The 56,362-nt window shown below is 60.9% G+C and carries 57 protein-coding genes (1 of these 57 cut by a window edge); 20 read left to right on the forward strand and 37 right to left on the reverse strand.

Annotation, left to right across the window (positions count from 1 at the left end; all coding sequences use genetic code 11):
- Nucleotides 1-193: 193 nt before the first annotated feature.
- Entirely contained in the window at nucleotides 194-1,135 is a 942-nt protein-coding gene (locus MOV63_RS02690) for a nucleoside hydrolase (RefSeq protein WP_038539231.1), read from the reverse strand.
- A 192-nt stretch (nucleotides 1,136-1,327) separates the two neighbouring features.
- Here MOV63_RS02690 and MOV63_RS02695 point away from each other — a divergent pair, with 192 nt between their 5' ends.
- The gene (locus MOV63_RS02695) at nucleotides 1,328-1,756 is read left to right on the forward strand and encodes an Hsp20 family protein (protein WP_038539229.1); all 429 of its coding nucleotides are present in this window, start codon (nucleotides 1,328-1,330) and stop codon (nucleotides 1,754-1,756) included.
- 44 nt (nucleotides 1,757-1,800) lie between these two features.
- Entirely contained in the window at nucleotides 1,801-2,058 is a 258-nt protein-coding gene (locus MOV63_RS02700; protein ID WP_038539224.1) for a DUF1150 family protein, read from the forward strand.
- A 4-nt stretch (nucleotides 2,059-2,062) separates the two neighbouring features.
- Here MOV63_RS02700 and trmB read toward each other — a convergent pair whose 3' ends face one another.
- From trmB to MOV63_RS02780, 16 genes are all read right to left on the reverse strand, one after another.
- Entirely contained in the window at nucleotides 2,063-2,764 is a 702-nt protein-coding gene (trmB, locus tag MOV63_RS02705; RefSeq protein WP_038539221.1) for a tRNA (guanosine(46)-N7)-methyltransferase TrmB, read from the reverse strand.
- 84 nt (nucleotides 2,765-2,848) lie between these two features.
- Nucleotides 2,849-4,108 carry a methionine adenosyltransferase gene (metK, locus tag MOV63_RS02710; protein ID WP_038539216.1) on the reverse strand — a complete coding sequence of 420 codons (1,260 nt, stop codon included), beginning with the start codon at nucleotides 4,106-4,108 and terminating at the stop codon, nucleotides 2,849-2,851.
- A 183-nt stretch (nucleotides 4,109-4,291) separates the two neighbouring features.
- Nucleotides 4,292-4,708, reverse strand: a complete 417-nt coding sequence (locus MOV63_RS02715) for a helix-turn-helix domain-containing protein (RefSeq protein WP_037079404.1) — start codon at nucleotides 4,706-4,708, stop codon at nucleotides 4,292-4,294.
- A 152-nt stretch (nucleotides 4,709-4,860) separates the two neighbouring features.
- Nucleotides 4,861-6,462, reverse strand: coding sequence for an apolipoprotein N-acyltransferase (gene lnt / locus MOV63_RS02720; protein WP_038539213.1), 1,602 nt, complete (start codon nucleotides 6,460-6,462; stop codon nucleotides 4,861-4,863).
- A gap of 97 nt (nucleotides 6,463-6,559) precedes the next feature.
- Entirely contained in the window at nucleotides 6,560-7,741 is a 1,182-nt protein-coding gene (locus tag MOV63_RS02725) for a hemolysin family protein (RefSeq protein WP_038539210.1), read from the reverse strand.
- Nucleotides 7,742-7,750: 9 nt separating this feature from the next.
- Complete coding sequence (gene ybeY / locus MOV63_RS02730; protein WP_247031503.1) at nucleotides 7,751-8,260, reverse strand: rRNA maturation RNase YbeY; 510 nt, start codon at nucleotides 8,258-8,260, stop codon at nucleotides 7,751-7,753.
- Between the two features lie 18 nt (nucleotides 8,261-8,278).
- A complete protein-coding gene (locus MOV63_RS02735; RefSeq protein WP_038539202.1) occupies nucleotides 8,279-9,334 on the reverse strand; it encodes a PhoH family protein in 1,056 nt (351 codons plus the stop codon).
- 25 nt (nucleotides 9,335-9,359) lie between these two features.
- Complete coding sequence (gene miaB, locus MOV63_RS02740; protein ID WP_247031505.1) at nucleotides 9,360-10,772, reverse strand: tRNA (N6-isopentenyl adenosine(37)-C2)-methylthiotransferase MiaB; 1,413 nt, start codon at nucleotides 10,770-10,772, stop codon at nucleotides 9,360-9,362.
- A gap of 43 nt (nucleotides 10,773-10,815) precedes the next feature.
- Nucleotides 10,816-11,619: a 1-acyl-sn-glycerol-3-phosphate acyltransferase gene (locus MOV63_RS02745; protein WP_247031507.1), complete on the reverse strand. Its 804-nt coding sequence runs from the start codon at nucleotides 11,617-11,619 to the stop codon at nucleotides 10,816-10,818.
- Nucleotides 11,616-12,044, reverse strand: a complete 429-nt coding sequence (locus MOV63_RS02750) for a Fur family transcriptional regulator (RefSeq protein ID WP_038539194.1) — start codon at nucleotides 12,042-12,044, stop codon at nucleotides 11,616-11,618. Before MOV63_RS02750 ends, MOV63_RS02745 begins: the two co-directional genes overlap by 4 nt.
- 41 nt (nucleotides 12,045-12,085) lie before the next feature.
- On the reverse strand, nucleotides 12,086-12,580 hold the full coding sequence (locus tag MOV63_RS02755; protein WP_038539188.1) for a GNAT family N-acetyltransferase: 495 nt from the start codon (nucleotides 12,578-12,580) through the stop codon (nucleotides 12,086-12,088).
- Between the two features lie 17 nt (nucleotides 12,581-12,597).
- Complete coding sequence (gene tsaB / locus MOV63_RS02760) at nucleotides 12,598-13,263, reverse strand: tRNA (adenosine(37)-N6)-threonylcarbamoyltransferase complex dimerization subunit type 1 TsaB (RefSeq protein ID WP_247031509.1); 666 nt, start codon at nucleotides 13,261-13,263, stop codon at nucleotides 12,598-12,600.
- An 18-nt stretch (nucleotides 13,264-13,281) separates the two neighbouring features.
- Nucleotides 13,282-13,848, reverse strand: a complete 567-nt coding sequence (locus tag MOV63_RS02765; RefSeq protein ID WP_247031511.1) for a NifU family protein — start codon at nucleotides 13,846-13,848, stop codon at nucleotides 13,282-13,284.
- Nucleotides 13,849-13,963: 115 nt separating this feature from the next.
- Nucleotides 13,964-14,443, reverse strand: coding sequence for a universal stress protein (locus MOV63_RS02770; RefSeq protein WP_038539180.1), 480 nt, complete (start codon nucleotides 14,441-14,443; stop codon nucleotides 13,964-13,966).
- A gap of 135 nt (nucleotides 14,444-14,578) precedes the next feature.
- Nucleotides 14,579-15,643 (reverse strand): tryptophan--tRNA ligase, encoded by a 1,065-nt coding sequence (trpS, locus tag MOV63_RS02775; RefSeq protein ID WP_038539177.1) that lies wholly within the window; start codon nucleotides 15,641-15,643, stop codon nucleotides 14,579-14,581.
- Between the two features lie 88 nt (nucleotides 15,644-15,731).
- Complete coding sequence (locus tag MOV63_RS02780; RefSeq protein ID WP_247031513.1) at nucleotides 15,732-16,139, reverse strand: VOC family protein; 408 nt, start codon at nucleotides 16,137-16,139, stop codon at nucleotides 15,732-15,734.
- A 372-nt stretch (nucleotides 16,140-16,511) separates the two neighbouring features.
- On the opposite strand from MOV63_RS02780, the gene MOV63_RS02785 reads away from it, so the two are divergent.
- A complete protein-coding gene (locus MOV63_RS02785; RefSeq protein WP_247031514.1) occupies nucleotides 16,512-16,952 on the forward strand; it encodes a DUF882 domain-containing protein in 441 nt (146 codons plus the stop codon).
- Here the strand turns inward: MOV63_RS02785 and murJ are convergent.
- From murJ to mutS, 4 genes are all read right to left on the reverse strand, one after another.
- Complete coding sequence (gene murJ, locus MOV63_RS02790) at nucleotides 16,949-18,517, reverse strand: murein biosynthesis integral membrane protein MurJ (protein WP_247031516.1); 1,569 nt, start codon at nucleotides 18,515-18,517, stop codon at nucleotides 16,949-16,951. The genes MOV63_RS02785 and murJ overlap by 4 nt on opposite strands.
- A gap of 24 nt (nucleotides 18,518-18,541) precedes the next feature.
- On the reverse strand, nucleotides 18,542-21,379 hold the full coding sequence (locus tag MOV63_RS02795; protein ID WP_038539162.1) for a [protein-PII] uridylyltransferase: 2,838 nt from the start codon (nucleotides 21,377-21,379) through the stop codon (nucleotides 18,542-18,544).
- A gap of 112 nt (nucleotides 21,380-21,491) precedes the next feature.
- Nucleotides 21,492-22,523, reverse strand: a complete 1,032-nt coding sequence (locus MOV63_RS02800; RefSeq protein WP_247031518.1) for an AraC family transcriptional regulator — start codon at nucleotides 22,521-22,523, stop codon at nucleotides 21,492-21,494.
- Between the two features lie 153 nt (nucleotides 22,524-22,676).
- A complete protein-coding gene (gene mutS, locus MOV63_RS02805) occupies nucleotides 22,677-25,325 on the reverse strand; it encodes a DNA mismatch repair protein MutS (RefSeq protein ID WP_247031745.1) in 2,649 nt (882 codons plus the stop codon).
- Between the two features lie 197 nt (nucleotides 25,326-25,522).
- Here mutS and MOV63_RS02810 point away from each other — a divergent pair, with 197 nt between their 5' ends.
- The 3 genes from MOV63_RS02810 (at nucleotide 25,523) to MOV63_RS02820 (ending at nucleotide 28,518) form a co-directional block, all read left to right on the forward strand.
- A complete protein-coding gene (locus MOV63_RS02810) occupies nucleotides 25,523-27,820 on the forward strand; it encodes an NADP-dependent malic enzyme (protein WP_151040519.1) in 2,298 nt (765 codons plus the stop codon).
- Nucleotides 27,821-27,886: 66 nt separating this feature from the next.
- A complete protein-coding gene (locus MOV63_RS02815) occupies nucleotides 27,887-28,132 on the forward strand; it encodes a type II toxin-antitoxin system Phd/YefM family antitoxin (RefSeq protein ID WP_247031519.1) in 246 nt (81 codons plus the stop codon).
- Nucleotides 28,129-28,518, forward strand: a complete 390-nt coding sequence (locus tag MOV63_RS02820; RefSeq protein WP_247031521.1) for a type II toxin-antitoxin system VapC family toxin — start codon at nucleotides 28,129-28,131, stop codon at nucleotides 28,516-28,518. Before MOV63_RS02815 ends, MOV63_RS02820 begins: the two co-directional genes overlap by 4 nt.
- Before the next feature lie 26 nt (nucleotides 28,519-28,544).
- Here the strand turns inward: MOV63_RS02820 and MOV63_RS02825 are convergent, their stop codons facing one another.
- From MOV63_RS02825 to MOV63_RS02845, 5 genes are all read right to left on the reverse strand, one after another.
- Nucleotides 28,545-29,417, reverse strand: a complete 873-nt coding sequence (locus MOV63_RS02825; RefSeq protein WP_247031523.1) for a GNAT family N-acetyltransferase — start codon at nucleotides 29,415-29,417, stop codon at nucleotides 28,545-28,547.
- Nucleotides 29,418-29,516: 99 nt separating this feature from the next.
- A complete protein-coding gene (locus tag MOV63_RS02830; RefSeq protein WP_247031525.1) occupies nucleotides 29,517-31,232 on the reverse strand; it encodes a hybrid sensor histidine kinase/response regulator in 1,716 nt (571 codons plus the stop codon).
- 120 nt (nucleotides 31,233-31,352) lie between these two features.
- Nucleotides 31,353-31,844 (reverse strand): signal peptidase II, encoded by a 492-nt coding sequence (gene lspA / locus MOV63_RS02835; protein ID WP_247031527.1) that lies wholly within the window; start codon nucleotides 31,842-31,844, stop codon nucleotides 31,353-31,355.
- Complete coding sequence (locus MOV63_RS02840) at nucleotides 31,841-32,701, reverse strand: RNA methyltransferase (RefSeq protein ID WP_247031529.1); 861 nt, start codon at nucleotides 32,699-32,701, stop codon at nucleotides 31,841-31,843. The genes lspA and MOV63_RS02840 overlap by 4 nt, the downstream gene beginning before the upstream one ends.
- On the reverse strand, nucleotides 32,698-33,807 hold the full coding sequence (locus MOV63_RS02845; RefSeq protein WP_247031531.1) for a class I SAM-dependent methyltransferase: 1,110 nt from the start codon (nucleotides 33,805-33,807) through the stop codon (nucleotides 32,698-32,700). Before MOV63_RS02845 ends, MOV63_RS02840 begins: the two co-directional genes overlap by 4 nt.
- 175 nt (nucleotides 33,808-33,982) lie before the next feature.
- Here MOV63_RS02845 and MOV63_RS02850 point away from each other — a divergent pair, with 175 nt between their 5' ends.
- Nucleotides 33,983-34,438, forward strand: a complete 456-nt coding sequence (locus tag MOV63_RS02850) for a carbon monoxide dehydrogenase subunit G (protein WP_247031533.1) — start codon at nucleotides 33,983-33,985, stop codon at nucleotides 34,436-34,438.
- Between the two features lie 16 nt (nucleotides 34,439-34,454).
- On the opposite strand, the gene MOV63_RS02855 is transcribed toward MOV63_RS02850, so the two are convergent.
- The 3 genes from MOV63_RS02855 to sppA form a co-directional block, all read right to left on the reverse strand.
- A complete protein-coding gene (locus MOV63_RS02855; RefSeq protein WP_038539136.1) occupies nucleotides 34,455-34,790 on the reverse strand; it encodes a lipopolysaccharide assembly protein LapA domain-containing protein in 336 nt (111 codons plus the stop codon).
- A gap of 102 nt (nucleotides 34,791-34,892) precedes the next feature.
- A complete protein-coding gene (locus tag MOV63_RS02860; protein WP_007759833.1) occupies nucleotides 34,893-35,192 on the reverse strand; it encodes an integration host factor subunit beta in 300 nt (99 codons plus the stop codon).
- Nucleotides 35,193-35,218: 26 nt separating this feature from the next.
- Entirely contained in the window at nucleotides 35,219-36,175 is a 957-nt protein-coding gene (gene sppA, locus MOV63_RS02865; RefSeq protein ID WP_247031535.1) for a signal peptide peptidase SppA, read from the reverse strand.
- Between the two features lie 206 nt (nucleotides 36,176-36,381).
- Here sppA and lptC point away from each other — a divergent pair, with 206 nt between their 5' ends.
- From lptC to ptsN, 6 genes are all read left to right on the forward strand, one after another.
- On the forward strand, nucleotides 36,382-37,050 hold the full coding sequence (gene lptC, locus MOV63_RS02870) for an LPS export ABC transporter periplasmic protein LptC (RefSeq protein ID WP_038539126.1): 669 nt from the start codon (nucleotides 36,382-36,384) through the stop codon (nucleotides 37,048-37,050).
- A gap of 12 nt (nucleotides 37,051-37,062) precedes the next feature.
- Nucleotides 37,063-37,617, forward strand: coding sequence for an LptA/OstA family protein (locus MOV63_RS02875; RefSeq protein ID WP_038539123.1), 555 nt, complete (start codon nucleotides 37,063-37,065; stop codon nucleotides 37,615-37,617).
- 36 nt (nucleotides 37,618-37,653) lie between these two features.
- Nucleotides 37,654-38,436, forward strand: a complete 783-nt coding sequence (lptB, locus tag MOV63_RS02880; RefSeq protein ID WP_065814785.1) for an LPS export ABC transporter ATP-binding protein — start codon at nucleotides 37,654-37,656, stop codon at nucleotides 38,434-38,436.
- 191 nt (nucleotides 38,437-38,627) lie between these two features.
- On the forward strand, nucleotides 38,628-40,184 hold the full coding sequence (gene rpoN, locus MOV63_RS02885; RefSeq protein WP_247031537.1) for an RNA polymerase factor sigma-54: 1,557 nt from the start codon (nucleotides 38,628-38,630) through the stop codon (nucleotides 40,182-40,184).
- 248 nt (nucleotides 40,185-40,432) lie between these two features.
- Entirely contained in the window at nucleotides 40,433-41,008 is a 576-nt protein-coding gene (gene hpf, locus MOV63_RS02890; RefSeq protein WP_038539113.1) for a ribosome hibernation-promoting factor, HPF/YfiA family, read from the forward strand.
- Between the two features lie 77 nt (nucleotides 41,009-41,085).
- Nucleotides 41,086-41,550, forward strand: a complete 465-nt coding sequence (gene ptsN, locus MOV63_RS02895) for a PTS IIA-like nitrogen regulatory protein PtsN (protein ID WP_038539110.1) — start codon at nucleotides 41,086-41,088, stop codon at nucleotides 41,548-41,550.
- 202 nt (nucleotides 41,551-41,752) lie between these two features.
- Here the strand turns inward: ptsN and grpE are convergent, their stop codons facing one another.
- Entirely contained in the window at nucleotides 41,753-42,394 is a 642-nt protein-coding gene (gene grpE / locus MOV63_RS02900) for a nucleotide exchange factor GrpE (protein WP_038539107.1), read from the reverse strand.
- Between the two features lie 118 nt (nucleotides 42,395-42,512).
- Complete coding sequence (hrcA, locus tag MOV63_RS02905) at nucleotides 42,513-43,592, reverse strand: heat-inducible transcriptional repressor HrcA (RefSeq protein ID WP_038539103.1); 1,080 nt, start codon at nucleotides 43,590-43,592, stop codon at nucleotides 42,513-42,515.
- Between the two features lie 176 nt (nucleotides 43,593-43,768).
- On the opposite strand from hrcA, the gene rph reads away from it, so the two are divergent.
- Genes rph through hemW form a run of 4 tightly spaced genes read left to right on the forward strand, consistent with a single transcriptional unit; the run spans nucleotide 43,769 to nucleotide 46,764 of the window.
- Nucleotides 43,769-44,485, forward strand: a complete 717-nt coding sequence (gene rph / locus MOV63_RS02910) for a ribonuclease PH (protein ID WP_247031539.1) — start codon at nucleotides 43,769-43,771, stop codon at nucleotides 44,483-44,485.
- 18 nt (nucleotides 44,486-44,503) lie between these two features.
- The gene (locus MOV63_RS02915) at nucleotides 44,504-44,911 is read left to right on the forward strand and encodes a VOC family protein (RefSeq protein ID WP_038539097.1); all 408 of its coding nucleotides are present in this window, start codon (nucleotides 44,504-44,506) and stop codon (nucleotides 44,909-44,911) included.
- 8 nt (nucleotides 44,912-44,919) lie between these two features.
- Nucleotides 44,920-45,564: an RdgB/HAM1 family non-canonical purine NTP pyrophosphatase gene (gene rdgB / locus MOV63_RS02920; protein ID WP_038583328.1), complete on the forward strand. Its 645-nt coding sequence runs from the start codon at nucleotides 44,920-44,922 to the stop codon at nucleotides 45,562-45,564.
- Between the two features lie 6 nt (nucleotides 45,565-45,570).
- Complete coding sequence (gene hemW, locus MOV63_RS02925; RefSeq protein ID WP_247031541.1) at nucleotides 45,571-46,764, forward strand: radical SAM family heme chaperone HemW; 1,194 nt, start codon at nucleotides 45,571-45,573, stop codon at nucleotides 46,762-46,764.
- An 11-nt stretch (nucleotides 46,765-46,775) separates the two neighbouring features.
- Here hemW and MOV63_RS02930 read toward each other — a convergent pair whose 3' ends face one another.
- The 6 genes from MOV63_RS02930 to mutM all read right to left on the reverse strand — a co-directional run bounded on the left by MOV63_RS02930 (nucleotide 46,776) and on the right by mutM (nucleotide 52,575).
- The gene (locus MOV63_RS02930) at nucleotides 46,776-47,369 is read right to left on the reverse strand and encodes a bifunctional 2-polyprenyl-6-hydroxyphenol methylase/3-demethylubiquinol 3-O-methyltransferase UbiG (protein WP_247031543.1); all 594 of its coding nucleotides are present in this window, start codon (nucleotides 47,367-47,369) and stop codon (nucleotides 46,776-46,778) included.
- 9 nt (nucleotides 47,370-47,378) lie between these two features.
- Nucleotides 47,379-47,963, reverse strand: a complete 585-nt coding sequence (locus MOV63_RS02935) for a LysE family translocator (RefSeq protein WP_247031545.1) — start codon at nucleotides 47,961-47,963, stop codon at nucleotides 47,379-47,381.
- Nucleotides 47,964-48,001: 38 nt separating this feature from the next.
- Entirely contained in the window at nucleotides 48,002-49,567 is a 1,566-nt protein-coding gene (gene dnaA, locus MOV63_RS02940; RefSeq protein WP_151040492.1) for a chromosomal replication initiator protein DnaA, read from the reverse strand.
- Between the two features lie 858 nt (nucleotides 49,568-50,425).
- Nucleotides 50,426-50,692, reverse strand: coding sequence for a 30S ribosomal protein S20 (gene rpsT / locus MOV63_RS02945; RefSeq protein WP_038548594.1), 267 nt, complete (start codon nucleotides 50,690-50,692; stop codon nucleotides 50,426-50,428).
- 191 nt (nucleotides 50,693-50,883) lie between these two features.
- Nucleotides 50,884-51,657 (reverse strand): enoyl-CoA hydratase, encoded by a 774-nt coding sequence (locus MOV63_RS02950; protein ID WP_247031547.1) that lies wholly within the window; start codon nucleotides 51,655-51,657, stop codon nucleotides 50,884-50,886.
- A 39-nt stretch (nucleotides 51,658-51,696) separates the two neighbouring features.
- Nucleotides 51,697-52,575, reverse strand: coding sequence for a bifunctional DNA-formamidopyrimidine glycosylase/DNA-(apurinic or apyrimidinic site) lyase (gene mutM, locus MOV63_RS02955; protein WP_247031549.1), 879 nt, complete (start codon nucleotides 52,573-52,575; stop codon nucleotides 51,697-51,699).
- A gap of 151 nt (nucleotides 52,576-52,726) precedes the next feature.
- On the opposite strand from mutM, the gene ubiE reads away from it, so the two are divergent.
- The 3 genes from ubiE to MOV63_RS02970 all read left to right on the forward strand — a co-directional run.
- Nucleotides 52,727-53,503, forward strand: a complete 777-nt coding sequence (ubiE, locus tag MOV63_RS02960; protein WP_046627918.1) for a bifunctional demethylmenaquinone methyltransferase/2-methoxy-6-polyprenyl-1,4-benzoquinol methylase UbiE — start codon at nucleotides 52,727-52,729, stop codon at nucleotides 53,501-53,503.
- A gap of 4 nt (nucleotides 53,504-53,507) precedes the next feature.
- The gene (ubiB, locus tag MOV63_RS02965; protein WP_038548582.1) at nucleotides 53,508-55,070 is read left to right on the forward strand and encodes a 2-polyprenylphenol 6-hydroxylase; all 1,563 of its coding nucleotides are present in this window, start codon (nucleotides 53,508-53,510) and stop codon (nucleotides 55,068-55,070) included.
- 148 nt (nucleotides 55,071-55,218) lie between these two features.
- Nucleotides 55,219-56,362, forward strand: the 5' portion of a protein-coding gene (locus MOV63_RS02970) for a hypothetical protein (RefSeq protein WP_247031551.1). It continues 194 nt past the right edge of the window; only the first 1,144 of its 1,338 coding nucleotides appear in the window; it begins with the start codon at nucleotides 55,219-55,221; its stop codon lies beyond the right edge, outside the window.

Below are 56,362 nucleotides of genomic sequence, written 5' to 3' on the forward strand. Positions count from 1 at the left end.
AGACCATGCGGGCAACCCGGCCGATCCCGCCCGCACCGGCCCCACGTGCCAAGCCGGCGCCACGGGCTGCGATCTCCCACGGTTCGGCCGCCGTCGTAGCGGACGATTGGCAGGAATTCTGATCGCACCTAAAGCTGAACGTATAAAAGCCGCCCTTCAAACGGCGGCTTTTTCTTTGCCCGCTTATTCCGCCTTAGAGCCGAGCAACCCGCTCCGTCAGCAATTCGAAAAAGCCATCGGCATCGACATGGCGCATGACCTTGGCGTTCGGCTTGCGGCCGGAGACGTGCCACCAGTCCACTACGGTCATGCCGACCGTCAGTTCCGATTGCGTTTCGATCTCGACATTGCAGTCGCGGCCCGAAAAGAGTTCGGGCTTGATGAGGTAGGCGATGACCGTCGGATCATGCAGCGGGCCGCCATCGGAGCCGTATTTTTCAATGTCGAATCGCTCGAAAAAGGCAAGCCACGCGACCAGGACCTCCGCCGGACGGGTGCCGAGCGCGGCGATCTTCTCGACACGAGTTTTGGTCGTCAGCAATTGGTGGGTGACGTCGAGCGGCAGCATGACGATCGGCATGCCCGAGGCGAATACGGTCTTAGCCGCTTCGGGGTCGACATAGATGTTGAATTCGGCAGCCGGCGTGATGTTGCCGCCCTCGAAAAAGCCGCCGCCCATCATCACCAGCTCCTTCGCGCGCCCCGCGATGTCCGGCGCTTTCTCAAGAGCAAGCGCGATATTGGTGAGCGGCCCGAGCGTGCAGAGCGTCACGGTTCCGGCCGGCTCGGCGCGCAGGGTCTCGATGATGAAGTCGACCGCATGAGCCGCTTTCACCGGCATGGTCGGTTCGGGCAGTTCGATACCGTCAAGGCCGGTCCTGCCGTGCACGTGCTCGGCGGTCACCTGTGGGCGTTTGGTTGGCTTCAGCGCGCCTTCATACACCGGCGCATCCGGCCTGCCGCAGAGTTCGCAGACGATCCGGAGGTTGCGACTGGTGTAGGAAAGCGGCACGTTTCCGGCGACCGCGCAGAGACCAAGCACCTCGATCTCGTCCGAACTCGCAAAGGCAAGCATGATCGCCGCGGCATCGTCCTGACCCGGGTCGGTATCGATGATGATCTTCCTGCGCTGCATGGATGCTCCTTTTTTCCGGGTAGTGGTCCACAAGCTGACATTCTGTCAAGTGCCGCATGACCGGCATGGGGTAGCCCTGACTATGAACCAGCACTCATCCTTGCGGTCGCCGCCGTAACCTCCCATATAACGAACGAGTTGGTGGGCCGCCCTGCGGGCGCCAACATGGTCGCTTGTTGCAAGGACTGTCCGATGAGCCGAATGACGCCGTTTGCGAGCCCCCTGCTTCTGGGCTTCGACGCCATGGAAAAGACACTCGAACGCCTTGCGAAGGCGAACGACGGTTATCCTCCTTATAATATCGAACGTCTCCGGGCAGATGCTTCCGGCGCACCCGAACGGCTGCGAATCACGCTGGCTGTCGCCGGCTTTTCCGAAGCCGAACTCGATGTGACAACGGAAGAAAACCAGCTCGTCATCCGCGGACGCCAGACGGAGCAGGGTGAGCGCGACTATCTTTATCGCGGCATTGCTGCGCGGCAGTTCCAGCGTATGTTCGTGCTCGCCGACGGAATGCAGGTTTCCGGCGCCTCTCTCAAGAACGGTTTGCTATCGGTTGACCTTATCCGCCCCGAGCCCGCGCGCATGGTGCGAAAAATTAACATTTCCGTCTCAGAGTAGGTCAACGGCGCCAATGCCGTTGCCCCTCAATGCTGGAGGCTGGAATGCTCCTGAAAGAAGCGAATACGCGTTTGACGCTGTCCGAACTTGCTCATCTGGGTGCTGGAGAGGTCGGATATATTCGCAAGATGCGGTCGGACGAAGTGTCACGCTGCTTCCCTGAAGCCCCGGATATCGATCCCAGTCTCGATCTTTGGGCCCTGTTCGGCGCAGATGGCACGCCGATTCTTCTGACCGACAATCGCTCCAGCACCTTCTTCAAGGCTGCTGAAGATGACCTGAAGACCGTCAGCCTGCACTAACCTTTCAGGCTTTCCTGAACGTCAGATAGGCCGAGGAACGGCCTTCTCGGCGGGCCTTGTTTTCGTATCGCGTACCTGGCCAGCCGGCGAAGGGCGTCAGCCAGTCGGAGGATTGCTCCGCCTGCCATTGAAATCCGCCATGGTCGCGGCAATGGATCAGCGTCCAGTTGACATAGGTGTCGATGTCGGATGCGAACAGGAACAGACCGCCCGGCTTCAGCACGCGGTGGAATCGGTCGAGGTTGACCGCAGATACAAACCGCCTTTTCCAATGTTTCCGCTTCGGCCACGGGTCCGGATAGAGCAGGTCGATGCGATCGAGCGATGCATCCGGCAGCCAGTCGAGCACCTGCGTGGCGTCGTCGTCATAAACCCGAATATTCTTGAGCCCCAGTTCGTCGACGCGCGACAAAAGCTTCGCCATGGAATTGACGAACGGCTCGACGCCGATGAAGCCGGTTTTCAGATTTTCCTGCGCGCGGTGGACAAGGTGCTCGCCCCCGCCGAAGCCGATCTCCAGCCGCAGTTCCTCGACCGGAATGGGAAATATCTCTGAAAGCGCGGCGGGCGCGGGTGCCGCAAGATCGAGCTTCAGCGCAGGCAGCAGAGTTGCAATCCCTTCCGCCTGGCGCTCGCGGAGCTGCTTGCCCTTGCGGCGTCCGAAGAAGGCTTCGGTGCTGCGGCTCGGGTGCTGCGGTTCGGTCATGGGCTGGTCTCTCACGATAAAAGCGGGCGTCTCCGCCAGGAGGCACCCGCTTTACAGTTTTATGGAGCTATCCGTAAAGGCCGATCAGGCTGCCTTGAGGGGCTCTTCCTTCAGCGCATCCTTGAGCGGCTTCGCCAGATCGGTCTTCTCCCAGGAGAAGGAACCGTCGCGGCCGGCCTTGCGGCCGAAGTGGCCGTAAGCGGACGTCTTGGCGTAGATCGGCTTGTTGAGGTCGAGATGGCGGCGGATGCCTGTCGGCGACAGGTCCATGACCTTGCGGATGGCGGCTTCCACCTGGTCTTCCGTCACGCCCTTGCCCGTGCCGTGCAGGTCGACATAGATCGACAGCGGCTGGGCGATGCCGATGGCGTATGCGATTTGAATCGTGCAACGATCGGCAATACCGGCAGCGACGACGTTCTTTGCCAGATAGCGAGCAGCATAAGCGGCCGAACGGTCGACCTTGGTCGTGTCCTTGCCGGAAAATGCGCCGCCGCCGTGGGGAGCCGCGCCACCGTAGGTGTCGACGATGATCTTGCGGCCGGTAAGGCCCGCGTCACCATCCGGGCCGCCGATGACGAACTTGCCGGTCGGATTGATGTACCACTTGCAATCCCTGGCGATCGGCAGGTCGCCGAGCGCTTCGCGGATATAAGGTTCGACGACCTCGCGGACCTTCTTGGAATCCCAGCTCTCGTCGAGGTGCTGGGTGGAAAGAACGATCGAGTCGACCGCAGCCGGCTTGCCGTTTTCATAACGCACGGTCACCTGGCTCTTGGCGTCGGGGCCGAGCTTGCCGGCATCACCCTCGCCCTTCTTGCGAGCGATTGCGAGAAGCTGCAGGATCTTGTGGGAATAATAGATCGGTGCCGGCATGAGGTCCGGCGTTTCCTTGCAGGCATAACCGAACATGATGCCCTGGTCGCCGGCACCTTCATCGCCCTGCCTGTCGGCAGCGCTGTCAACACCCTGCGCGATATCAGCGGACTGGGAATGCAGTAGCACGTCGATCTTGGCCGTCTTCCAGTGGAAGCCGTCCTGCTCGTAACCGATGTCACGGATAGCCTTGCGGGCGGCGGACTTGAACTTCGAGGGATTGATGACGTCCTTGCCGTCCTTGTCCTTCTTCATCAGGCTCGGCGGCAGGCGTACTTCGCCAGCGATCACCACACGGTTCGTGGTCGCCAGCGTTTCGCAGGCAATGCGCACGGTCCAGGGATCGACGCCGGTCTTGGCCGCTTCGCGGTACACAAGATCTACAATTTCATCGGAGATACGATCACAAACCTTGTCCGGGTGGCCCTCGGCAACGGACTCGCTGGTGAACAGATAACTTGCGCGCATTACGGGATTCCCCTCAAAGAAACGACGCACCTGTGTAGTGATTTTCACCGACAAACACAAGCGTACAACGACATAAATATATCTTTATGTGTACAAGTTAGGTATTCCGGCAACACTCCTCACCTTGGAGCAGGCAACAAAAAAGCGGCCTTGCGGCCGCTTTCGTGCTGATATCAAAGGTCGTTATTCGACCTCGGCATCCGCTGCCAGAGCTTTTACGAGATCAACCACACGCCGACGAACTTTCGGGTCGGAAATCTTCACGAAAGCCCGGTTCAGTTGCAGGCCCTCGGAGGAGGAGAGGAAATCGACCACGTAGTTGGAGCTCGAGGCTTCCGCCATGCCGCCCTGACCGCCCTGATCGCCCGGTGCATCCTCGAAGAAGAAGGATACCGGCACGTTGAGAATGCTGGAAATATTCTGCAGACGGCTGGCGCCAACGCGGTTGGTGCCTTTTTCGTATTTCTGAATCTGCTGAAAGGTAATGCCAAGGCTTTCGCCCAGCTTTTCCTGGCTCATTCCGAGCATGGTCCGGCGAAGGCGAATCCGGCTCCCGACGTGAATATCGATCGGGTTCGGCTTCTTTTTGTTTTCAATCATAACGATGTCCTGACGACGTTTGTTGTTTAATCCTCACAACCCGGTCTGCGTGTGGTGATACACTTCGCGCGGCTGGTCACAACAGGCTCAACGTTTGAAGCATATGGCGAGACGAAAGGCTGAGACCACTATGCAATTTTAGGGGTTTTTGGTCAATTCGTCCGAAAATTAAAACCAACGCGCGAGACGCCTGCAATCAACAACATCGTCACAAGAACCAACCAGAAGTGCTGTTCCCGAGCTTTCATATCCCAATGCGGGATTGAAATGCTGCCCAAGGTTGCGTCAATCACGCCTTTTTGATTATAATCCATACCCCGAATCAGCCTTCCAAAGGGGTCGACAACCGCCGAAACGCCGGTATTCGCCCCGCGAATCAGCGGCAGACCGTTTTCGACGGCGCGGATTCGAGCCTGCTGGAAGTGCTGATACGGTCCCGGCGTCGCTCCGAACCAGCCGTCATTGGTAATATTCAAAAGCGCGCTCGCCCGCTCCACGTCCGGCCCGATCTCGTCCGGGAAAATCGCTTCGTAACAGATCAGCGGATAGAAGACCCTGCCACCCGGCAGGGTCAGCATGGCCCGCACGGGCGCGGCACTGAAGCCGCCCGGCATGGCGATGGCATCGGGGATGCCGAGATTGCGCAGGAGATCCTCGTATGGGACATATTCCCCGAACGGGACGAGATGCAGCTTATCGGAGGCCGAAACGATCTGGCCTTGGCTGTCGATCACATAGATCGAATTGTAAAAACGCGGCGCGAAGCCCGCGCCGGCATCTTCCGAGCGGACCGCGCCGGTGATGAGGACCTGACCATCCTGCAGCACCTCGGCAATGCGGGTCAGCGCATCCGGGTTCTGGGTCAGAATGAAGGGCACCGAGGTTTCGGGCCAGACGATGATGTCCGGCCGCTTGCCACCGTTCTCGGGCGGCAAAGCCGACAACGCAAGATGTTCCTCGAAGATCGCCGCCCGTTCGGCATCGTCCAGTTTTCGCGCCTGGTCTATTACCGGCTGGACGATGCGGACGACCGGCTGGCTATCGGCGGCCGGGGCCGGCGCGGCGTCGGCGATGTGCAAACGATAGGCGCCATAACCGAGATGGGCGGCAAACAGCAAGGCCGCGAGCGTTAGCCCGGTCCGCATGCCCTTTTTAGTGCCGATCAGGGCGGGGGCTGAAAACACGAAGACGGCAAGAACCGTCACGCCGAAAATGCCGAGCACCGCCGCCGATTGCATCATCAGCGGCATCGGCATCGCGCCATAACCGACCGCATTCCAAGGGAAACCGGTAGCGACGAAGCCACGCAGCCATTCGGCAAGGCCGAAACCGAAGGCGAGCGAGGCCATCCGCCCGAAACCATCCGACCAGAAGATGCGGGCGATCGCCGTCGCAAGACCGTAAAATAGGGCAAGATAGGCAGGCAGGCCAAGAACCGCGAGCGGCAGCGCCCAGGCAAACTCGTCAGCTTCCACCAGCAGCGCATTGCCAAGCCACCAGAGGCCGGCGACGAAATAGCCGAAGCCAAAAACCCAGCCGATCCAAAAGGCCGAACGAAACCGCGCGAACCATCCACCATCTGGATTGCCGGTGGAACCGTCCATCAGCCAGACGAGCAGCGTGAAGGAGATGAAGAACGCCGCGAAGAAACCGAAGGGCGGCAGGGCGAGCGCACCGATCGCTCCTGCGAGAAAAGCAACGACGACGCGCGGGAAGCCCCAGAGAAGCATGATCCTGCCCGCCAGCCGCTCCATCTATGTTCCCTTCCGCCCCCGAATCAGCGGCTGCAGTCTTTCAAAAAATGGCGGACTTGTCGTGAGGTCAAAGAGGCGCGGACACTTCAGGGACCACTCAGGCCTGATGATTGCGTCCGTCGGCGTCCTGAGCGGATGGCGCCGGCAGCAGCGCAGTCGGCGTCTGATCGGTGAGCAGCATCTCGCCCTCGCCTTTCTGCCGGCGGCGCGCGAGCGTGCGCCTGCGCAGGATCCGCACGCGTTTGATGCGGCGAGGATCGGCCTCCAGAATCTGGAATTCGAAGCCGGGCACCGCCTGTACCACCTCGCCGCGCACGGGAATGCGCCCGAGTGCGGAGAAGATCAGGCCGCCCAGCGTATCGACGTCTTCAAGGCGGTCGCGAATGTCGAAATCGGAACCGATCGCCTTGGCGATCTCTTCCAGTTCGATACGCGCATCGGCGACGAAGACGTCCTCGCTGGTGCGGGAGAACATGACCTCTTCATTGTCATGTTCGTCCTCGACATCGCCGATCACCATTTCGACGATGTCCTCATGGGTGACGAGGCCGTCGGTCCCGCCATATTCGTCGATGACGAGCGCCAGTTGGGTGCGCGCCGCCTGCATGCTCTGCATCAGGTCGGAAGCGAGCATCGAGGGGGGCACGAACAGGATCTTGCGGATCAACCCGGCCTCGGCAACCGTCTGTTCGAGGTCGACACGGCCGAGGTCGAAGGCAGGCCGCGGGGTGCGCACCGTCTTTTCGGCCTTTTCCGGCTTGTCGGTGGCAAGCGGCATCGGCTGCGTAGGCGCGGCGCGCGCGCTGGTGCGGCGTTTGTTGCGAGCCTGCTTGGCGAGATAGGAGAGGAGGTCGCGGATATGGACCATGCCGCGCGGGTCGTCGAGCGTGTCGTTGTAGACCGGCATGCGCGAGCGACCGGTTTCCTCGAAATGGATCATCAGCTCGCCGATCGTCATGGTCATATCGACCGCCTCGATATCGGCACGCGGCACCATGATGTCTTCGACGCGGATCTCGCGGAACCGGAGAATATTGTGCAGCATCGCCCGTTCCTCGGGCGAGAAGGCATTGCTGATATTGGTATCGGTCATCAGCGCGTCGGCGAGGTCCTCGCGGAGCTTCTCGCCCTGCGACGGCCTGAGCAGCCTGACGGCGCGCGACCAGAAAGAGCTTTGGTGTTTTTGAGCTTCCGCTCGAGACGGACTACTGCCCTCTTCCGAGGAACTCGAGTCGGCGTCCTTGCCCTCACGGGTCGGGTTTGTCGAAAAGTCGTTCATTGGTCCAGACTATATTATCGGGTCCTGCCCCGCATAGGGGTCAGATAGGCCAAGGGCGGCCAAAATGCGAGTCTCCAACGCTTCCATTCTCTCCGCATCGTCCGTTTGCATATGGTCGTAGCCGAACAAATGCAGGAAACCGTGGACGAGCAGATGGGTCAGATGATCATCGAAACTCTTGTCGAGATCAACAGCTTCCCGCTCGACCGTCTCGCGCGCGATGACGATATCTCCCAGCATCGGGCCCGGCATCTTGCCTGGTTCGAGCGGAAAAGCCGGGAAAGACAGCACGTTGGTCGGCTTGTCCTTGCCGCGCCATTCGGCGTTGATCTCCTTGATCGCCGCGTCGCCGGTAAAGACCAGCGACAATTCCGGTGCGACTTTCGGGAATGGCTGCTTCTCTTCCTTCGCCAGGAATTCGGCAGCCGCCCCAAGCGCTTTTTCGCTCAAGGCCAAAAGGGCCGGCTCCTCGGGCCAGCCCTCGTCTTCAATGCTGATCTGTATGTCGAGTTGGGGCATAAGGTTTGGAGCCGACCGTTACCGGTCGACTTCCTCGCTTTCCTCGTGGACGGCATATTGCGCATCATAGGCCCGGACGATGCGGCCAACCAGCGGATGGCGGACCACGTCAGTATCCTTAAATCGGATCACCGAAATACCCTCGACACCCTTCAGGATCTGCAGCGCTTCCACCAAGCCCGATTTCACGCCGCGCGGCAAATCGACCTGGCTCGGGTCACCAGTGATGATCATCCGGGCATTTTCGCCAAGACGGGTCAGGAACATTTTCATCTGCATCGACGTGGTGTTCTGCGCCTCGTCGAGGATGACGGCGGCATTCGCGAGCGTGCGGCCGCGCATGAAGGCGAGCGGGGCGATTTCGATGACGCCGGCGGTGATCGCCCGCTCCACCTTGTCGCCCGGCATCATGTCGTAAAGGGCGTCATAGAGCGGCCGCAGATAGGGATCGACCTTGTCCTTCATGTCGCCGGGCAAAAAGCCCAGACGCTCGCCGGCTTCGACGGCCGGACGTGACAGGATGATGCGATCGACAGCCCCGCGTTCCAGAAGCTGGGCGGCATGAGCGACGGCGAGATAGGTCTTGCCGGTACCGGCAGGGCCGACGCCGAACACGAGTTCCGAGCGTTCCAGCGCCCGCATATAGGCGTCCTGGGTGGGGGTGCGGGCGACGACCGTCTTTTTCTTGGTGGAAATCTGGCTCATCGAGAGCTTGGCTTTTTTCTCAAGCGTCGGCAGCTGCAGCTGGTCGTCGGCCGCCTGCGCCATGCGGATCGCGCCGTCGACGTCGGAGGTCTCGACCGACCCGCCCTTCTGGATGCGTTCGTAGAGGAAATCCAGAGCCCGGCGCGCCTGGTTGGTCGCCGTCAGATCGCCGGAGATCGCCACCGAATTGCCACGTGCCCGGGCATCGATATGAAGCCGCTCTTCGAGAAGTTTGAGATTCTGATCGAATTGCCCGAAAAGCTCGCTTGCGAACCTATTGTTCTCGAACGTCAGGACAAAGTGATTGGCGTCGGTAGCGGCGGTGCGGGGCTGGCGCGCGGATGAAGAAACCAATTCACGTCCGTTCAAGTAGGGCAAGCTCCTCGATGTTAGCTCAGGCTCCTATTAAACTCTCTGCCGGGTCGGCAAACAAGCTGTTCGGGCCGGTTCCACTGATTCGTACCTGGATAATGTCACCGATTTGCGATGTTTTTGCATCAACATTCACAGATTGAAGCCAGGGAGAACGTCCGATTATCTGTCCTGGCACGCGACCGGGCTTTTCCAGCAACAGGTCGATGACTTTTCCAACGCAGGATTTGGCGAATTCGGCCTGCTGTTTCAAGAGCAGGGCCTGCAATCTTTCCAACCGCTCCGCCTTCACCTCTTCCGGCACCTGATCGCCGAGGTCGGCACCGGGCGTGCCGGGACGGGTCGAATATTTGAAGGAATAGGCCTGGGCGTAGTTCACGTCCTCGACGAGGCGCAGCGTATCTTCGAAGTCCCGATCCGTCTCGCCGGGGAAACCGACGATGAAATCGCCGGCGATGGCGATGTCCGGCCGGGCATCGCGGATGCGCTCGATCAGACGGAGGTATTCGGCACCCGTGTGACGGCGGTTCATGGCTTTCAGGATGCGATCCGAACCTGCCTGAACCGGCAGATGCAGATAGGGCATCAGGGCGCGCAGGTTGCGATGCGCCTCGATCAGCCGATCATCCATGTCGCGCGGATGACTGGTCGTGTAGCGCAAACGCGCAAGGCCAGGGATTTCCGCCAGGCGATAAAGCAGGTCGCCGAGGCTCCATTCGCCGCCTTTCGGACCTTGCGCACGCCAGGCATTGACGTTCTGGCCGAGCAGCGTGATCTCGCGCACACCGCCGTCGACAAGCCGCCAAGCTTCGTCGACGATCTGCTGGACGGGGCGGGAAACTTCCGAACCGCGGGTGTAGGGCACGACGCAGAAGGTGCAGAACTTGTCGCAGCCTTCCTGTACGGTGAGGAAAGCGGTGACGCCGCGTGCGCGGATCTTCGCCTTCTCGGTAACCGGCAGGTGCTCGAACTTGTCCTCGACCGCATATTCAGTATCGACGACCGGCTTTCCGCCGCGGGCGCGTCTCAGCGCTTCCGGCAGGCGATGGTAGGTCTGCGGGCCGATCACCACGTCGACGGCCGGCGCACGGCGGATAATTTCCTCGCCTTCTGCCTGGGCGACGCAGCCGGCGACGCCGATCATCAGCTCCCGACCTTCGGCAGCGCGTGCCTTCTTCATGTCGCGAAGACGCCCGAGCGCCGAATAGACCTTGTCGGCCGCCTTCTCGCGGATGTGGCAGGTGTTGAGGAGGATGAGGTCGGCTTCGCCCATCTCTTCTGTCGGCACGTAACCTTCGCCCGCCAGCGCATCGCTCATGCGGCCTGAATCATAGACATTCATCTGGCAGCCGTAGGTCTTGATGAAGACCTTGCGGGAATTCGGGCGCCGGGCCGGCTCGTCGGCGGGCACGGAAAGGGAGACGTGTTCGTTCATGGCTCGCTCCATACCGCAAGAAGACCCGGAAATGAAGCGTTTCCTATAGCGCTTCGTAGTCACGGCCCCGCAGATGGCGGTTCAGCATGCGCCGAAGCCGGCTCGTCACGGCCATGCTCAGATGCTTGCGGTTGTCACCGGCGCGGAATTCGATCGTCTCGCCGAAAGCCACGTCCACATCAAGCGCCCCTTCCTTCAGGACGCCGAGCAGATGCGGCACCAGTTCGATATCGCCCGGCCATGCGGCGATCGGCCGATGGTAACGGCCCATGGCCATGCCGTGGATGCGGGTATAGGCGATCGCCACCGGCTGGACACGCACGACACCTTCCGGCGTGTGCTGAACCGCGGCGGCGGCGGCCCCGAACAGTGACGACTTCACCTCCAGAAGCCGGTTTCCGTCGGAGGTGGTGCCTTCGGGAAAGAGCACGACGATCTCGCCGGCCGCCATCCGCTCAGCAATCTCGTTCACCTGGTCGCCGGTCCGACGCTTCTGCTCGCGAGCGACGAAGATGCTCTTCTGCAGCTTGGCGAGCGTGCCGAAGACCGGCCATTCCGACACTTCCATCTTGGCGATGAAGACGACGTCGGCGATCGCCCCGAGCACGAGAACATCCTTCCACGACGCATGATTGCAGGCAAGCATCAGCGGCCGGCGACGCTCCAATGTTCCGTGAACATGAATACGGATGCCCAGCAGGAAACAGGCGGTCCGATGCCAGTAGCGCGGGATATAGCGGCGGATCTTGAGGTCGAGGGCGAGGCCCAGGAGCTGGAACGGCCACAAAATCAGCGTAACTGCGAAAAGAACGACAAAAACGAAGCCGATCCGCGCCCAGGTAATCACTTATCGTCCTTGTCCAGCGGGATGCCGTAGAGCTCCAGCCGGTGGCCGACGAGACGGAAGCCGTGCTCCCGGGCAATGCGTTCCTGCAGCGCCTCGATTTCCGCCGAGCGGAACTCGATGACGGTACCGGTCTTGAGATCGATCATATGGTCATGATGTTCTTCAGGCACGGTCTCGTAACGCGAGCGGCCGTCGCGGAAATCGTGACGTTCGATGATCCCTTCGTCCTCGAACAATTTTACCGTGCGGTAAACCGTCGAGATCGAGATACGCGGGTCGACTTTCGAGGACCGGCGATAGAGTTCCTCGACATCGGGATGGTCAACGGATTCCTGCAGGATACGCGCGATCACGCGGCGTTGATCCGTCATTCGCATGCCCTTTTCGGCACACAGCTCCTCCAGGGTTTTGGAAAGGTCTGTCATGTCGTTTTGGCTTTCGAAACGTTCCCGTAGAAACTAACGGACTAACGAAGAACGCGGCTCATGACAAGCGCCGTGGAGCGCGTCCCATCCGGCCCGGCGTAATAGGCGGGGCGTTCGCCCACTTTCCGGAAACCGAGCTTGCGGTAAAGCTCGACGGCGGGGCGGTTGGCTGCCTCCACTTCCAGGAACATGCTCTCCCCGCCGCGCGACGCCGCCTCGCGCAAGGCCGCCTGCATCAGCCGCCAGCCGAGCCCCACCCGGCCGAATTTCTCGTTGACGGCGACCGTCAAAATCTCTGCCTCGCCGGCAGCCTCACGCGAAAGAACGAAACCGCCGAGCGGCTTCGAGAAGAACGCATTGGTCTGGCGGGCAACAAAACCGAAGACATTGTGCTGCAGGAGGAGGTTCTGGAATTCGCCATCGCTCCATTGGCGCGGAAACCGCTGGCCATGCAGCTCGGAGATCTCCAGGCAATCGCCGGCCTCCATCGGCACGACTTCGAAATACGGCTTCCAGGTCAGATAATCGTCGAGCATCGGCGCAGTCTGTACATTCACGAACGGGCAAGGGCGAAACCGGTCTGCGGTTTCGCATCGGGTCCCCGAAGATACAACGGTTTAGGGCGTTGCGCATCCGCAGGTTTTTCGGCAGCGATGCGCGCGACGACGGCAATGTCGAAGCGATCCCGCCCGTCATATTCGGCCATTCCCTTACCAAGGGAATGCTCGACCCAGGAGCCGGTCATTGCTGCCGAAAGAGACCGGGCAAGTTCCGAAGCATCCTCCGGCGAAAGCGCTGCGGGTTGGCTCAACGCCTCACCCTTGGCGGAAAATGCCTGGGAGTAGATCTCGTTGCGTTTGGCATCCATGGCAACCACGACCGGCTGGTCGGGATGTTCACCCAGAAACTTGAGCGCCAACGCCTCGAGCGTAGTCACGCCGACCGATTCGACGCCGAGCGCGAGCGCGAAACCACGGGCGGCGGCAACACCGACGCGAATGCCGGTGAACGAGCCGGGGCCAATGACGACCGCGACGCGCTCGACGGCCTTGAGAGGAAGATTGGCTGCAGCGAGCGCTTCGTCGATGACCGACATCAGCCTTTCGGCATGGCCCTTGCCGATCGTCTCGGTGACTTCAGACAGCATTTTGCCCGCGGCGCTGTCGTAGAGCGCTGCGGAGCAATCCACCCCGGCGGTATCGATGGCGAGAATAATCATTCAACGGTGCCGGCGGGCTCAGAGAGCTTCGACGGCCTGCACTTCCGGAACGAAATGCTTCAGCAGGTTCTGCACCCCGTGCTTCAGCGTCGCCGTGGAAGACGGGCAGCCGGAGCAGGCACCCTTCATGTTGAGGTAGACCGTGCCGTCGCGGAAGCCCTTGAAGGTAATGTCGCCGCCATCCTGGGCGACGGCCGGGCGGACGCGGGTTTCGAGCAGTTCCTTGATCGTCGCGACGATCGTTTCGTCGTCCTCGTCGAAGAACTCGCCTTCCACGTCGGATGCTTCAGCAAGCGTGGACGCACCACCCATGACCGGCGCGCCGGACATGAAATGCTCCATGATCGAACCGAGGATCGCCGGCTTCAGGTGCTGCCATTCGGCGCTTTCCTTGGTGACGGTGATGAAGTCGTAGCCGAAATAGACGCCGGCGACGCCGGAGATGCCGAACAGCCGCTCAGCCAGCGGAGATGCTTCCGCCTCGCCGGCGTTGCGGAAATCGGCGGTGCCTTTATCCATGACGACTTTGCCGGGCAGGAACTTCAGGGTCGCCGGGTTGGGGGTGGCTTCCGTCTGAATGAACATCTCGTCTCTCCTGGGGCGCGGCGCCCCTCGCAAATTTAGAACTCTTCAAAAGAAGATAAGCCGTATCAGCTTTTCGTTCAAGTGCTCCTTTGCCTGCGCAAGATCAAGTCCGCAATCAGGCGAGCGCGTCGATTTCCTCGGCCGTCAGCGTGTCGGGCAGCACGGTGACGGGAATCGGGAAGGCAGCAACGGCGGACACCAGGGGTCCCGGCCCTTCCTTGGTGGAGCCGGCCGCCAGGACGAGGACCGCGATATCGCGGTCTTCCTCGACCAACTGAATGATCTGCTCGCTGGCGTTGCCTTCGCGGATGACGATTTCCGGATCGATGCCGATCGTATCGCGCACCTTCTGGGCGGCCTTTGCCATCACCGCGTCCGCTTCTTCGCGAGCCTCAGCACGCATGATCTGCTCGACGCCCAGCCATTGCTGGAAATCGCCCTCGGGAATAACGAAAAGCAGAACAAGCCCCCCGTTGGAGTTCTTGGCGCGGCGTCCGGCGTAATGAACCGCCTTTTCGCATTCCGGCGTGCCGTCGATGACGGCCATAAACTTGCGCCGGTGCCCTTCAAGCCGCGAAAGCCGTTTCGAAACCATGCTTCCCCTCCTTCGCATGTAGTCGACCGAAGCAGTCGTGATGCGGAACTTATACCAACCGAAAAAAATGAAAACCCGCCACGAATGCCGTGGCGGGTATGCAATCTTTGCGTGACTTGAAAGGCGCCGATAACCTCAGCGCAGGAAGCCGACGATGTCGAAGACATCTCCCATGACTTTCTCGGCGCGGGCGCGGGCGCGCTCGCCACCATCCTTGAGGATAGCATCGATATGGGTCGTGTCGTCCATCAGGCGGCGCATTTCCGAGGTGATCGGCGAAAGCACCTGCACGGCGAGATCGGCAAGCGCCGGCTTGAAGACCGAGAACTGCTGGCCGCCGTATTCCGCGAGAACGTCGGCCTTGGTCCTGTCGGCAAGGGCTGCATAGATGCCGACGAGATTGTCGGCTTCCGGGCGGCCCTTGAGGCCTTCCAGTTCGCTCGGCAGGCCTTCCGGATCGGTCTTGGCTTTGCGGATCTTCTTGGCGATCTCTTCCGGATCGTCCATCAGGTTGATGCGCGACAGGTCCGAAGGATCGGATTTCGACATCTTCTTGGTGCCGTCACGCAGCGACATGACGCGCGGCGCCGGCCCGTCGATCAGTGGCTCGACCAGCGGGAAGAAGCCATGAATCGGCTCCTCGCCAACGACCATGTCGACACCGGTGCCGGCGGCGCGGATCTTTTCCTGGAAGTCGATATTGAACTTCTGGGCGATATCGCGGGCAAGCTCCAGGTGCTGCTTCTGGTCGTCGCCGACCGGCACGTGGGTGGCACGGTAGACGAGGATGTCGGCCGCCATCAGGCTCGGATAGGCGAGCAGGCCGAGCGAGGCGTTCTCGCGGTCCTTGCCGGCCTTGTCCTTGAACTGGGTCATGCGGTTCATCCAGCCGATGCGGGCGACGCAATTGAAGACCCAGGCGAGTTCCGCATGCTGCGGCACGGCCGACTGGTTGAAGACAATATGCTTCTTCGGGTCGATGCCCGAAGCGATAAAGGCGGCGGCGATCGAGCGGATCTGTCCCCGCAGGTCGTCATGGACGAGCTGCGCGGTGATCGCGTGCAGGTCGACGACGCAATAGATGCAGTCGTTGTTTTCCTGCAGCGCCACGAACTTGCGGATCGCTCCGAGATAGTTGCCGAGATGGAGATTGCCGGTCGGCTGGACGCCGGAAAAGACAAGCGGCTTGAAGGTATTCATATCGTCCTCAATTAGGCTGGTGGAGGGCCCCAGACCCGAAGGGTCATGTTGCTAACGCGCGGGCTTATGCACGGCGTAGCGCGGAGGATCAAGAGGCCGCAGAAACCGCGTGTTCAATCAGATCCCAGGTGTTGCCGTAAGGATCGGCAAACACCGCCACCGAACCGTAAACCTCGTGGCGCGGCTCCTCAAGGAAGCGGACGCCCTTGGCCGTCATGGCGGCATGATCGCGGGCGAAATCGTCGGTCTTCAGGAAGAAGCCGACCCGGCCGCCGGTCTGGTTGCCGATTGCCGCCTTCTGCGTGTCGGTGGCGGCCTCAGCCAGCAACAGTGCCGCGCCTTCGCCACCCTTTGGCTTCACCACGACCCAACGCTTGCCCTCCGGCTGCACGCTGTCTTCCAGGCAATCAAAGCCGAGCACATCGCAATAGAAATCCTTCGCGCGATCGTAATCGTCGACAATCAGGGCCACGAGAAACAGCGATTGGACAGGCATGCGGAAGCTCCGAATTCGAGTGATTAAGCCACCCGCGGGTTGCCGGCCGTGGTGGCTTTGGCGGTGCGAGGAGCTCCATTCAGGAGGCCTCGCGAAACACTACAGCGACAAAAGAGCAGTCCACATATCATTCGAGGTAGGGCCGAGAAACACCTACCTCATTAGGCGTACAACTCCTAAGTCAATACGCCTAATGGGAAAATTTTTCTCCACCCATCTCCGAATAGATTAACGGATGTTAGTCTTTTAGGCAGGCAGAATCCCATTTCTGAGCAAAAGCCTCCTTATTCGCGCCAATTTTGGAAAGGAAATACCCAAGCGTATCACAGTTAACCGGTCATGAACGACACGGTCTGTTCACGGGGGATACCCATGCGCATCATATTTCGCGTCGCGCTTTCCTGCCTTTTGACGCTAGGGCTCAATGTCGCCGCCGAAGCCGGCGAAAATCAGAAACGCAGAAGCACTTCCTTCAAGCACGATTATTCAGCTTTCTTCACCGTGCAGCGGATCAGCGTTCGCACAAGTTGTTTTCCGGAAAAACTGGGGGCCATCCTTGCGCATATCGCGCGCGAGACCGGCCATAAGCCTATGGTCACGTCGGGCCATCGGCCGCATTCCGGCGGGTCTCAGCACAGTCATTGTTATGCGGCCGATATCCGGGTGCCGGGTGTGTCGGAGCGAGCAATCCTCGCAGCCGCAGCCAGCGCACCGGGTATCGGCGGCATCGGCCGCTATTGCAACGGCATCGTGCATGTGGACGTCGGACCGAAACGCCAATGGGCGTATTGCGGCGGGCGGAAACGAGGCTAGGTCTTCGGTTTCCGTTGCACGTTCCGGCGTATCATGCCGATATCGGCGCCACCGATCAGGAAGGCGCAGGCGAAATAGACGGTGATCGCCAGGACAAGCAGGCAGGCAAGTGCCGCGACCTGATGGATCAGCAGCGCATCCGGGGTCAGCCACGACCCGGCATAGCGGAGCGCAAAGATCAGCGCTGCGGACATGATACCTGTCGAGACGAGCAACAGGGCCGTACGCTTGGCGAGCGCCCATTCCCAGGTGAGATGACCGCGCCACACGAGCGTCGAAAACAGCAGCACGGTGTTCGTCCAACCGGCCGCGGCCTCGGCCGTCGCAATGCCGCGCTCGGCGATCAGTGGGAAAAGCGAAATCGCCAGGCCGGAATTGATGACCACCGAGAGCATCGTGAACCGCATCGGCGTCCTTGTGTCCTCGCGGGCATAAAAACCGGGCTGTAGCGCCTTGATCAGCACGAACCCCGGCAAGCCTATGCCATAGATCGCGAGGACGGAGGCGACGACCGAGGTGTTTTCGGCGGAGAAGGCACCGCGTTCATAAAGCACGCGAATGATCGCTTCCGACAGGATCCAGAGCCCGGCCGCAGCCGGAAGGGTCAGGAACAGCACGAATTCGATGGAGCGGTTCTGGGTATTGGCAGCCTCCTTGAGATGCCCGCCCTTCAGGGCACGCGCAAGTTCCGGCAAGAGCACGACGCCGACGGCGACGCCCACCACGCCCAGCGGAAGCTGGTAGATGCGGTCGGCATATTGGAGGGCGGCGATCGCGCCTTCCTTGCCGGAGGCGATCGCCTGGCCGATGATCTGGTTGATCTGGGTGATGCCGCCGGTCACGGCCGCTGGCACCGCAAGCACGAGGAGGCGCTTGACGTTCGGCGTCATCTTCGGGCGGCGGAAGCCGATGTTGATGCCGGCATGGCGCACGCCAGCATAGACCACGGCAAGCTGCAGGAGGCCGGCCGCCAGCACGCTCCAGGAGAGATACCAGGCGATGGTCAGCGGATCCGCATGGATCCAGAGGCCGTAGAACAAGGCACCGATCATCACCACGTTCAGGAAAACCGGGGCGATGGCGGCAGCAAAGAAATGATGCAGCGAATTCAGCATGCCACTCAGCATCGCCGTCAGCGACATGCACATCAGATAGGGGAACATAACCGCCGCTAAGCGGATGGTGATGGAGGTCTTTTCGGGATCGTCGGCGAAGCCCGGTGCGATGATCCATTCCACCAGCCACGGCATCATCAGTTCCATGACGATGGTGATGATCATCAGGGCCGAGAACAGAACGCCGAAGACTTCTTCCGAAAAACGCTTGGCACCCTCGACGCCGTTCGCCTCGATCTCTTTCGAAAACAGCGGCACGAAGGCAGCGTTGAAGGCGCCCTCAGCAAACAGCCGGCGGAAAAGGTTCGGAAAACGGAAGGCGGCATAAAAGACGTCGGCCATTGGGCCGGTGCCGAGTGCCGCCGCCATGAAGGTCTCGCGCGCAAAACCGAAAATCCGGCTGCCGAGGGTCGCTCCGCCGACGGTTGCGAATTTCCGGACTAAGCTCATCGGGCGGGACTCATCGGACGAAACTCACACGCTTGCCTTGGACTTGCGCGGCTGCGACGCCTGATCCGGATTGGGGGCCGGCGCGATCATGCCCATCGGCATGCCGCTTCTCAGTTCGTCCTCCTGCTCGGACATTACAGCCTTCAGCCGCGCCGCGATATTACCCTGGCGGTTCTCGTTCACGACCTTCTGGCCGACGAGATCGGTGACATAGAAGGTATCGATGACCTTTTCGCCGAAGGTGGTGATGCGTGCCGAATGGATGTCGAGCGAGAGATCCGCGAGCACTGCGGTGATATCTGCCAGCAGGCCGGTGCGGTCGAGGCATTCCACCTCGATGACCGTGAACTTGTTCGACAGGCCGTTCGAAAGAATAACCGATGGCGGAATGGTGAAGGTCTTGTTGCGCTTGCGGGACTTGGCGCGCGTCGCGATGACTTCCGGCAGGCGCTTCTTGCCCGACAGCACGTCCTCGATCATCCGGCTGATCGTGCCGGCGCGGCGCAATTCGTCCTCGTCCACCGGGAATTCGCGGTTGATCAGAATGGTGTCGAGCGCCCGCCCGTCCGAGGTCGTGAAGATCTGTGCGTCGGCAATGTTGGCGCCGGCTGCGGCACAGGCGCCGGCGATGATCGACAGCAGGCGCGGATGGTCCGGCGCCAGGACAGTGATCTCGGTGATGGCGTGGAAACTGTCCGTCCGCACCATGGTGGCGAGCGCCTGGCCCGCCTTGTCGGTGTCGCGGAGGAACTTCGTGTGACGGACCTGGTCGTCCAGCGAGACCGACAGGAGGTAGGGCTGGTAGTGCAGTTTCGAATAGGTGCGGCGATCCTTGGCGCTCCAGTCGGCCAGTGCCTTGAAGAGCTCCTCTTCGGCAACCTTGGCGCGCTCCTTGCGCGATACCTCGGAGAAACCGCCCGAGAGCAGCAGCTCGGTCTCGTAATAGAGCGTGCGCAGCAGCTGGCCCTTCCAGCCGTTCCAGACACCCGGGCCAACGGCGCGGATATCGCAGATGGTCAGGATCAACAGCAGCTTCAGCCTGTCCATCGACTGTACCTTCTCGGCGAAGTCGGTAATCGTCTTGCGGTCGTGCAGGTCGCGGGTCTGGGCTGTCATCGACATCAGGAGATGCACTTCGATCAGCCAGACCACGAGTTCGGTCTGCTTGGCATTGAGGCCGAGACGCGGGCAAAGCTTGCGGGCGATGCGGGCGCCGGCGATCGAATGATCCTCCTGGCGGCCCTTGGCGACATCGTGCAGCAGCACGGCGACATAAAGCGCCTCGCGCTCTTCGACACTCGGCATCACCTTGTTGGCGAGCGGGTGGATATCGGCGGCCTTGCCCCTGTCGACTTCCGACAGCGCTTCGACGGAGCGGATCAGGTGCTCGTCGACCGTATAATGATGATACATGTTGAACTGCATCATCGCGACGACCTTGCCGAATTCCGGAATGAAGCGGCCGAGCACGCCCGCCTCATTCATCCGACGCAGCATCAGTGCCGGATCACGCCGCGAGGTCAGCATGGAGAGGAAAAGCCGGTTGGCCTCCTCGTCCTCGCGCACCTCGTTGTCGATCAGCGAAAGCGAGCGGGTCATGCGCTTCAGGGCATCGGGATGGAGCTCAAGCCCGTTGATATCGGCCACATGGAAAAAGCGGATGATATTGACCGGATCGCGCTTGAAGACATTCGGATCGGCAAGCGTGATGCGACCGCGGTCCACCACGAATTCAACGGTGCCGGGGATCTTGTGAAGACGCTTGGTGAAACGCGAGATGACGCGGTTGGTAAGGCCGGGTGCCGCCTTCGCCTGCTGCTCTTCGAGTGCTGCGCAGAGAATGCGGGTCAGATCGCCGACATTCTTCGACACGAGAAAATAGTGCTTCATGAAGCGTTCGACGGCGGAAAGGCCGGGGCGCGAGTGATAACCGAGGCTCTCGGCAATCTCGCGCTGGATGTCGAACGAAAGACGTTCCTCGGCCTTGCCGGTCAGGAAATGCATCTGGCACCGCACCGCCCAGAGGAAGTCGTCCGCCTTTTCGAACGAGCGGGCTTCTTCGCGCGAGAGAACGCCCAGCTTCACCAGTTCGGTCGTCTCGCGGACGCGGTAGTAATATTTGGCGATCCAGAAGAGGGTGTGGAGGTCCCGCAGGCCACCCTTGCCTTCCTTGACGTTCGGCTCGACCAGATAACGCGTATCGCCGGCCTTCTCGTGGCGATTGTCGCGCTCGGCAAGTTTGGCGGCAATGAATTCCGGACCGGTATCGGCGACGATTTCGTTGTCGAAACGGCTCTCGAGGTCGTTCACCAGCGCCTCGCGGCCGCAGATGTAGCGGCTTTCGAGGATAGCGGTGCGGATCGTCATATCCGTCTTGGAGAGACGGATGCATTCTTCAACGGTGCGGGTCGCGTGGCCAACCTTGAAGCCCATGTCCCACAGCACGTAGAGCAGGAACTCGACGGCCTTGCGCATGGTCTCGGTATTTCGCGGAGGCAGCAGGAACAGCAGGTCGATGTCCGAACCCGGCGCCAGCGTGTCGCGGCCATAACCGCCGACGGCTGCCACGGCGATATCCGTGCCCTCGGTATAGAGGCCTTCGGCAATCGTCTCGTAAAGAACGCGGATCAGCTGGTCCTGGAGCCAGGAGATGCGGCGGGCGCAATTCAGCCCGCTGCCGTCCTTGGAGAGAAGCTGGCGGGCCTTCTCGCGGCCCTCGACGCTTGCCCGGCGCAGCAACGGCAGAAGCGCCGCCCGCAATTCCAGCTGGGGGCGATCCTTGTCCTTGACGATCGCCCTGCAATCGGCCCGAAGACGGGCCACGTCGAGAAGTTCAGAAAAATCGATGTCGTGTCTGGCCATATTATCCTGCCGGTGCCCGGCCTGCGGAGGGAGGCTATAATCTTTTTGAGGCACCTTGACCAACGATTATCATCATCGGACGTTTCAAAGTTGTTGCTTCCCGCTTTGAAGTTCAAGGCCGTGTTTTTATCGCACCGCCGTCTTGTGCGGCCCTTGCCTCGGCTCTCCATTGCTTGGGGCTCATGCCCGTCACGCGGCGGAATTCACGGTTGAAGTTCGATTTCGTCGAGAAGCCGACGTCCAGCATCACCTGGATCACCGTCCGTTCGGTCTCCCGCAAGAGGCGGCAGGCTTCAGCGATACGGCGATCGTTGACGAACTGCGAGACATTCAACCCCCTCGCGCGATTGATGACGGCAGAGGCCTCGCGGGCCGGAAGCCTTGCCTTGCGGGAAAGCTTCGCAAGGCTCAGATCCTCGCTCTTGTAAAGCTCGCCCTCTTCCAGAGCCGCCTCGATCCGGGATAGCGCGACCTTATCCTCTTCCGTTGGCTCGACGGAAGGCGAAGCCGCAGTCGGCTTGGCCGACGAAAAATCCGGTGAAAAATAGTAAGCGATTACCACGGCCATTGCCGTGAGGTTCATGATCGTAACCGCCACCGGTACGTCACGGGCGCCGTAGATATTGGTGTAGACGGCGAGCGCGGCATCGCTGATAGCGAAGAACAGCATCAAGCCCGCAGTCAATCGGGCAGCGCGCAACGCCGGACGAACCCGCTGCAGGGAGGCTTCGGCCATCACGTCGTCTCCGCCCGAGACCGTCTGCCTGTAGAGCGCAACGCCGTAGCCGAAGAAGATCACCAGCAGCAGTGGATCGACAAGATCGCGGAAGAAGCCAACCGCCACTGCCACGACGCAGGGCACCACGGCGTGCAACCAAGGCTGTTCTAGAGGTTTTGCGGTCAGGCCGCGGAACGCCAGGAAGGCAAGCGGCGGCATGATGGACGCGGTGATCGGCAAAAAGGGCACCAATCCGTCGACCCCGTAGCCGAAACGCAGCCCTACGCCGACGCCCTGGAAGGCATAGAGCACAAGGAACGCATAGAAATAGCGACGCGTTCCGGGCAGTTCGACGCCCTTCAGGCTGCGATAAAGCGTCAGCGCGAAGACGAGGCCGGCAAGAAAAGGCAAGGGAACGGACAGCACGCAGGATACCCGATGAAACGGCCTCGATCATGATCTGGAAGGCATTAGCATGTTCAGGCCGAAATGGCATGCGGATCGAGGGTCCGAAGGAGGCGATCCTCGGCGCGGTCTCTCACCTGCTAAATCGCGCACTCTGAACGCGTTGTCGAAACGTCAGGCCTTGAGCTGCTTCTTCAGCGCGTAAAGCGCGTCCAGAGCTTCACGGGGCGTCATGTCGTCCGGGTTGATGGCCTTCAGCGCGTCCTCGACCTTGGACGGCCCGGCGCGCTTGGCTTCTTCGCGGCGGACCGCCACCTGGAAGAGCGGCAGGTCGTCGATCAGCTGGCTCGCCGGGTTCTTGCGGTCGGAATCCTCGAGCTTGGTCAGCACGTCGCGGGCACGGGCGACCACCGAGTCGGGAAGACCCGCCAGTCGCGCGACCTGAATGCCATAGGAACGGTCGGCAGCACCGGGGCCGACTTCGTGCAGGAAGATCACCTCGCCATCCCATTCCTTCACCCGCATCGTGGCGTTCGAAAGCCGGTTCAGCTTCTCCGAGAGCGCGGTCAGCTCGTGGAAATGGGTGGCGAACAGGCCGCGGCATCTGTTCGCCTCGTGCAGGTGCTCGACCGCCGCCCAGGCGATCGACAGGCCGTCGAAGGTCGCCGTGCCACGGCCGATCTCGTCGAGGATGACCAGCGAACGATCGCTCGCCTGGTTGAGGATGGCGGCGGTCTCGACCATCTCGACCATGAAGGTGGAACGCCCCCGGGCCAGATCGTCCGAAGCGCCGACGCGCGAAAAAAGCCGGTCGACGATGCCGATATGGGCGGAGGTCGCCGGCACGAAGGAACCCATCTGGGCGAGGATGGCGATCAAAGCGTTCTGGCGCAGGAAGGTCGACTTACCGCCCATGTTCGGACCGGTGAGCAGCCAGAGCGCCCCGAACTCGCCGCCATTATGCGGCGAGAGATCGCAATCATTGGCGATGAACGGGCCTATGGACTGCCTGCGCAGAGCCTGCTCGACCACCGGGTGGCGACCGCCTTCGATCGCGAACATGCGCGAGGCATCCACGACCGGCCGGCGATAACTCCATTCGTCGGCGAGCATGGCAAGGCCTGCCGCGACGTCGATCACCGCCAGCGCCCGGGCGCCGGCCTTGATCGCCTCCGCCTCCGAGGTCACGGCTGCGACCATCCTGTCGAAGGCTTCCAGCTCGATGGTCAGGGCCTTGTCGGCGGCGTTGGCGATGCGGCTTTCGAGATCGGCAAGTTCCGTCGTCGTGAAACGCATGGCACTCGCCATGGTCTGGCGGTGGATGAAGCGCGCCTTGCCTTCAGGCGTATCGGTCATCGTGCCGGAATTGCCGGCCGTCACCTCGATGAAATAACCGAGCACGTTGTTGTGCTTGATCTTCAGCGACTTGATGCCGGTCTCCTCGGCATATTGGAGCTGGAGCGCGGCAATCACCCGCCGCGACTGGTCGCGCAACGCCCGCACCTCGTCGAGGTCCGAATGAGCGCCATCGGCGAGGAAGCCACCGTCGCGCTTCAGAAGCGGCAGTTCCCGCGCCAGCATGTTGCCGAGCATGGATTCCAGATGAAGCGGCAAAGCCTTTAGGTCGTCGAGCGCTTGCCCCAGCTCCTCGGGCAACATGGCCCTGTCGAGAAAGCCCGCGACACCGCGGGCCGCTTCCAGCCCCTGCAGGATACTGCCGAGATCACGCGGGCCACCGCGGTCGAGCACCAGGCGCGACAGGGCGCGCGGCATATCCGGCACGTGCTTCAACCCGGAGCGCAGCTCGCTGCAGAGCGAGGGTTCTTCCAGAAGGAAGGAAATGGAATCGAGACGCCGGTTGATGCGGTCGGGATCCGTCAGTGGCGACATCAGCCGCTCGGCGAGCAAACGAGCGCCGCCGCCGGTCACCGTGCGATCGATCGCCTTCAGAAGCGTGCCTTCGCGCTCCCCGGACAAAGTCTTGGTCAGCTCCAGATTGCCGCGGGTCGCGGGGTCGATGAACAGCGTCGAGGCGCCGCTTTCGCGCTCGGGGCGTCCGAGCGGCGGACGTTCGGCGATCTGGGTCTTTTCCACATAGGCGACGGCGGCCGCGGCGGCTGCGAGTTCTGCGCGGGAAAAATTGCCGAAACCATCGAGCGTGCCGACACCGAAATAACGGGTGATGCGGCCTTCTGCACTGGCGCTGTCGAAGAGCACGGACGGTTGCGGCACCGCGACCTTGCCGAGCACGTCGAAGACGGGTTTGAGCTCGGCATCATGAAACATCGTATCCGGCAGGATCAGTTCACGCGGATCGATGCGCAGGATATCGGCAAGCAGCCGCGACTGATCGGTCTCCGCCAGCCGAAAGACGCCGGTCGAGATATCGATCCAGGCAAGCGCCAGAAGCGGTTCGGCGGCTCCCTTGATGCGGGCGAGCGCCATCAGGTAATTCGACTCGAACGGTGAGAGGAGCTTTTCCTCGGTAATCGTGCCGGGCGTCACCAGCCGCACGACATCGCGTTTCACCACCGATTTCGAGCCGCGTTTCTTGGCCTCCGCCGGGTCTTCCACCTGTTCGCAGACTGCGACGCGGAAACCGAGCGAGATCAGCTTCTGCAGATAGTCGTCGGCGGCATGCACCGGCACGCCGCACATGGGGATTTCGCGGCCGAGATGCTGGCCACGCTTGGTGAGCGTGATGCCGAGCGCGCGAGACGCATCGACCGCATCCTCGAAGAAGAGCTCGTAGAAATCGCCCATGCGGTAGAAGAGCAGCGAACCCGGATTGTTCGCCTTGATCTCGATATATTGCTCCATCATCGGCGTTGCGGACGCGCGACTTTCCTCCGAGGCAAGCTCGGCAGTATTCAGGGCCTCGATGGGGAATCTTTCAAACTGGGTCACGGAACCGATTTTTTGTTGCGCGCTGGAACTTGCGACACTATCGATGAAGACACCTGAAAGACAACATCTGCCGCGGCCTAGAGGACGGCTGCCCACAAAAAGCTGGAGGAGACATGCCTGCTAAGGACAAGGCCACGGAGAAGGCCGCACGTTCGCGCGCTTCCGTAACCGAACAGGAAGCACTCGATTTCCATTCGGAAGGCCGCCCCGGTAAACTCGAAATCAATCCCACCAAGCCGATGGCGACCCAGCGCGACCTGTCGCTGGCCTATTCGCCGGGCGTTGCCGTGCCGGTCTTGGCCATCGCCGCAAACCCGGCAACCGCCTATGACTACACGACACGCGGCAACATGGTCGCCGTCATCTCCAACGGCACGGCGATCCTCGGTCTCGGCAATCTTGGGGCGCTCGCCTCGAAACCGGTGATGGAAGGCAAGGCCGTGCTGTTCAAGCGCTTCGCCGACGTCGACGCGATCGACCTTGAGGTCGACACCGAAAACGTCGACGAATTCATCAACTGCGTGCGCTTCCTCGGCCCTTCCTTCGGCGGCATCAACCTCGAGGACATCAAGGCGCCGGAGTGCTTCATCATCGAAAGCCGCCTGCGCGAGCTGATGGACATCCCGGTTTTCCATGACGACCAGCACGGCACGGCGATCATCGCCGCCGCTGGCCTGATCAACGCGCTGGAACTGACCGGCCGGGACCTCAAGACCACCAAGCTCGTCTGCAACGGCGCCGGCGCCGCGGCGATCGCCTGCGTCGAACTCATCAAGGCGATGGGCTTCAATTCGGAAAATGTCATTCTCTGCGACACCAAGGGTGTCATCTATCAGGGCCGTACCGAAGGCATGAACCAGTGGAAGTCCGCCCATGCGGTGAACACCGCCAAGCGGACCCTCGCCGAGGCCATGAAGGACGCGGACGTCGTGTTAGGCCTTTCCCAGAAGGGCGCCTTTACCGAAGAGATGATCCGTTCGATGGCGGACAGGCCGATCATCTTCGCGATGGCCAATCCCGATCCGGAAATTACCCCGGAAGAGGTCGCCCGCATTCGCGACGACGCAATCATGGCGACCGGACGTTCGGACTATCCGAACCAGGTCAACAACGTCCTCGGTTTCCCCTATATCTTTCGCGGCGCGCTCGACGTCCGGGCAAGCCAGATCAACGATGCGATGAAGATCGCTGCCGTCAATGCGCTCGCCAATCTCGCCCGCGAAGACGTGCCGGATGATGTCGCCGCCGCCTATCAGGGCAACCGCCCCCGCTTCGGTGCACAATACATCATCCCCGTTCCGTTCGACCCGCGCCTCATCTCGGCGATCCCGGTTGCCGTCGCGGAAGCTGCGATGGAAAGCGGCGTCGCCCGCAAGAACATCGCCGACCTGGCCGCCTATGGCCGGGAACTTTCCGCCCGTCGCGATCCGATTGCCGCGACGACGCAGGGCATCTACGAACGCGTTCGCCGCTTTCCGAAACGGGTTGTCTTCGCCGAGGCCGAAGAAGAGCAGGTCATGCGCGCGGCGATTTCCTTCACCACCCAGAAGCTCGGCACTGCCATCCTTCTCGGCCGCGACGACGTCATCCGCACGACGGCGGAAAAGGCGGGCATCGACCTCGACCGCACCGGCGTCGAAATCGTCAACGCGCGTCTTTCCAATCGGCTCGATGCCTATATCGATCATCTCTACGCGCGCCTGCAGCGCGAAGGCTTCCTCTATCGCGACGTCCAGCGCCTGATCCACAACGATCGCAACCACTTCGCCGCGACCATGGTCGCCATCGGCGATGCGGATGCGATGGTAACCGGCACGACCCGCAATTATGCGACGGCGCTTCAGGACGTCCGCCGCTGCATCGATCCGAAGCCGGGGCACAAGGTGATCGGCGTATCGCTGGTGATCTCACGCGGCCGGACGATCTTCGTCGCCGATACCGCCGTCCACGATATGCCGAATGCGGAGGATCTCGCCGATATCGCCGTCGAAGCCGCGCGCGTCGCAAAGCGCATGGGCTACGAGCCTCGTGTCGCGATGCTTGCTTATTCCACCTTCGGACAGCCGATCGGCGAACGTTCGGAGCGGGTTCGCGAGGCGGTCAAGATCCTCGACCAGCGTCGCGTGGATTTCGAATATGACGGCGAGATGGCCGCGGACGTGGCGCTCAACCCGCACCGGATGGAGCAATACCCGTTCAGCCGGCTCTCGGGAACAGCCAACGTGCTCGTCATGCCGGCGATCCATTCGGCCTCGATCTCGACCCGCATGCTGCAGGAACTCGGCGCTTCGACAGTGATCGGTCCGCTGCTCGTCGGCCTCGACAAATCGGTACAGATCACCTCGATGGGTGCCAAGGACAGCGATATCGTCAACATGGCGGCGATCGCGGCCTACAACGCCGGGACGTGAGTTTCTTGTAAACAGGACCCAAGTGGACTAAGTTCAGTGAACTAAGTCCACCTGGATACTTGCTGCGTGAAAACCGTCAACATCCATGAAGCCAAGACGCATTTGTCGCGCCTCGTCGAAGAGGCGGCAAACGGCGAAGCGTTCGTCATCGCCAAGGCCGGCAAGCCGATGGTGAAGGTCGTGCCGCTAGAGGAAGCGCCGAAGAAGAAGCGGCGAATCGGCGTTCTTGATGGTCAATTTTTCATTCCCGACGATCTGGACAAGGGAATGGACAAGGAGATCGAGGACCTGTTTTACGGCAACCATGAATGAAAATACTGCTGGATTCGCATCTTCTGGTGTGGCTTGTCGGGGCATCCCACCGGTTGCCTTTGATAGCGCGGGAAATTATTGAGGACCCTGATCACGAAATTTTCTTCAGTTCAGCCAGCATCTGGGAACTGTCGATCAAATACTCATCCGGAAAAATCGGGCTCGAGCTTCCGCCCCGCATGCTCCATCGGGTCCTAATCGAAAGTGGTTTCGGTGAATTGGCGGTCACAGCCTCTCATGCGCTCGAGGTAGACTCGCTTCAACAGATTCATAAGGACCCGTTCGACCGCATCCTTATCGCGCAAAGCATGAGCGCAGGCATGTTATTGCTGACTTCGGACGAAACCATAGCCAAATACAGCGGCCCGATCCGGCTCGTCCGCTAGACTAGGAGCGTTTCGAGAAACGCCGGCTAGCTCGCGAAACGTCCCGCGTCGGCGCCGAAATGGGTGATGTAACGATCCGAGATCGAGGCGATCGGCAAGACGATCAGCACATCAGTGGTATTGAAAGCGTGGTCGATAACCGCACCGTCGCCTACCATGGCGCCGAGGCGCAGATATCCCTTGATCAGCGGCGGCAGCAAGGAAAGCGCCCTGCGAGTGTTGACGTCTTCCATCGGCATCAGGTCCATCGGGCGATAGAGTTCCGGCCGTGCCGAAACCGCCCAATCGCCCTTGGTCGAGACCGTGTGGTGCAGGAAAGACAGCGCCACGGCGTGTTCTTCGGGCGAAACGCCCGGGAAGGACGCGCAGCCGAACATCGCGTTCATGCCGTGCTTCAGCGAATAGGCCCAATTGCCCTGCCAGAGCAATTCGACGGTGCGCTTGGTACGGTAGTCGGGCAGTACGCAGGAGCGGCCGAGCTCCATGAACTGTTTGTCGGGATGACGCGCAAGCAGCGGCTCGATGTCGAATTCCGATGCCGAATAGAAGCCGTTATTGGCTAACGCCACTTCCTGGCGCAGCAGGCGGTAAGTGCCGACGATCTGATCTTCGATGTCACCCTCGATTGCATTGTCGACGACCAGAAGGTGGTCGCAGATCGCATCAAAGGCATCGACATCACGGCGGCGGCGCATGGCGTCGGGGCTAAGTGTCGCGTGCATTTCTTCAACGAAGACGCGATATCGAACCGCCTGCGCGGCATCGATTTCACGCTCGCTGCGGGCAAGCCGAGTTTCGAGCGTGCCAATGCGGCCGAAGACATCGCCGCTTACCGGAGCAGAGGCCGGCGCCTGGTTTGTTTCAGGTATCACTTCACGGTTCAGGAGTTCGATTGCCAAGGTGATTCTCCCCGTCCCGGTTTGATCACCGCCTTAAATCACTTCTCTGCGACAAGAACGTGACATCCATTGTCATAATAGGTTCCAGGAATGGTCGCGTCAACGCGCCTGTTGGCGCTCGGTGGAGAGAACTCCCAAAATTCGAACCTCCTCCAGTAGCGTCAGCGGATCGACCGGCTTTGCGAAGACACGGCTGGCGCCGTTCAGAAGCGCCTCGCGATGCGTCGCTTCGCGGCTCTCGCCCGTCAGCACGATCACCGGAACCAGAGACCGGACGCCGTTCTGCTCCTCGCCACGCAGTGCCGCCAGGAGGCTGAAAACATCCCCTCCAGGCATGTACATGTCGGAAATGATGAGATCGAGCGGCGTGTCCCGGTTGAGTACCGCCTCGATCAGGGTGGGGAAATCACCGACGAGACGGACGCGATGTCCGGCCTTTGTCAGAACCGAGCGGATGATTAGCGCATTGACGGGATCGTCCTCGCCGAGCAGCACGTCGAGCCCTTCGCCATGCTTTTCGATGACGGGCGGCGGCGGCATGGCCTGGTTATCGTTGAGCGCGTCGCGTGTGCCGAAGCCACGCAGGCGGCCGCTCAAGACATCGATCAGGGATTTTTCCCGGAGCGGCCGGATGAGCCAGGCATCGAAGAAATCCTGAGGCTGGGAAGCGCGTTCCTCCGGGTTGACGAGCAGGATGCGATGAAGCGGCGCATGCGCCTTTTCATTGGCATAATCGGAGGCAAGCCGGTGATCGACGATCAGGTCAGTATAGGCCAGCGGCCCTGTCTCGGCGCGGTCGATCAGCATCTGCGCGTCGGCCGTGTTGGCGACGTGCCGGCAGCGACCGCCAAGCGTTTCGATCGTCGCGACCGTCGCCTTCGCGGCAGGCCCTTCCGGCGCCAGAAGCAGAACGCGGGACATCGCGAGCAACTGGTTGCGTTCGCCTGTGCCCGATTGCGCCGTTTCCGCGAAATGCAAGGGGAAGCGGATGGTGAACGTGCTGCCGGCCCCCTTCTGGCTGGCGACGGAAAGCGATCCGCCGAACTCCGCCAGGATGCGGGAGGCAATGCCTAGACCGAGGCCGGTGCCGCCGCTGCGGGCCTCCGCGGAGCCTGCCTGCTCGAACTCACCGAAAACTTGGTTCAGCTCCTCTGGCGCCATGCCGGGACCGGTATCGATGACGGCGATAGCGACATTGCCGTCATCGACCGCAGCCTGCACCAGTACGCCGCCATGGGCGGTGAATTTCACGGCATTGCCGATGACGTTGAAAAGCACTTGCCGGATACGTCCCGGATCGAAATCGAGGAGGTCGGGCAGATCAGCGGCCACCGTCGCGGCGATCTCGATGCGTTTCTCGTGGGCGCGCGGCGCCAGCATCTCGACGACGTTTTCGATGAGGTGGCGAAGATTTTCCGCCCGGTTGTTGAGCCGGAAACGGCCGGCTTCCAGCGTCGAATAGTCGAGGAGATCCTCGACGAGCTGCGCCAAGGCATAACCGGACTGGCGAATGCCGCTCAGATAGTTCTGCTGTTCCGCCGTCAGCTTGGTCTGGCCGAGAAGATGGGTCATGCCGAGAATGCCGTTGAGCGGCGTGCGGATTTCATGGACGACGGTGGCGATCTGCCGGGATTTCGCAGCGCTGGCCGCCTCAGCATTCTTCAAGGCGTGCTGGAGCCGGGGAACCGTGCGCTGGCGGCGCCACTCGGAGATCCGGGAAAAGAGCGAGGCAAATACGCTGCGTGATGCAGGCTTTCCCTCACCCCGCTGCACGCCAAATGCGGGCACGACCTTTTCGACCACGGGTTCGGCCATGTCGGCCGCCGGGGAAGACCCGAACGCCTTGGAGATACGTTCATGTATGTCGGCGATATCTCGCATTGGGAAAGACTAACGAGGTTTCTTTCCCAATCCTTAGAGCAATCAGGTAAAATTTTACTGATCGACCTTTTTCGGCCCGGCCAGCTCGTCGAGGATCACCAGGCCTGCCCCGATGGTGATGAAACTGTCCGCCAGGTTGAAGACCGCGAAGGACCAAGTCTCGGTGTGGAACAGGATGTAGTCGATCACGTGACCATAGGCGAAACCATCGATCAGGTTGCCGATCGCGCCAGCGATGATCAGCGTGAACCCGGCATGGGCGAAAGGCCGCTCCTTCGGGGTGCGGCGCCAGAGCCAGAGCACGAAGGCGACGATCAGCACCCGCATGCCGACGATGAATTCCCGCTCCATGCCGGACAGAAGGGAAAAGGCGACGCCGAGATTATAGGTACGGTAGAGCGCCAAAAGCGGCACCAGCGGCACTGCTTCCTGCATCGGAAGATAATTCTCGACGGCGATCTTCACCACCTGATCGAGAATGACGGCGAGGACGATGACGATCAGAGCCACCGGAGGCCGCGAAAGAAGGGCTGCGCGTGCGGTCATTTCTTGTCGTCCAGGGTCAGCAGATGGCGGCGGGCCTCGAAGAGCATCACGGCGGACGCGACGGCGAGGTTGAGCGAGTCCGCCCTGCCCTGCTGAGGAATGCGAACGGTGCGATCGGCGGCCCTGGCAAGATTGTCCGGCAGGCCGGACTGCTCGTTGCCCATTAGCAGTACGACCGGCTTTTTCGAATAATCCACGGTGCGATAGTCGACGGCGCCAGCGAGGTGGGTCGCCACGACCTGGGTGCCGGAGCGCTTCTGCCAGATCAGGAATTCTTCCGGCGAACATTTGACGACCGGCACCGCGAAGACCGAACCCATGGTGGCCCGCACTGTTTCCAGCGAAAACGGGTCTGTGCATTCGCCGACCAGGATCACTCCGGTGGCGCCTGCGGCATCGGCGGTGCGGATGATGGTGCCGAGATTGCCGGGGTCGCGCACACGGTCGAGCGCGACCAGCGTCTCGTCCCTGCCCGGCCTCAGGTCCTCAAGTTTCTTCCAGCGCTGCTCGAAAATGCCGACGACCATCTGCGGATTGTCGCGGCGGGTGACCGACGAGAGCACTTTCTCACTGACCTCCAGCACCAGGCCGCCATGGGCGACGGTCTTTGCCGCAACCTGCTCGACAAGCGTCTTGCCCTTGGCCGCCTTGGCATAGACCAGCGTGCGGATTTCCCAGCCGAGCTCCAATGCGTCGATGACGAGCTTCAGGCCCTCGGCCATGAAGGTGCCGCTCTCTTCGCGGTCTCTCTTGTTGGTGAGCGCCTTGATGTCCTTGATGATCGGATTGGAAAGCGAAGTGACTTCCTTCACCTGACCGACCCGTCGTGGTCCGGATTTCTGAAAATCGTCGGTCATGCCGGCACCCAGCGACTGAAAAGAGATGTGGAAAGCGCGCGGCCCGGCGTCTTGCCGTCCAGCCCCGCCTCACGGATGACGAGCTCGCCCGATTCCACGACGCCGCCGGCGCCGCGCATTGTCTCGCGCATCAGTTCGTGGATGGAGTAGAAGCTGGCGCGGATGGAATAAGCGGTCAGCACCAGGCCGATTGCCTTCGGTGACAGCAGTTCGCGGCAGATGTCGAGCATCAGCGGCAGATGATCGAAAAGCTGCCAGACTTCACCATTCGGGCCCCGGCCGAATTTCGGCGGATCGGTGAGGATGATATCGTAGCGGTTGCCGCGACGCTCCTCGCGCAGGATGAACTTCATGGCGTCCTCGCAGATCCAGCGGATCGGCGCCTTGTCGAGGCGGGCGAGCGACTGGTTCTCGCGCGCCCAGCCGATCGCCTTCTTGGAGGCATCCACATGGGTAACTTCGGCGCCGGCAGCTGCCGCGACCAGCGAGGCGACGCCCGTATAACCGAACAGGTTCAGTACCTTCACCGGGCGTTTTGCCTCCTCGATGCGGTTCTTCATCCACTCCCAGTGGACGATCTGCTCCGGGAAGACGCCGACATGGCGGAAGGACGTGAAGCGACCGAGGAAATCGGTGCCGAGCAGCGACAACGGCCAGGTTTCGCCAAGGGCTTCCTTGGTGAAGCGCCAGCGACCCATGCCGTCCTCATCCGTATCGCCGGTGAAGAGTGCATCCGCCTTTTCCCAGACGTGGGCGGGAAGTGACGGCTGCCAGAGCGCCTGGGCTTCCGGCCGGACGATGCGGTAAGGGCCGTATTGCTCGAGTTTCAGCCCATTGCCGCTGTCGACCAGGTGAAAATCACCGGCGCCGGACGATTCGAGAATGATCGGCACGCGCTCGGGCGGCCGCTCGCCGCTGCGCGGCAAAAGCGGGCGGGTTTCCGCCGGTGCTGCGGCCGGCGCGGGTTTCGCGGCCCTTTCCTGCGGCCGCGGGACCTGCTTGACTGCCGCTGGTTTTGCGGCGGCGTACCCGCGGGAGGACCTGTTGCCGGCCTCGCTCCGGGCTTTTTCACCCGGCCGCCTTTCCTTGTTCTTCAATACGTTCATCCGCTTGGATTTTTGAGACTTGGGCAGCAGATAGCATTTGCCGGCCATTCTTCAAAGCCGGGGAGCCTATGGCGGCGTGTTTTATTGAGGCCCCGGCGTGTCCGCCTTTTGTCCCCCTTGGCAAAGATCATCGCCCTTGCAATAAGTCTAGCAACGGTGGACGGAGGATCATCACATGGATATGGGCGGCGAAGAACGTATTGCAGCACCTCGCGAAGTGGTCTGGGCGGCGTTGAACGATCCGGAAATCCTCCGCCAGTGCATCCCCGGTTGCCAGACGCTCGAACAGAAGTCTCCGACCGAGCTTTCCGCGACCGTCAAGCTGAAGGTCGGTCCGGTTTCGGCGAACTTCTCCGGCGAAGTGACACTCTCTGACATCAACCCGCCAGAAAGCTACACGATCTCAGGCGAAGGCAAGGGCGGCATCGCAGGTTTCGCCAAGGGTTCCGCCACTGTCACGCTGGTCGATGACGGCAGCGACACGCTGCTTCGTTACTCCACCAAAGCTCAGGTGGGTGGCAAGATCGCGCAGCTCGGCTCGCGACTGATCGATTCGACATCGCAGAAGCTCGCCGGCCAGTTTTTCGCGGATTTCAACAAGGCCGTGGTAGCCAAGGCCGCGCAAGCCTAATTTACTTTGCCTGAATTCATTTCGAAGGAAGTTGCGCCGAGGCCGGCCGTCCAGCGACGGCAGCCTTGTGCTCGTTCTGCCATCGGACCGCTTCGCGTGCTTCGACGCGAGCCTGTTTGCGATGTTTGCCCTGGCTCCACCAGGTCACGAACGAGCCGATGAACATGCCGATCAGCAAGGCCAGGAACAGAAACAGGAAAAAGGGTGCGCTGACCGCCAACATGCCGTCTTCAGGCCGGAAGGGGTTGAGCGCCAGGGTGACCATCTGGCGATTCGCGACTGCGAGCACGATCAGCACGATGCCGAGCGGCACGAAGACCACGAGCGAGACGATCCTTTTGAACTTGTCCATCTGAATCTCCGGCAGCAGACTGTCTGCTGTTTTACCAGCATCTGTTGCAGAATAGGCGCGCTTTGTGGGGTTTCAAGGGCGGCGAAAGCCGCGCCCGAAGGATCAATCCTCTTCGTCGTCGAGACCCGGATTCAGGCGCTCGCGCAATTCCTTGCCTGTCTTGAAGAACGGAACCCATTTCTCCTCGACAAACACGCTCTCGCCGGTGCGCGGGTTGCGACCGGACCGTGAGGGACGATTCTTCACCGAAAACGCGCCGAAGCCTCGCAGTTCGACACGATTTCCGCCTGCCAGGGCATCTGTGATCTCGTCGAGCACGGCATTGACGATGTTCTCGACGTCGCGGTGGTAGAGATGCGGATTGCGAGCCGCAACGATCTGCACCAGTTCTGACTTGATCACGGTTGCCCCCTGAAAAGTTTAGATTTTTAACCGCGCCCAACCTGCCAAACGGAGACAAGACCGTCAAGAAACAACTTGTCGGCGCCGAAGATGCGAAGGACGTCGGGAGTGATTGCCTGGCCGAGACCGGAGAGGTTCAACACCTCGCTGATGGCGCTCGCGAGCCAGAAGGACGAGGAAGATTTACGCTCCTTCCAGTCCACGATCGGCAGGTCCTTCGAGATGCCCCGTGATTCCAGATAGTCGCGGATGTCCTCCTCGCCGCCAAGCTTGTCGACCAGCTTGACGTTGAGTGCCTGGCGACCGGTGAAGATGGTGCCATCCGCGAGCTTCAGCACCTCGTCGCGCGGCATCTTGCGGCGATCGGCAACGAGATCGACGAACCAGGCATAGCTGTCCATCACCATGCTGCGGATCATCGTCTTGGCTTCCTCGCTCGCGGGATGGAAGGGCGACGGCTCGGCCTTCAGCGGCGCCGACTTGATCTCTTCCAGCGAGACGCCGACCTTCTTCATCACCTCGTCGACCTGCGGGTATTGGAAGATCACGCCGATCGAGCCGGTGATCGAGCTTTCGCCCGCGACGATCTGGTCGCCGGCGGTGGCAATCATATAGCCGGCAGATGCGGCCAGCGTGCGGATATCGGAAACGACCGGCTTCTTTTCGGAAACCTTGCGGATCGCCTTGAAGATGCGTTCGCCGCCATAGGTTGTCCCGCCCGGCGAGGAAATCGAGACGATCAACGCCTTGGCCTGGCTGCTTTCGGCAATCTTGGCGAGGCGCTCCAGCAATTCCTTGTCATCGGTGATCAAACCGGAGATTTCGATGCGGGCGACATGAGGCAAGGCAGATCCGCCACTCTCGCCGGCAACGGCACGATAGAGCGCAAAACCGATGCCGACCAGGAAAACAAGGGCAACGACCCGCCAGAAACTCAGCTTGCGGCGCAGGGAGCGCCGGTCCGCGATTGCCATTTGATCCATAAAATCACCCTTCGAGACGAACCGTCGTTGCTAAATAGGCTCTCTAGCGCGTTTTGCAGCGGCTCACATCACGTTTTTATGTTGCCCATTATTGTTTGTTGATTGAATAAAAACCATATTGGCGGACAAAGCAAAGCTCCTACCGGTTCCATCGGCATTGCCGAGATGGGGCGTGGAAACGAGCTAGAAGGAACAACCCGGCACTCATGCTGCAGCATATTCGAAAAACGGCAGGCTTTACTGCGGCGCTGGAGCCGCGCGCGGATGCCTACCAGGCGGCGCTGGCGCATTCCTCGCTCGTGCGTAAGCTCAAGATACTGCTGCCGATCCTGGCCGGCGTGATTTCTGCCGCCTTCATCGCTATCTCAATCGTCCGCGCCTACCTGCCGGAAAACCTTTCGATTGAAAACGCGCGGATCGAAAACGGCAAGATCGTCATGGAACGACCGGCGATTTCTGGCCGCAACAAGGACGGCATCAGCTACTCGATGACCGCCAGCCGTGCGCTGCAGGATATCAAGAATTCGAACATGATCACGCTCGAGGACGTCAAGGCCGCCGTACCGGTCAACGACGACGTTATCGCGCGGGTCATCGCGACCGGCGCCGACTTCGACCGCGGCACGGACATGCTCGATCTGAACTCTCCGTTCGATGTCAATCTGAGCAACGGGATCACCGCCCGATTCAAGTCCGCCCATCTCGATATCAATGCTGGTGTGATGAATTCACCCGAGCACGTCGATATCGCCATGAAAGAAGGCTCTATCGTTGCAGAGTCTTTAAAGATAACGGATAAGGGACATACCATCACCTTCAAAGGCCAGGTTCGCGTCCATCTCGATCCAGCCACCATCCGCAACCAAGGCAAGTAGAGCCCGGCCGTCATGATCAATCGCCGCCTTCTTAAACGCAATGCCGCAGTTCTGATCGCGGCAGGATTTATTTCCTGTCTAGCAGCGACCGCACATGCCCAGACGACCACCAGCCAGATGGAAGGCCTGAAGCTTTCCGGCGACCAACCGATCCAGATCCAGAGTGACCAACTCGAGATCAAGGAGCAGGAAAAGAAGGCTTATTTTACCGGCAACGTCCAGGTCGTGCAGGGCACGACCACGATGAAGGCGGGCAAGATGACGGTTCTTTATACGGGTGAAGGTGGCTCGGTGACCTCGGGCAACGCCAATATCGACAAGATATTCCTCGACGAGACGGTATTCCTGACCTCGGGCACCCAGCAGGCCACCGCCGAAAAGGGCGAGTTCGACATGAAATCCCAAACCTTCGTGCTTTCCGGCAAACAGGTCGTGCTGTCTGAAGGTCCCAACGTCTTCAAGGGCTGCAAACTCACCGTCCTGATGGAAACCGGCCAGGCCAAACTTGACGCCTGTGGCGGGCGTGTCGAGATCCTGCTCGATCCGAAATCGCGACCGAAGCAATAATAGACATTTGACGTGAAAATACCGTTCATCACCAGTCTGTCGGCAAGGAAGCCGTCCGCGCCCGAACCCTTCGTCGTACGCGATAAAGCGCGCTACGAGGGCACGCTTGTCGCGCATGGGCTTTCGAAGACCTACGACACGCGCCGCGTCGTCAACGGCGTGTCGCTGGTCGTGCGCCGTGGCGAGGCCGTCGGACTGCTCGGGCCGAACGGCGCGGGCAAAACGACCTGCTTCTACATGATCACCGGCCTGGTGCCGGTGGACGAAGGCATGATTGCGATCAACGGCAACGAAGTCACCCGCATGCCGATGTATCGCCGCGCCCGGTTGGGCGTAGGTTATCTGCCGCAGGAAGCATCGATCTTCCGCGGCCTGACCGTCGAAGAAAACATCCGGGCGGTGCTGGAAGTCCACGAGCCCGACAAGGACAAGCGGGAACGCAAGCTCGACGAACTGCTGGAAGAGTTCCATATCAGCCAGCTTCGGAAAACGGCGGCCGTTGCGCTTTCCGGCGGTGAGCGCCGGCGCCTTGAAATTGCCCGAGCGCTGGCGACCGACCCCGCTTTCATGCTGCTCGACGAACCTTTCGCGGGCGTCGACCCTATTTCGGTTTCCGACATCCAGAACCTCGTGCGCCACTTGACGGCACGCGGGATTGGCGTTCTGATAACGGACCACAACGTCCGCGAGACTTTGGGCCTGATCGACCGGGCCTACATCATCCATGCGGGCGAAGTGCTGACCCACGGCCGGGCGGACGACATTGTCAACAACCCGGACGTCCGCCGCCTCTACCTCGGCGACAAGTTCAGCCTCTAGACGCTGCTCCGGTCGCTGCAGCGCGCCAAAGAAATTTACTTTCCCGCACTGCAGCGCTTGACCAAATCTTTCAAAAAAGCAATTCTTGTGCCAGATGCAAATTTGGCCTTGTGGGGGCTTGGCCGAAAACGAGCGTCCGCCATCCATGACCGGGTGGTTCAAGGGGATTGCACGGGAGTTTCGCGTCCGCCATGGGTTTATCCGCTAATCTTTTCCTACGCCAAACCCAATCGCTGGTGATGACGCCGCAGCTGATGCAATCCATCCAGCTGCTGCAGATGACGCATTTCGAACTCAACCAGTTCATCGCCCAGGAAGTCGAAAAGAACCCGCTGCTCGAAATTACGTCAAACGAGAGCGAAAACGACGCGGAAACAGGCTTCGAAACCGCCGACGACTTTGACCCGACCGAAGGCCGCGAGAGTTCGGTAGTGGCCGAAGTCGATAGCGGCTGGTACGAGGGGTCCTCCTCCATCAGCGCCGAAAGGCTTGGCGAAGGGCTCGACACGGGCTTCGAAAACGTCTTCCCCGACGATGGCCCGGCGCGGCGCGCCGACGCCCCGGAACTGCTCAGCCAATGGAAATCGATGCCCGGTGGCGATGCCGGCGAAGACTACGACCTGGATGATTTCGTCGCCGGCCAGGTGACGCTACGCGATCACCTGAACCAGCAGATTCCCTTCCTGATCGTCGATGCGGCCGACCGCCTGACTGCCCGGCATCTCGTCGATCAGCTGGACGAGGCCGGTTATATGCTCGGCGACATCGAGGAGATCGCCGCCCGCCTGGGCAGACGCGTCGAGAATGTAGAAGCCATCCTCCGCTCGCTGCAGACGCTCGATCCGCCGGGCGTCTTCGCGCGATCGCTCAGCGAATGTCTGGCAATCCAGCTTCGGGAAAAAGACCGGCTCGACCCGGCCATGGATGCGCTGATCAGACATCTGGATCTGCTGGGCAAACGCGACTTCGCCTCGCTTCGAAAGATCTGCGGCGTCGACGACGAAGACCTCATCGACATGCTGGCAGAAATCCGCTGCCTCAACCCGAAGCCCGGCGCCGGCTTCGAGCGCGGCATGTCTGAGACGATTTCGCCGGATATCGTCGTGCGCGCGGCGCCCGACGGCAGCTGGATGGTCGAGCTCAATCCGGACACCCTCCCGCGCGTCCTGGTAAACCACAGCTATTTCCAGACGGTGTCCAAGCACTGCCCGAAAAACGGGGACGACCACAACTTCCTTTCCGAATGCATGCAGAATGCCAATTGGCTGACGCGCAGCCTCGACCAGCGGGCCAAGACGATCATGAAGGTGGCCGCCGAAATCGTCCGGCAACAGGATGCCTTCCTGATGCACGGCGTCGATCACCTGCGCCCGCTCAACCTCAAGACCGTCGCCGAAGCGATCAAGATGCATGAATCGACGGTCAGCCGCGTAACCTCCAACAAATACATGCTGACGCCGCGGGGGCTGTTCGAGCTCAAATATTTCTTCACGGTGTCGATCGGCTCGGCCGAAGAGGGCGGCGACAGCCATTCGGCGGAGGCGGTGCGCCATCGGATTCGCCTGCTGATCGCCCAGGAAACGCCTGAGACGGTGCTCTCCGACGACGATATCGTCGTCAGCCTGAAACGCGGCGGGGTCGAGCTCGCGCGCCGGACCGTCGCGAAATACCGCGAGGCGATGAACATTCCTTCGTCCGTCCAGCGCCGCCGCGAAAAGCGTGCGATCGCGGGGGTCGCGGCGTTCTGAGATACCGGCGAAACACCCGGGTTTCCACAGGCCTACGTAGAAGTCCCGAGGTCCGCTGCCGTTGACATTTAAAACATCGGGCGCTAGAAGCCCGCCGCAACTGCACGGGGCATGGCACGAAACGTATCCCATTATCCAGACAGGCATCGATTGCAGCAATTTGGCCCAGTCGCATGTGAACGGCTTGGATGCGGGGACGGCTTGGCGTAGACTGGAACACGCAAGTCACGACAAGAAGGAAGAACTCCATGAGTGTGCGTGTATCCGGTAAGCATATGGAAATTGGCGATTCGTTCCGTCAAAGGATCGAGGACCAAATCGGAGAAGCGGTTACAAAATACTTCGACGGAGGCTACTCAGGCCAAGTCATCGTGGAAAAGGCTGGTTCGCGCTTTTCTGCCGACTGCAAGGTGCATCTCGATACCGGGATCGTCCTGCATGCGGCCGGCGAGGCGAATGATCCGCAGATCAGTTTCGATGCCGCAGCACAGCGGATCGAAAAACGTCTGCGCCGCTACAAGCGGCGGCTCAAGGATCATCATGCCGGCAACCATGTGAATGGTTATGCGGAAGTTGCCTACACTGTTATGGACAGCGTACCGGATGAAGGGGAGGAAGTGCCCGAGGATTTCGCGCCGACCATCGTCGCGGAAAGTTCGAAGCAGTTGAAGACGATGACGGTCGCAAGCGCCGTCATGGCACTTGATATGACAGACGAGCCTGTTCTTCTGTTCCGTAGCCCCGGCAAGGAACATCTGAACATTGTGTACCGCCGCAATGACGGCAATATTGGCTGGATCGATTCCACCAATATCAAGAACTAACAACTTGGGGAGAGCGTCGGAGACGGCGCTCCCCTTCGCCTAGGGCACAAGCTCTTGCGGCACGAAGGATGAAGAGAATGGCATTGGCAGATTTGCTGCAGCAAGATGCGATTATTCCTGCCCTAAAGGTAAACTCCAAAAAGCAGCTATTGCAGGAGCTGGCGGCCAAGGCTTCCAAGTTGACGGGCGTGAGCGAACGAGAAATCTTCGACATCATCCTGCAGCGCGAGCGGCTCGGTTCCACCGGCGTCGGCCACGGCATCGCCATCCCGCACGGCAAGCTCAACAGCATCTCGTCGATCAAGGGTATTTTCGCGCGTCTTGAAGCGCCGGTCGATTTCGAAGCGCTCGACGACGAGCCGGTCGATCTGGTGTTCCTGCTGCTGGCACCCGAAGGCGCCGGCGCCGATCACCTGAAGGCCCTGTCGCGCATCGCCCGCGTCCTGCGCGACCAGGATCTCGTCGCCAAGCTGCGCAAGACCGATTCCGCTTCGGCGATCTATGCCTTCCTCAACGAGGAACAGGCCAACCACGCCGCCTGACGGCATATGCATTCGTGGGGACGAAACGAACCGCCCGGCCGCTGTTAAAGCGCCGGGCGGTTTTGTTTTTGAGCCGCATTTCGCGGGGATTATGCGTGGAAACTCAACGGATCTGGAACAATCGCCAGTCCGACGAGCAAACACCAACGGGAGTGTCCGGCCTAGAATGAGAAGCAGGCATATCGCCTGCTCCTCAAAGACTTCAGGCGCTTTTCTCACCGGCGGCTTCTGCAGAGGCTTCCGCCTTCGGTCCACCTTTTGCGACACCGACCATAGCGGGCCGCAGCACGCGTTCACCGATGGTGAAACCAGCCTGGACGACCTGGACGACGGTATTGTTCGGGACAGCAGGGTTCGGGATTTCGAACATCGCCTGGTGGAAGTTCGGGTCGAACTTCTGGCCTTCAGGATCGATCTTCTTCACGCCGTGGCGCTCCAGAGCGGACAGCATCGAGCGTTCAGTCATCTCGACGCCCTCCAGGAGCGTGGTCAGCGAGGCATCTGCCGTGGCGCGCATTTCGGTCGGCACGGCGTCCAGCGCCCGGCGCAGGTTGTCCGAAACGGCGAGCATGTCGCGTGCAAAGCCGGCCGCCGCATAGGACTTAGCGTCCTTGATTTCGCGTTCGGTGCGGCGGCGCAGGTTATCCATCTCAGCGGCAAGCCGCAGGAAGCGGTCGCGCAACTCGTTGTTTTCGGCCTTCAGCAATTCCAGCGGATCAGGTTCGGCGGCAGGCGCCTCGGCATTCTTCTGGTTGGCCGCGTCCTCAAGAGCAGATGCTACGGCTTCCGCGGCGTTCTCCGCGGCAGTTGCGTCAGGTCCGTTCTTGTTGGTTTCGTCGGTCATGACGGTCTCCGGTTATTCTTGACTTCGATTTACGGGCTTGGATTTGTGCCCGATATCGAGGTTTAAGGTGGAAAAATCAAGGCTTGCTGGGAAACTTGGGCCGGTCCGGCCGCAAAATTCAGCGCGACAGCCTGGCAAGCAGCTGCGCGGTGTAATCCACCATCGGCACGATGCGGGAATAATTGAGCCGCGTCGGCCCGATGACACCGACGGCACCGACGATGCGGTCCTCGCCGTCGCGATAAGGCGCCACGATGAGCGACGAGCCGGAAAGCGAAAACAGCTTGTTTTCCGAGCCTATGAAGATCCGGACGCCCGGCCCCTTTTCGGCGAGATCAAGAATCTCGATCAGACTGTCCTTCTTTTCGAGATCATCGAAAAGCAGCCGCAAACGATCGAGATCGGCAACATCCGCCAGGCCTTCGAGCAGATTGGCCCGGCCGCGGACGATCAGTTGGGTCGGCTTTCCTTCCTCGCTGTCGCCGGACCAGACCGCCAGACCGCGCTCGACCAGTTCCTGCGAGAGCGCATAAAGCTCGCCCTGGACCTGGTCCTTGAGGGTCTTCAACTGGCCACGCAGTTCCGGCAGGGTCTGGCCGCTCAGGTGGGCATTGAGGAAATTCGCCGCCTCGGTCAGCTGCGACGAGGTCACGCCGGCGGGCAATTCGATGATGCGGTTTTCGACCTGGTTGTGATCGCCGACCAGCACGGCGAGCGCCTTGGTCGGCTCAAGGCGGATAAACTCGACATGCTTGAGGACCGGATCGCTCTTGGTGGTGATGACGATGCCGGCGCCGCGCGAGACGCCCGACAACATGCGGCTTGCCTCCGCCATCAGGCTTTCCATCGGCTGATCTCGGTCGGCCGGGCGGATTTGCCGATCGATATTGGCACGCTCCTCGGCAGACAGGTCTCCGACCTGCATGAAGGCGTCAACGAAAAACCGGAGCCCCGACTGGGTCGGCAGGCGCCCGGCGCTGATATGCGGGGAATAGATGAGGCCGAGTTCCTCAAGATCGCTCATCACATTGCGCACCGAAGCCGGCGACAAAGAGATGGGCAGCAGCCGTGAAAGATTGCGGGAGCCTAGCGGCTCACCGTTTTCCAGGTAGCTTTCCACGATGCGGCGGAAAATTTCGCGCGAACGGTCATCGAGCACAGAGCCGCTGTCCCTACCCGTCGATGCCGAAAATCCCATCTAGACCTTCACCGTTCCGTTGATCATTCGACAAAATATAGTCATTCGACGCGCCTTCTCCAAAGGGAAAATTGCGCCAGCCACGATCATTCGCTTGCACACTCATCAGGGCTTTTTCTTTGCAAAAGCTTGGCCGGGGCCGTAGAAGGCGGAAACAGAAATCCAGGGAGTGAAGCATGCGGCCTTCAGGCAGACAGTTGAACCAGATGCGCAAGGTCTCGTTCGAGCGCAATTTCTCCAAGCACGCGGAAGGTTCCTGCCTCGTGAAGTTCGGCGACACGCATGTGCTCTGCACCGCGAGTCTTGAAGAAAAGACGCCGCCGTGGCTGCGCAACAGCGGCAAAGGCTGGGTGACGGCCGAATACGGCATGCTGCCGCGCGCCACCGGCGACCGCATGAAGCGCGAAGCCGCCAGCGGCAAGCAGGGCGGCCGCACCCAGGAAATCCAGCGCCTGATCGGTCGGTCCTTGCGCGCCGTCATCGATCTCGAAGCACTCGGCGAAAAGCAGATCACCATCGACTGCGACGTCATCCAGGCGGATGGCGGCACCCGCACCGCCTCGATCACCGGTGGCTGGATTGCGCTCTACGACTGCCTGAAGTGGATGGAAGCCCGCTCGATGACCAAGGTCGACAAGGTGCTGAAGGACCATGTCGCGGCGATCTCCTGCGGCATCTTTGCCGGCCAGCCGGTAATCGACCTCGACTATATCGAGGATTCGGCTGCCGAGACGGACGCCAATTTCGTCATGACCGGTTCCGGCGGCATCGTCGAGGTGCAGGGCACGGCGGAAGGCAAGCCCTTCAGCCAGGAAGAGTTCCTGAAGCTGCTGGCGCTCGCTCAGGACGGTACCCAGGAACTGGTGGCGCTGCAGAAGCAGGCGATTGCCTGAACCTGAAAGAGGTGCGGTTTGATTGAAGGCATTCTCGAAACCGCGCTCTACGCCGATGATCTCGATGCCGCCGAAGCGTTCTACGGCGGCATTCTCGGCCTTGAGAAGGTGCTGCGCGCTGGTACCAGACATGTGTTCTTCCGTTGTGGGCCGGGGATCCTGCTGATCTTCAATCCGGCTGAGACGATCAAGCCACCGCCCGCCGATGCGCTGCCCGTACCGCCACATGGCGCGACGGGACCGGGACATGTCTGCTTTCGCATGACGGGCGACGCGATTGACTTGATCAAGGAAAAGCTCAACAAGGCAGGGATTGCCATCGAAAGCGATTTCCGCTGGCCGAACGGTGCCCGCTCAATCTATTTCCGCGATCCGGCCGGCAACAGCCTGGAATGCGCAGAGCCCAGGCTCTGGAATATCGAATAGGAATTATCATGCGCAAGCTCGATACCAAGACGATCGTGGTCGCCAGCCACAATGCCGGAAAGATCCGCGAAATCGCCGAACTGATCGGCCCCTTCGGTTTCTCGGCCAAATCCGCCGCCGAATTGCAATTCGAAGAGCCGGACGAGACGGGCACGACATTCGAGGAAAATGCCGCGATCAAGGCACTCGCCTCCGCCAGGGCCTCCGGCCTGCCCGCACTGTCTGACGATTCCGGTATTGTCATCGACGCGCTCGACGGCGCGCCGGGTGTCTATACCGCCAATTGGGCGGAGCGTGAGGATGGCAGCCGCGATTTTCAGATGGCGATGGAAAAGGTCGAGAAGGCGCTTGAAGAACGCGGCGCGACCAAGCCGGAACAGCGCGGTTGCCGCTTTGTCAGCGTTCTCTGTCTCGCGTGGCCTGACGGACACACGGAAATGTTCCGGGGCGAAGTGGAAGGCACCGTAGTGTGGCCGCCGCGCGGCACCCAGGGTTTTGGTTATGACCCGGTCTTCCAACCGGAAGGCTATGATATTACCTTCGGTGAAATGAGTAGTGATCAGAAACACGGCTGGAAACCTGGCGAACCGGAAGCGCTTTCGCATCGCGCCCGCGCCTTCAAGCGTTTCGTCGAAACCTGCCTGGAGGCTTGAGGCATTTTGAACTCAGCCGCTCCTCTTCTGCGCGACACGCTTCTGCCCGATACCGGCGAGCCGGGTTTTGGCGTCTATGTGCATTGGCCATTCTGTGCGGCCAAGTGCCCCTATTGCGACTTCAACAGCCATGTACGCCATCAGCCCGTGGACCAGCCGCGTTTCACCGCCGCCTTCCTGAAGGAGATGGAAGTGATGCGACGGATGAGCGGGCCGAAAACCGTCACCAGTATTTTCCTCGGCGGCGGCACGCCGTCTCTGATGGACCCCGCCACGGTCTCGGCGATCCTCGACGGCATTGCCAGGCATTGGCATGTGCCCGACGGCATCGAGATCACCATGGAAGCCAACCCTTCGAGCGTCGAGGCGACACGCTTCCGCGGCTATCGGGCCGCCGGCGTCAACCGCGTCTCGCTCGGCGTCCAGGCGCTCAACGATCCGGACCTCAAATTCCTCGGTCGGCTGCATGACGTTGCCGATGCGCTGAAGGCCATCAAACTGGCGCGGGAGATCTTTCCGCGCATGTCCTTCGATCTCATCTATGCCCGGCCGAAACAGACGGTCGAGGCCTGGGAAGCGGAGCTGAAGGAAGCGGTTTCCTACGCGGTCGACCATTTGTCGCTCTACCAGCTCACCATCGAGGAAGGCACGCCCTTCTATGGCCTGCACAAGGCTGGCAAGCTGATCGTGCCGGATGACGACCAGTCGGCGGCCCTCTACGAGGCGACCCAACAGATCACCGAGGGGTTCGGCATGCCAGCCTACGAGGTTTCCAACCACGCCCGCCCCGGTGCTGAAAGCCGCCATAACCTGACCTATTGGCGTTACGGCGACTATGCAGGCATCGGACCCGGCGCCCACGGTCGGCTGATGCGTGGCAGAAACAAGATCGCGACCTCCACCGAACGTCGTCCGGAAACCTGGCTGGAACAGGTGGAACGTGTCGGCCACGGCATGCTGGACGAAGAAATCCTTGGCTTCGAGGAACAGGCCGACGAGTTGCTGCTGATGGGCCTGCGCCTGCGGGAAGGCGTCGATCTCGCCCGCTGGCAGCAGCTTTCCGGCCGGGACCCCGACCCGATCCGCGAGGAAAGGTTGCTGGAATATGGCTTCATCGAGCGGATCGGCAACTCGCGGCTGCGCTGCACGCCGTCCGGTATGCTGATCCTCGACGCTGTCGTGGCCGATCTCGCCTGCTGAAAACCCGGCGCTTAAGCTTTTACCGCCAGGACATGCAGCCAGTCGGTCGGCTTCCTGTCGTAGCCGCTGCCCTGTACCTCATCGATATCGACGGATGTCCAGGCGAAAGCCCCGTAGGCCGCACTTAGCCAGGCCTTGGACGGGTAATTGTAATAACGCCCGAGGCCGTCATGCCCCTCGGCTTCGCCAGCCTTGAAACTCGAATAGAAGACGCCGCCTGGGCGCAAGGCCTCGTGGATGCGGCCGAGAATGCCGCCGAGTTCCGCCCGTGGTGCATGCAGCAGGCAGGCATTGGCCCATATGCCATCGAAAGCCGAGACCGCGTCGATATCCCCGAAACGGAGCACGCTAACCGGCCTGCCCAGATGTTTGGAAGCTTCCTGCGCCATCTCCGGCGTGCCATCGGTGGGCGTGACGTCGAAACCCCGCGCGATCATGACTTCGCTATCCCGCCCGCTGCCGCAGCCGAGTTCGAGGATGGCAGCGCCAGGCACAAGTTTCGACAGGAAGCTATCGAGGCGGCGTGTGTTTGGTGCGGAACTCTCCGCGTAAGCCACCGCGTTTTCGCTGTAGAAGCTCGCCGTCGGATCCTTTTCCATGGCCATTCGTGATCCTCAGCGCTGCGACATCAGCAGCTTGGTGCCAAAGCCGACAAAAACCATGCCGACGCCCAGATCGATCTTCTTCTTTGCCTTCAGATAGGCTGCGGCCACCGTCCGGTGAGTGATCAGCGCGACGAGAAAAGAATAATAGATGGTCGAAACGGTGACCATGACCGCGATCGCCGCCAAGCCATAGAGGAAGGGCGTTCCGACCGGCATGGTCGCGGCAAAAAGGCTGGCAACGAACAGCGCCGATTTCGGATTGGCAAGATTAGTCACCAGGCCCATGCGATAGGCGGTCTTGAGCGGCACGTCGATACGCGCCACCGCTATATCAGCCGACTGGCGCGACTTTCGCGCATCTAGGAATATCTTCAATCCGAGCCAGACAAGATAAAGTCCGCCGACGATCTTCAACGCCACATAGGCGAAAGGTGCCGCCTGGAAGAGGACATTGATCCCCAGCCACCCGGCAAGACCCCAGCAGAACGTGCCTGTAATGGTCCCCATTGCCGCGAGAATCGGCACGCGACGCGGCGCGGTCAGCGCATAACGCATGACCAGAAGCGTGTTGGGCCCTGGCGTTATGCACGCCACGGCCCAGATCATTGCAACAGAAAGCAGAAACATGGATTTTAAGCGTTGTTCTCGTTGATCAGCCGTTTCAGCAGTTCTACCTCGTGGCTGAGCTTCGTGTCACCCGAAATCAGCTCCTCGATCTTGCGGACGGCATGCAGGACGGTCGTGTGGTCCCTGCCGCCGAAACGACGCCCGATCTCCGGGAAGGAGCGCGGCGTCAGCGTTTTCGACAGATACATGGCGATCTGGCGCGGCTTGACGATGACGCGGGTGCGGCGGTTCGAGACCAGTTCCTGGCGCGACACATTATAATGGCGGGCGACGATGCGCTGGATGTCCTCGATGCGGACGCGCTTGGCCTCGCCGGCACCCACCAAATGGGCGAGCAGTTCATCGACACGCTCGATCGAAAGGGAGGGCTCGAAGGAACGGCGGAACAGGAGCTGATTGAACGCGCCTTCCAGTTCGCGACCGCTGGCGGTGACATTTCTCGCCACGTGGCTGAGGATTTCCGCCGGGATATCCAGCGACGGATCGTCCTGGCGGGCAGTCGCCAGGCGGCCCTTGATCATTTCGAGACGCATCTCGTAATCCGGCGCTTCGACTTCGATCGCCACACCACCCTGCAGACGTGAACGAACGCGCGGATCGAGCGATTCCAGCTCCCAGGGCGCACGGTCGGCGGCAACCACCACCTGCTTGGCGCTGTCGAGCAGCATGTTCAGGAGATGGCAGAACTCGTTCTGGATCATCTTGCCCTGCAGGAACTGCATGTCGTCGATGATCAGCAGATCGATATTGCGAAGCGAGTCCTTTAGCGTCAGTGCATCATTGTCACGGATCGCGGTCGCGAAACGCCACATGAAATATTCCGCCGTCAGGTAGACGACCCGCGGCATGCGCTCGCTGCCGACCGCCGCATTGGCGATCGCCTGCAGAAGATGCGTCTTGCCAAGGCCGACGCCGGAATGAATGAACAGCGGATTGAAACGGACCGCGCTGGCGCCAGCTTCGGCGATCGTCTTGGCGGCAGCAAGCGCTACCCGGTTCGACGGACCTTCCACGAACGTATCAAAGGTAAAGCGGCTATCGAGCGGTGAGCCGAACAGCGGGCCTGGAACGTGGGCCGAACGGGCAGGAGAAGCCGACGGCGACGGGAAAGCGGCAATCTTGCCGATCTCGCGGGGAGCCTGAGAGCGCGGGAAGGAGGTTGCGACGACGGGCTCCGGCGCAAGAGTGCGCTCTTCACCTGCCACAAGTACCTTGGTGTTGCGGCTTGCGCTGCGCACCAGGATTTCCACCTTCAGGATCTCCGCGTCTTCCGCCTGGAATATGGTGGTGATCTGATCGAGGTAGCGATTGTTGATCCAGGATTTCAGAAAAGTGGTCGGAACCGTGAGCCGAACAACGCTCTTCGAAACGGAATGCAGCTTCAGGCGTCCGAACCAGCTCGCATAAACATCCTGGCCGACCTGTGCCTTCAAACGCGTGCTAAACCGCTCAAAAAGAGCATTATGCTTCATCTCCGTCGTTTCCCCTGCCGCCTGGGAGCAACTTGAATCAAATCCTTGCCGTGCGTGGTCCCCATTACCTGCACGGGCCGATATAGTATTCATATGCATAATTCGCCGCCTTCCAAATCTAGTAGCCTGGCGGTTCTCGTTAACGCCGCCAGAACAAACATCGTTTCAAGGCATAGCAAAACCATTCCCAATCATTGAGAACCGTCGCCGCCCGTCCCCTTTTTTCAAAACTCTCTCTCGTCCTCGCAGCCGATCAAAAGTCCCGCCCAGCCCGCCTCGTGAACGGTCTGCGCTTGCAGGAGCCACCCCACATATACGAACGCTCTCATCCTCATCATGAGCCGTCCGAACTCTTCCACCTCCTTGGTCCGGATGCAGGACCCGGATTCGCATTGACAAAGACCGACCGCATCCGGAAATGCCAATTTCCGGACCACAACCGATGGTTATCAGGAAAACGGGAGAATTTATCCCGTTGCAAAGGGCAGAAGTCTGCTTCCCGTCGTTCACTTTGACGGTTATCGGCAGCCTCTGAAGTAATCCCCGCGCCCCTTGCTGAAGGGCATTTAGGCAGGATCAAATGCCAAGATCAATGATGAATTTTACGCAAAATTAAGAGCCGGGCGTTGACTCCGCGAGCGTGATTTGAATGTCACAGAGGCATTCATGGAGAATCGCTGTTGAATCAATGGGATTCAAAAAGGACATACATTCTGAACGATTGTTCACAGAAAAAATAAAAATGTTCTTGACTCGATCCGAGGGCATTTGATGGCCCCCAAAGTCACCTACAGACTCATAGACCTCCAGTAAGCATTTGATATTTAAGTCTATTTTCTGTCACGCCGATGACACGAAATTGTTAATGAGCCGGATAAATATAAGGAGGCCTGAGAGAATCACAAAAAGCCCAGTCAGAACGACCAGGCTTCATTATGATACAGTTTGTGAAATTAATTAGGCCGAAAGGGCCTTCACACGTGCAGCAAGACGGGACACCTTGCGGGATGCCGTGTTGCTGTGAAGCACGCCCTTGGTGGCGGCGCGCTGGATTTCCGGCTGGGCAGCCTTGAGGGCTTCGGCAGCAACGGCCACATCGCCGGAAGCGATGGCTTCCTCGACTTTACGGATGAAGCCGCGAACGCGCGAGCGGCGGGACTTATTGACTGCAGTACGGCGAGCGATCTTGCGGGTCGCTTTTTTCGCCGAAGTTGTATTGGCCATTTCATGCCTCTCTACGAATTCGAACCAAACTCCGCCGTTGCCGCGCCGGTCCTTGCGACCATCAATCCAGCAATTCGGGAGCAATAGAGGAAGCCATGATCAGGCTTTCCCAACTGTGGGCGGGCATATAACCGGAATACCCGTCCCAGTCAACGCGCATTTTGGTGGATGACCATCCGCTGTTGCACGATTTATCGGTTGGAGAACTGCGGCTTGCGCTTTTCCACGAAGGCCGCCATGCCTTCCTTCTGGTCGGCGGTCGCAAACAAGGAATGGAAAAGCCGCCGTTCGAAACGCAGCCCTTCGGCAAGCGTGCCTTCGAAGGAACGGTTGACGGCCTCCTTTGCCATCAGCACCGCGGCGCGCGGGAAGGAGGCGATCTTTGCGGCCGCCTCGACTGCCTCGTCGATCAACCGCTCCGGCGAAACGATGCGCGACACGAGCCCTGCCCGCTCCGCTTCCGCCACGTCCATCATCCGGCCGGTCATCACCATGTCCATCGCCTTCGCCTTGCCGACTGCTCGGGTCAGCCGCTGCGAACCGCCCATGCCGGGAATGACGCCGAGCGTGATCTCCGGCTGGCCAAACTTCGCGGTTTCCGAGGCGATGATGAAATCGCACATCATGGCGAGCTCACAGCCACCGCCGAGCGCGAAACCGGAAACGGCGGCAATCATCGGCTTGCGAGACGCGGCAATTGCCTCCCAGCCGGAGATGAAGTCGTTTACATACGCTTCGACGAAATCGATGCCCTGCATTTCCTTGATATCGGCCCCGGCGGCAAAGGCCTTTTCCGAGCCGGTGAGCACAATTGCACCGATCGCCTCGTCCTTGCCGAATGCGCAAAGCGCCTCCGTCAATTCGGCCATGACAGTCGAATTGAGCGCGTTCAGCGCCTTCGGGCGATTGAGGGTGATGAGCGCGACAGCGCGCCGGGTTTCGGTCAGCAGGGTTTCATAGCTCATCGAATGTCTCCTCTTCTGCTCTATTTCTCTGGGCAGCGGTTATTTTTGGCAGGCCGGGCAATAGAATGTGGAGCGGCCCGCCTGGGTGATGCGCGCGACGGTACCGCCGCAGCCCGGCGTGCGGCAAGCGCCGCCTTCCCGGTCGTAGACGGAGAAGGAGTGCTGGAAATAACCGAGAGAACCATCCGTCTGGATATGGTCCCGCAGCGACGAACCTCCGGCGGCGATCGCATCGGCGATGACGTCGCGGATCGACTGGTTGAGGAGGACCAGCTCCTTGTTCGGCCTGCCGGTCTTGGTAACGACACTGCCGGCCGCGCGTTTCGGCGACAGATGCGCGCGCCACAGCGCCTCGCAGACATAGATATTGCCGAGGCCGGCGATCACCGTCTGGTCGAGGAGCGCGCCCTTGAGCGGCTGGCTCTTGCCTGCCAACCTTGCCGCCAGATAGTCCGCATCGAGCGCTTTGCCGGTCGGCTCCGGCCCGAGCTCGGCAAAGGCCGGATAAAGATCGAGCTCGCTGCGCTTCCACAGCTGCATGAAGCCGAAGCGGCGCGGGTCATTATAGATGACGCGCAGCAGGCCTTCATTCTGTCTCAGATGGAAGACGACATGATCGTGTTTCTGATCTTTCGAACGCGGATGGTGGAACTCGGCGAGCGCATCGTTCTCGATCCGAAACGATCCCGACATGCCGAGATGGCTGATCACGGTGAGATCGTCCTCAAGGTCGATCAGCAGGTATTTGGCGCGCCTGCCGAGCGAGACGATTCGGCGTTCGTTGACGGCATTGGCGAAATTCTCCGGAAGCGGAAAGCGCAGGTCCGGACGGTTGAGCTCCAGCCTGGCGATCACCGCACCTTCCATTGCCGGGGCGAGACCGCGCCGGACGGTTTCCACCTCTGGCAATTCGGGCATGATTGACTAACTTCCTGTTTCAACGACATCGCGCCTGGTCTATAGACCGGACCGGATGTCGCACCCATGTAATGACACGCGCCACAGATAGCGTGGGATGAGCGATTTCGCTATGGTCGCCGACCAGAAGAGAGACGTTAGGAGTTCACCGATGACTGAAGCTCGTACCAGCGCCGACGGCGGGATGGAAACGTCCTATGGCTTCCGCAAGGTCGCCGACGGCGAGAAGCAGGGTCTCGTCAACGACGTCTTCCATAAGGTCGCCAAACGCTACGACGTGATGAACGACGTGATGTCGGCCGGCATGCACCGTGTCTGGAAGGATGCGCTGATCGCCTCGCTCAATCCGAGAAAGGACGTCGGCTATAAAACCCTGGACGTGGCAGGCGGCACGGGCGATATCGCTTTCCGCATCGTGGAGGCTTCCGACCGCAAGGCGCATGTGACCGTGCTCGACATCAACGGCTCGATGCTGGCTGTCGGGGCCGAGCGCGCTGAGAAGAAACGTCTTTCCGAAAACCTCGCCTTCGTCGAGGCCAACGCTGAGTCCCTGCCCTTCGAGGCTAACTCCTTCGACGCCTACACGATCGCCTTCGGCATCCGCAACGTGCCGCATATCGACGTGGCTCTGAAGGAGGCCTATCGCGTGCTGAAGCGCGGCGGACGGCTGCTGGTGCTGGAATTTTCAGAAGTCGAGATGCCGCTTCTCGAGCGCTTTTACGAGGAATGGTCGTTCAAGGCGATCCCGCGCTTCGGAAAGATGATCACCGGCGAGGCGGAGCCCTATCAATATCTGGTGGAATCGATCCGGAAATTTCCGAACCAGGAGAATTTCGCCGCGATGATCCGCAATGCGGGTTTTTCGCGCGTCACCTACACCAATTATACCGGCGGCATCGCGGCGCTGCATTCCGGCTGGAAACTCTGAACGCATGAGCACGATCGGCGCTTATTTCCGGCTTGCCCGCGTCGGCTGGGTTCTGGTGCGCGAGGGCGTGGTATCGGCACTGCCGACCCAGGACATGCCGCCCTCCGTCGGCCTCATCAAGGCTCTGGTGGAGCCCTTGGCGCGGTTCCGCTCCAAGACGCAGGCGCGCAGCGAGCGGCTGACCCGCGCCGTCGACCGGCTGGGGCCTTCCTATGTCAAGATCGGCCAGTTCCTGGCGACCCGTCCGGATGTCGTCGGTGTCGACTGGGCCGTCGATCTCGCCATGCTGCAGGACCGGATGGCCTTCTTCCCGACCGCGATTGCGAAGGCGGCGGTCGAGGCATCGCTCGGCCGAACGATCGGCGATCTCTATTCTTCCTTCGACGAGCCGATCGCCGCGGCCTCGATCGCCCAGGTCCATCCCGGCGTCGTCAATGACAGGAAAGTGGCCATCAAGGTGGTGCGCCCGGGCGTGCGCCAGCGCTTCGCCCATGACATCGAAAGCATGTACCTCCTGGCGCGTATGCAGGAACGCTTCATGCGCTCCAGCCGGCGCTTAAGGCCCATCGAGGTGACGCGGACGCTCGAACAGACCACCAAGGTGGAAATGGATCTGCGTCTGGAGGCCGCGGCGCTTTCGGAGATTGCCGAGAATACCAAGGAGGATCCCGGGTTCCGAGTGCCGTTGGTCGACTGGGAACGCACCGGCCGCGACGTTATCACCATGGAATGGATAGACGGCGTCAAGATGTCGGATGTTGCGGCTCTTCGCGCCGCCGGCCACAATCTCGAAAAGCTCGCCGAGGTGCTGATCCAGTCCTTCCTGCGCCACACGCTGCGGGACGGTTTTTTCCATGCGGACATGCATCCCGGCAATCTGTTCGTCGACACCGCCGGCACGGTCGTCGCCGTCGACATGGGCATTGTCGGGCGATTGGGCAAAAAAGAGCGTCGCTTCCTCGCCGAAATCCTCTACGGCTTCATCACCCGCGACTATCTGCGCGTCGCGGAAGTGCATTTCGAGGCGGGCTACGTGCCGGCCCATCACGACGTCGCGAGCTTCGCCCAGGCGATCCGCGCGATCGGCGAACCGATCCACGGCCAGCCCGCCGAAACGATCTCCATGGCGCGGCTCCTGGCGCTGCTCTTCGAGGTGACCGACCTGTTCGAGATGCAGACCCGCACCGAACTGATCCTGCTGCAGAAGACCATGGTCGTGGTCGAGGGCGTGTCGCGCATGCTCGATCCGCGCTTCAACATGTGGAAGGCTTCAGAACCGGTCGTCGGCCAATGGATCCGCGACAATCTCGGGCCGAAACGCATCGTCTCGGACCTGCGCGACGGGGTGAAAGCCGCCGTCAAGCTCGCCGAAGCCCTGCCGGAGATCGCCGCCAAGACGGAGACGCTACACCAGGAACTCGTCTATATGAGCGAGCACGGCCTGCGCTTCGATCCTGAGACCACAGAGGCCATCGGCAAGTCGGAGGCGCGACACAATCGGTCGGGACGCGTCGCGCTGTGGATCATCGCGCTGTCGCTGCTTTATATTGCCTTCACGCTCAGCTGAGCTTTGCCGGGCCACGTAGTGATGCAAAAACCCTGCTCCACAAGGGTTTTTGCCATAGTGCAACTCCAAAGCGGCCTTTATTCCGCCGAGTTCTCATCCTCTGTTAAGGAATACATTCCTTTTGGAATTCGCCTTTCGGAGACAGTTCATGGCGCTAGGCGCAACTCAACGCTTGCATGACGGCGTCGCGGCCGTCGAGACGATGACCCGTTTCGCGCTTGCCGTCCTGGCGCTCGCCTCCGGCGTCTACACCTATCTCGGGGCACGCAGCATTCTCGACGGGTCGCCGACGGCCGTATTCTTTGCAGCGGTCATCTACTCCGCCTCGGTCTCGGTCGGCATCTATGCCTTCTGGTCCTATATGGCCCGGTTCTACCCGCATGTGACGAGCCGTGGCGGCCGCACCGCCATGCTCGGCGTCATGGCGGTGGGTGCTGCGATGATCCTTGCCATGTCGAGCTGGCTGAATGCGGCGGCGCTTGCCGGTTCCGCAGCCGTGGAGCAGCATCTTTCCGAGACGGTCGAGGACTATACCGCGGATCTCGACCGCGCCCACCAGAATGCACTCGCGGCGCAAAACCTGTTGCCGGATATCCAGCGCGCGTCCGAACGTTTCGCCCAGCTTGCGGGCGTCGAGCGCCAGTCCGGTTCGCTCACCGGCACGACCGGATCGGGAAGCGTCGTACAGCTCCTCAGCCAGATGTCGGCGCAGATGAAGTCGCTTTCAGCCAACATCAATGCCTCGCGCGAGCAGGTGGACGGCCTCTTCTCCCAGGGCCAGAAACGGCTTGAGACTATGCGTTCGCTGGTTTCCGCGCCGGGCACGATCGAGCCGCGTGCCGACCAGTTTTCGACCGAAGCCGTGGCACTGACCGGCGTCATCACCTCGCTCGCCCAGACCTCGATCGCACCATCGATCCGCCGCGCGGCTGACGACCTGTCGCTCGGCTTCATTGCGCCGGTCCCGGATGGCGGCGCTGCCGATCTCGTCAACCGACAGAACCAGGTAATGGACACGGTGCGTACCTCGGTCACGGCGCAATCCAAGGCGCTCGCCAAGGCTGCCGACGAAATCCTCGCCCGGCCGCCCGTGCAGGAGCGTCGTTTCGTGCCACTCTCCTCCGCCGAAGCCGTGCTGAGTTATGCGCAGGACTTCATTCCCGCCTGGGCCGGCGCTATTTCCATCGACCTGCTGCCTGGTGTGATGGTGTTCATCCTGGCCGTCGTGCATGGCGCTATCCGCCGCCAGGAAGAAAACCTACCCTTCGCGGAACGGATCACGGCGGCCGAAC

It is taken from the genome of Neorhizobium sp. SHOUNA12A (genome assembly GCF_023006505.1).
In the GTDB taxonomy this organism is placed as follows: Bacteria; Pseudomonadota; Alphaproteobacteria; order Rhizobiales; family Rhizobiaceae; genus Neorhizobium.

Bases quoted from the DNA above. Each gene is read 5' to 3' on its own strand.
- mutM (WP_247031549.1), bottom strand. From the start codon at position 52,575: ATGCCCGAATTGCCAGAGGTGGAAACCGTCCGGCGCGGTCTCGCCCCG.
- lspA (WP_247031527.1), bottom strand. From the start codon at position 31,844: ATGACCGCACGCGCAGCCCTTCTTTCGCGGCCTCCGGTGGCTCTGATC.
- MOV63_RS02840 (WP_247031529.1), bottom strand. From the start codon at position 32,701: ATGACCGACGATTTTCAGAAATCCGGACCACGACGGGTCGGTCAGGTG.
- MOV63_RS02715 (WP_037079404.1), bottom strand. From the start codon at position 4,708: ATGATTGAAAACAAAAAGAAGCCGAACCCGATCGATATTCACGTCGGG.
- trpS (WP_038539177.1), bottom strand. From the start codon at position 15,643: ATGAATACCTTCAAGCCGCTTGTCTTTTCCGGCGTCCAGCCGACCGGC.
- lnt (WP_038539213.1), bottom strand. From the start codon at position 6,462: ATGGAGCGGCTGGCGGGCAGGATCATGCTTCTCTGGGGCTTCCCGCGC.
- sppA (WP_247031535.1), bottom strand. From the start codon at position 36,175: ATGGATCAAATGGCAATCGCGGACCGGCGCTCCCTGCGCCGCAAGCTG.
- rpsT (WP_038548594.1), bottom strand. From the start codon at position 50,692: ATGGCCAATACAACTTCGGCGAAAAAAGCGACCCGCAAGATCGCTCGC.
- ubiE (WP_046627918.1), top strand. From the start codon at position 52,727: ATGACTGAAGCTCGTACCAGCGCCGACGGCGGGATGGAAACGTCCTAT.
- trmB (WP_038539221.1), bottom strand. From the start codon at position 2,764: ATGACCGAACCGCAGCACCCGAGCCGCAGCACCGAAGCCTTCTTCGGA.
- MOV63_RS02795 (WP_038539162.1), bottom strand. From the start codon at position 21,379: ATGGCCAGACACGACATCGATTTTTCTGAACTTCTCGACGTGGCCCGT.
- MOV63_RS02950 (WP_247031547.1), bottom strand. From the start codon at position 51,657: ATGAGCTATGAAACCCTGCTGACCGAAACCCGGCGCGCTGTCGCGCTC.
- mutS (WP_247031745.1), bottom strand. From the start codon at position 25,325: ATGATGGAGCAATATATCGAGATCAAGGCGAACAATCCGGGTTCGCTG.
- miaB (WP_247031505.1), bottom strand. From the start codon at position 10,772: ATGAACGAACACGTCTCCCTTTCCGTGCCCGCCGACGAGCCGGCCCGG.
- grpE (WP_038539107.1), bottom strand. From the start codon at position 42,394: ATGACCGACGAAACCAACAAGAACGGACCTGACGCAACTGCCGCGGAG.
- lptC (WP_038539126.1), top strand. From the start codon at position 36,382: ATGCTGCAGCATATTCGAAAAACGGCAGGCTTTACTGCGGCGCTGGAG.
- MOV63_RS02750 (WP_038539194.1), bottom strand. From the start codon at position 12,044: ATGACAGACCTTTCCAAAACCCTGGAGGAGCTGTGTGCCGAAAAGGGC.
- hpf (WP_038539113.1), top strand. From the start codon at position 40,433: ATGAGTGTGCGTGTATCCGGTAAGCATATGGAAATTGGCGATTCGTTC.
- MOV63_RS02830 (WP_247031525.1), bottom strand. From the start codon at position 31,232: ATGGCCGAACCCGTGGTCGAAAAGGTCGTGCCCGCATTTGGCGTGCAG.
- MOV63_RS02850 (WP_247031533.1), top strand. From the start codon at position 33,983: ATGGATATGGGCGGCGAAGAACGTATTGCAGCACCTCGCGAAGTGGTC.
- MOV63_RS02820 (WP_247031521.1), top strand. From the start codon at position 28,129: ATGAAAATACTGCTGGATTCGCATCTTCTGGTGTGGCTTGTCGGGGCA.
- MOV63_RS02845 (WP_247031531.1), bottom strand. From the start codon at position 33,807: ATGAACGTATTGAAGAACAAGGAAAGGCGGCCGGGTGAAAAAGCCCGG.
- MOV63_RS02755 (WP_038539188.1), bottom strand. From the start codon at position 12,580: ATGCTCGACGATTATCTGACCTGGAAGCCGTATTTCGAAGTCGTGCCG.
- tsaB (WP_247031509.1), bottom strand. From the start codon at position 13,263: ATGATTATTCTCGCCATCGATACCGCCGGGGTGGATTGCTCCGCAGCG.
- metK (WP_038539216.1), bottom strand. From the start codon at position 4,108: ATGCGCGCAAGTTATCTGTTCACCAGCGAGTCCGTTGCCGAGGGCCAC.
- MOV63_RS02690 (WP_038539231.1), bottom strand. From the start codon at position 1,135: ATGCAGCGCAGGAAGATCATCATCGATACCGACCCGGGTCAGGACGAT.
- rpoN (WP_247031537.1), top strand. From the start codon at position 38,628: ATGGGTTTATCCGCTAATCTTTTCCTACGCCAAACCCAATCGCTGGTG.
- ubiB (WP_038548582.1), top strand. From the start codon at position 53,508: ATGAGCACGATCGGCGCTTATTTCCGGCTTGCCCGCGTCGGCTGGGTT.
- MOV63_RS02810 (WP_151040519.1), top strand. From the start codon at position 25,523: ATGCCTGCTAAGGACAAGGCCACGGAGAAGGCCGCACGTTCGCGCGCT.
- murJ (WP_247031516.1), bottom strand. From the start codon at position 18,517: ATGAGCTTAGTCCGGAAATTCGCAACCGTCGGCGGAGCGACCCTCGGC.
- MOV63_RS02780 (WP_247031513.1), bottom strand. From the start codon at position 16,139: ATGCCTGTCCAATCGCTGTTTCTCGTGGCCCTGATTGTCGACGATTAC.
- ptsN (WP_038539110.1), top strand. From the start codon at position 41,086: ATGGCATTGGCAGATTTGCTGCAGCAAGATGCGATTATTCCTGCCCTA.
- MOV63_RS02875 (WP_038539123.1), top strand. From the start codon at position 37,063: ATGATCAATCGCCGCCTTCTTAAACGCAATGCCGCAGTTCTGATCGCG.
- dnaA (WP_151040492.1), bottom strand. From the start codon at position 49,567: ATGCATATGAATACTATATCGGCCCGTGCAGGTAATGGGGACCACGCA.
- MOV63_RS02765 (WP_247031511.1), bottom strand. From the start codon at position 13,848: ATGTTCATTCAGACGGAAGCCACCCCCAACCCGGCGACCCTGAAGTTC.
- MOV63_RS02695 (WP_038539229.1), top strand. From the start codon at position 1,328: ATGAGCCGAATGACGCCGTTTGCGAGCCCCCTGCTTCTGGGCTTCGAC.
- ybeY (WP_247031503.1), bottom strand. From the start codon at position 8,260: ATGCCCCAACTCGACATACAGATCAGCATTGAAGACGAGGGCTGGCCC.
- MOV63_RS02770 (WP_038539180.1), bottom strand. From the start codon at position 14,443: ATGGTTTCGAAACGGCTTTCGCGGCTTGAAGGGCACCGGCGCAAGTTT.
- MOV63_RS02785 (WP_247031514.1), top strand. From the start codon at position 16,512: ATGCGCATCATATTTCGCGTCGCGCTTTCCTGCCTTTTGACGCTAGGG.
- MOV63_RS02700 (WP_038539224.1), top strand. From the start codon at position 1,801: ATGCTCCTGAAAGAAGCGAATACGCGTTTGACGCTGTCCGAACTTGCT.
- rdgB (WP_038583328.1), top strand. From the start codon at position 44,920: ATGCGCAAGCTCGATACCAAGACGATCGTGGTCGCCAGCCACAATGCC.
- hrcA (WP_038539103.1), bottom strand. From the start codon at position 43,592: ATGGGATTTTCGGCATCGACGGGTAGGGACAGCGGCTCTGTGCTCGAT.
- MOV63_RS02930 (WP_247031543.1), bottom strand. From the start codon at position 47,369: ATGGCCATGGAAAAGGATCCGACGGCGAGCTTCTACAGCGAAAACGCG.
- rph (WP_247031539.1), top strand. From the start codon at position 43,769: ATGCGGCCTTCAGGCAGACAGTTGAACCAGATGCGCAAGGTCTCGTTC.
- MOV63_RS02855 (WP_038539136.1), bottom strand. From the start codon at position 34,790: ATGGACAAGTTCAAAAGGATCGTCTCGCTCGTGGTCTTCGTGCCGCTC.
- MOV63_RS02725 (WP_038539210.1), bottom strand. From the start codon at position 7,741: ATGAACGACTTTTCGACAAACCCGACCCGTGAGGGCAAGGACGCCGAC.